The sequence below is a fragment of the Alcanivorax sp. 24 genome (genome assembly GCF_004360225.1).
Classification (GTDB): Bacteria; Pseudomonadota; Gammaproteobacteria; order Pseudomonadales; family Alcanivoracaceae; genus Alloalcanivorax; species Alloalcanivorax xiamenensis.
The window spans coordinates 1-57,286 of the sequence record NZ_SNUA01000022.1 but is presented as its reverse complement, the minus strand read 5'-3'; the positions used below and the strand labels follow the sequence as shown (position 1 = coordinate 57,286).

54 protein-coding genes and 2 pseudogenes (1 of these 56 cut by a window edge) are annotated in these 57,286 nt (G+C 57.6%); 31 read left to right on the top strand and 25 right to left on the bottom strand.

From position 1 onward, the window contains the following. The 3 genes and pseudogenes from E0L37_RS20175 to E0L37_RS20165 all read left to right on the top strand — a co-directional run. Nucleotides 1–90, top strand: the end of a protein-coding gene (locus E0L37_RS20175; RefSeq protein ID WP_133493440.1) for a hypothetical protein. Its footprint begins 711 nt before the window's first position; the window shows 90 of its 801 coding nt (coding positions 712–801); its start codon lies off the left edge, out of view; its stop codon occupies nt 88–90. 81 nt (nt 91–171) lie between these two features. Further along, complete coding sequence (locus tag E0L37_RS20170) at nt 172–834, top strand: hypothetical protein (RefSeq protein ID WP_133493439.1); 663 nt, start codon at nt 172–174, stop codon at nt 832–834. A gap of 132 nt (nt 835–966) precedes the next feature. Then, nucleotides 967–1,371, top strand: a pseudogene (locus E0L37_RS20165) (transposase); the annotation flags it as partial. A gap of 426 nt (nt 1,372–1,797) precedes the next feature. On the opposite strand, the gene E0L37_RS20160 reads toward E0L37_RS20165, so the two are convergent. Then, nucleotides 1,798–2,034: a DUF2188 domain-containing protein gene (locus E0L37_RS20160; protein WP_133493438.1), complete on the bottom strand. Its 237-nt coding sequence runs from the start codon at nt 2,032–2,034 to the stop codon at nt 1,798–1,800. 15 nt (nt 2,035–2,049) lie between these two features. Further along, nucleotides 2,050–2,322 (bottom strand): DUF3892 domain-containing protein, encoded by a 273-nt coding sequence (locus E0L37_RS20155; protein ID WP_133493437.1) that lies wholly within the window; start codon nt 2,320–2,322, stop codon nt 2,050–2,052. A 151-nt stretch (nt 2,323–2,473) separates the two neighbouring features. Between E0L37_RS20155 and E0L37_RS20150 the strand changes: the two genes are divergently transcribed. From E0L37_RS20150 to E0L37_RS20135, 4 genes and pseudogenes are all read left to right on the top strand, one after another. Continuing rightward, nucleotides 2,474–3,052, top strand: a complete 579-nt coding sequence (locus tag E0L37_RS20150; protein WP_133493436.1) for a hypothetical protein — start codon at nt 2,474–2,476, stop codon at nt 3,050–3,052. Then, nucleotides 3,049–3,468 carry a hypothetical protein gene (locus E0L37_RS20145; protein WP_133493435.1) on the top strand — a complete coding sequence of 140 codons (420 nt, stop codon included), beginning with the start codon at nt 3,049–3,051 and terminating at the stop codon, nt 3,466–3,468. The genes E0L37_RS20150 and E0L37_RS20145 overlap by 4 nt, the downstream gene beginning before the upstream one ends. Further along, nucleotides 3,468–4,262: an ImmA/IrrE family metallo-endopeptidase gene (locus tag E0L37_RS20140; RefSeq protein ID WP_133493434.1), complete on the top strand. Its 795-nt coding sequence runs from the start codon at nt 3,468–3,470 to the stop codon at nt 4,260–4,262. Before E0L37_RS20145 ends, E0L37_RS20140 begins: the two co-directional genes overlap by 1 nt. 517 nt (nt 4,263–4,779) lie before the next feature. After that, nucleotides 4,780–5,273 (top strand): annotated as a pseudogene (locus E0L37_RS20135) (transposase); the annotation flags it as partial. 558 nt (nt 5,274–5,831) lie between these two features. Here E0L37_RS20135 and E0L37_RS20130 read toward each other — a convergent pair. The 4 genes from E0L37_RS20130 to E0L37_RS21710 all read right to left on the bottom strand — a co-directional run bounded on the left by E0L37_RS20130 (nt 5,832) and on the right by E0L37_RS21710 (nt 12,517). After that, nucleotides 5,832–9,365 carry a hypothetical protein gene (locus E0L37_RS20130; protein WP_133493433.1) on the bottom strand — a complete coding sequence of 1,178 codons (3,534 nt, stop codon included), beginning with the start codon at nt 9,363–9,365 and terminating at the stop codon, nt 5,832–5,834. 107 nt (nt 9,366–9,472) lie between these two features. Beyond that, nucleotides 9,473–10,453 (bottom strand): DUF3644 domain-containing protein, encoded by a 981-nt coding sequence (locus tag E0L37_RS20125; protein ID WP_133493432.1) that lies wholly within the window; start codon nt 10,451–10,453, stop codon nt 9,473–9,475. Continuing rightward, nucleotides 10,450–11,745 (bottom strand): hypothetical protein, encoded by a 1,296-nt coding sequence (locus tag E0L37_RS20120; protein ID WP_133493431.1) that lies wholly within the window; start codon nt 11,743–11,745, stop codon nt 10,450–10,452. Before E0L37_RS20120 ends, E0L37_RS20125 begins: the two co-directional genes overlap by 4 nt. 37 nt (nt 11,746–11,782) lie before the next feature. Then, a complete protein-coding gene (locus E0L37_RS21710) occupies nt 11,783–12,517 on the bottom strand; it encodes a hypothetical protein (RefSeq protein ID WP_205655662.1) in 735 nt (244 codons plus the stop codon). A gap of 289 nt (nt 12,518–12,806) precedes the next feature. On the opposite strand from E0L37_RS21710, the gene E0L37_RS20110 reads away from it, so the two are divergent. From E0L37_RS20110 to E0L37_RS20090, 5 genes are all read left to right on the top strand, one after another. Then, complete coding sequence (locus E0L37_RS20110) at nt 12,807–13,175, top strand: hypothetical protein (protein WP_133493430.1); 369 nt, start codon at nt 12,807–12,809, stop codon at nt 13,173–13,175. 66 nt (nt 13,176–13,241) lie between these two features. Then, a complete protein-coding gene (locus E0L37_RS20105; protein WP_133493429.1) occupies nt 13,242–13,739 on the top strand; it encodes a RadC family protein in 498 nt (165 codons plus the stop codon). Nucleotides 13,740–13,871: 132 nt separating this feature from the next. Further along, on the top strand, nt 13,872–14,843 hold the full coding sequence (locus tag E0L37_RS20100; protein WP_133493428.1) for a DUF932 domain-containing protein: 972 nt from the start codon (nt 13,872–13,874) through the stop codon (nt 14,841–14,843). A 78-nt stretch (nt 14,844–14,921) separates the two neighbouring features. Continuing rightward, nucleotides 14,922–15,353: a hypothetical protein gene (locus E0L37_RS20095; RefSeq protein ID WP_133493427.1), complete on the top strand. Its 432-nt coding sequence runs from the start codon at nt 14,922–14,924 to the stop codon at nt 15,351–15,353. 97 nt (nt 15,354–15,450) lie between these two features. After that, nucleotides 15,451–16,452 carry a YqaJ viral recombinase family protein gene (locus E0L37_RS20090; RefSeq protein WP_133493426.1) on the top strand — a complete coding sequence of 334 codons (1,002 nt, stop codon included), beginning with the start codon at nt 15,451–15,453 and terminating at the stop codon, nt 16,450–16,452. A gap of 35 nt (nt 16,453–16,487) precedes the next feature. Here E0L37_RS20090 and E0L37_RS20085 read toward each other — a convergent pair whose 3' ends face one another. Beyond that, nucleotides 16,488–17,807: a DUF6035 family protein gene (locus E0L37_RS20085; protein WP_133493425.1), complete on the bottom strand. Its 1,320-nt coding sequence runs from the start codon at nt 17,805–17,807 to the stop codon at nt 16,488–16,490. A 176-nt stretch (nt 17,808–17,983) separates the two neighbouring features. Between E0L37_RS20085 and E0L37_RS20080 the strand changes: the two genes are divergently transcribed. Then, the gene (locus E0L37_RS20080; RefSeq protein WP_133493424.1) at nt 17,984–18,928 is read left to right on the top strand and encodes a hydrolase or metal-binding protein; all 945 of its coding nucleotides are present in this window, start codon (nt 17,984–17,986) and stop codon (nt 18,926–18,928) included. Here the strand turns inward: E0L37_RS20080 and E0L37_RS20075 are convergent. Further along, nucleotides 18,882–19,217: a helix-turn-helix transcriptional regulator gene (locus E0L37_RS20075; RefSeq protein WP_133493423.1), complete on the bottom strand. Its 336-nt coding sequence runs from the start codon at nt 19,215–19,217 to the stop codon at nt 18,882–18,884. The genes E0L37_RS20080 and E0L37_RS20075 overlap by 47 nt on opposite strands. A gap of 318 nt (nt 19,218–19,535) precedes the next feature. Between E0L37_RS20075 and E0L37_RS20070 the strand changes: the two genes are divergently transcribed. The 4 genes from E0L37_RS20070 to E0L37_RS20055 all read left to right on the top strand — a co-directional run bounded on the left by E0L37_RS20070 (nt 19,536) and on the right by E0L37_RS20055 (nt 23,133). Further along, the gene (locus tag E0L37_RS20070; RefSeq protein ID WP_133493422.1) at nt 19,536–21,533 is read left to right on the top strand and encodes a PKD domain-containing protein; all 1,998 of its coding nucleotides are present in this window, start codon (nt 19,536–19,538) and stop codon (nt 21,531–21,533) included. A gap of 177 nt (nt 21,534–21,710) precedes the next feature. After that, nucleotides 21,711–21,962 (top strand): hypothetical protein, encoded by a 252-nt coding sequence (locus E0L37_RS20065; protein WP_133493421.1) that lies wholly within the window; start codon nt 21,711–21,713, stop codon nt 21,960–21,962. Then, nucleotides 21,959–22,621: a DUF6694 family lipoprotein gene (locus tag E0L37_RS20060; protein WP_133493420.1), complete on the top strand. Its 663-nt coding sequence runs from the start codon at nt 21,959–21,961 to the stop codon at nt 22,619–22,621. Before E0L37_RS20065 ends, E0L37_RS20060 begins: the two co-directional genes overlap by 4 nt. Before the next feature lie 65 nt (nt 22,622–22,686). Further along, on the top strand, nt 22,687–23,133 hold the full coding sequence (locus E0L37_RS20055) for a hypothetical protein (protein WP_133493419.1): 447 nt from the start codon (nt 22,687–22,689) through the stop codon (nt 23,131–23,133). A gap of 87 nt (nt 23,134–23,220) precedes the next feature. Here E0L37_RS20055 and E0L37_RS21815 read toward each other — a convergent pair whose 3' ends face one another. After that, the gene (locus E0L37_RS21815; protein ID WP_240687521.1) at nt 23,221–23,529 is read right to left on the bottom strand and encodes an AlpA family transcriptional regulator; all 309 of its coding nucleotides are present in this window, start codon (nt 23,527–23,529) and stop codon (nt 23,221–23,223) included. Then, nucleotides 23,453–24,046: an inovirus Gp2 family protein gene (locus tag E0L37_RS21960; RefSeq protein ID WP_370450644.1), complete on the bottom strand. Its 594-nt coding sequence runs from the start codon at nt 24,044–24,046 to the stop codon at nt 23,453–23,455. Before E0L37_RS21960 ends, E0L37_RS21815 begins: the two co-directional genes overlap by 77 nt. 701 nt (nt 24,047–24,747) lie before the next feature. On the opposite strand from E0L37_RS21960, the gene E0L37_RS20040 reads away from it, so the two are divergent. The 5 genes from E0L37_RS20040 (at nt 24,748) to E0L37_RS20020 (ending at nt 31,861) form a co-directional block, all read left to right on the top strand. Continuing rightward, entirely contained in the window at nt 24,748–25,611 is an 864-nt protein-coding gene (locus tag E0L37_RS20040; RefSeq protein WP_133493416.1) for a hypothetical protein, read from the top strand. Between the two features lie 199 nt (nt 25,612–25,810). Further along, nucleotides 25,811–26,164 (top strand): hypothetical protein, encoded by a 354-nt coding sequence (locus E0L37_RS20035; RefSeq protein WP_133493415.1) that lies wholly within the window; start codon nt 25,811–25,813, stop codon nt 26,162–26,164. Nucleotides 26,165–26,210: 46 nt separating this feature from the next. Beyond that, nucleotides 26,211–27,509, top strand: coding sequence for a TolC family protein (locus E0L37_RS20030; RefSeq protein WP_133493414.1), 1,299 nt, complete (start codon nt 26,211–26,213; stop codon nt 27,507–27,509). Continuing rightward, nucleotides 27,506–28,735: an efflux RND transporter periplasmic adaptor subunit gene (locus tag E0L37_RS20025; RefSeq protein WP_240687520.1), complete on the top strand. Its 1,230-nt coding sequence runs from the start codon at nt 27,506–27,508 to the stop codon at nt 28,733–28,735. Before E0L37_RS20030 ends, E0L37_RS20025 begins: the two co-directional genes overlap by 4 nt. A 12-nt stretch (nt 28,736–28,747) precedes the next feature. Continuing rightward, on the top strand, nt 28,748–31,861 hold the full coding sequence (locus E0L37_RS20020; protein ID WP_133493413.1) for an efflux RND transporter permease subunit: 3,114 nt from the start codon (nt 28,748–28,750) through the stop codon (nt 31,859–31,861). Between the two features lie 87 nt (nt 31,862–31,948). Here the strand turns inward: E0L37_RS20020 and E0L37_RS20015 are convergent, their stop codons facing one another. After that, on the bottom strand, nt 31,949–33,232 hold the full coding sequence (locus tag E0L37_RS20015; RefSeq protein ID WP_133493412.1) for a type II toxin-antitoxin system HipA family toxin: 1,284 nt from the start codon (nt 33,230–33,232) through the stop codon (nt 31,949–31,951). Beyond that, the gene (locus tag E0L37_RS20010) at nt 33,222–33,509 is read right to left on the bottom strand and encodes a helix-turn-helix domain-containing protein (RefSeq protein ID WP_133493411.1); all 288 of its coding nucleotides are present in this window, start codon (nt 33,507–33,509) and stop codon (nt 33,222–33,224) included. The genes E0L37_RS20015 and E0L37_RS20010 overlap by 11 nt, the downstream gene beginning before the upstream one ends. Nucleotides 33,510–33,717: 208 nt before the next feature. Between E0L37_RS20010 and E0L37_RS20005 the strand changes: the two genes are divergently transcribed. Beyond that, the gene (locus E0L37_RS20005) at nt 33,718–34,332 is read left to right on the top strand and encodes a MarC family protein (RefSeq protein WP_133493410.1); all 615 of its coding nucleotides are present in this window, start codon (nt 33,718–33,720) and stop codon (nt 34,330–34,332) included. Between the two features lie 27 nt (nt 34,333–34,359). Here E0L37_RS20005 and E0L37_RS20000 read toward each other — a convergent pair whose 3' ends face one another. The 7 genes from E0L37_RS20000 to E0L37_RS19970 form a co-directional block, all read right to left on the bottom strand. Next, nucleotides 34,360–35,667 carry a TRAP transporter large permease gene (locus E0L37_RS20000; protein WP_133493409.1) on the bottom strand — a complete coding sequence of 436 codons (1,308 nt, stop codon included), beginning with the start codon at nt 35,665–35,667 and terminating at the stop codon, nt 34,360–34,362. After that, nucleotides 35,664–36,242 carry a TRAP transporter small permease gene (locus E0L37_RS19995; protein WP_097059048.1) on the bottom strand — a complete coding sequence of 193 codons (579 nt, stop codon included), beginning with the start codon at nt 36,240–36,242 and terminating at the stop codon, nt 35,664–35,666. The genes E0L37_RS20000 and E0L37_RS19995 overlap by 4 nt, the downstream gene beginning before the upstream one ends. Before the next feature lie 49 nt (nt 36,243–36,291). Further along, nucleotides 36,292–36,702 carry a hypothetical protein gene (locus tag E0L37_RS19990; RefSeq protein ID WP_133493408.1) on the bottom strand — a complete coding sequence of 137 codons (411 nt, stop codon included), beginning with the start codon at nt 36,700–36,702 and terminating at the stop codon, nt 36,292–36,294. 5 nt (nt 36,703–36,707) lie between these two features. Beyond that, nucleotides 36,708–37,163, bottom strand: a complete 456-nt coding sequence (locus E0L37_RS19985; RefSeq protein WP_097059050.1) for a MaoC family dehydratase N-terminal domain-containing protein — start codon at nt 37,161–37,163, stop codon at nt 36,708–36,710. A gap of 54 nt (nt 37,164–37,217) precedes the next feature. After that, nucleotides 37,218–38,357: a C4-dicarboxylate TRAP transporter substrate-binding protein gene (locus E0L37_RS19980; RefSeq protein WP_133493407.1), complete on the bottom strand. Its 1,140-nt coding sequence runs from the start codon at nt 38,355–38,357 to the stop codon at nt 37,218–37,220. A gap of 42 nt (nt 38,358–38,399) precedes the next feature. Next, nucleotides 38,400–39,629, bottom strand: coding sequence for a CaiB/BaiF CoA-transferase family protein (locus E0L37_RS19975; RefSeq protein WP_133493406.1), 1,230 nt, complete (start codon nt 39,627–39,629; stop codon nt 38,400–38,402). A gap of 86 nt (nt 39,630–39,715) precedes the next feature. Then, a complete protein-coding gene (locus tag E0L37_RS19970) occupies nt 39,716–41,020 on the bottom strand; it encodes a hydroxymethylglutaryl-CoA reductase, degradative (RefSeq protein WP_133493405.1) in 1,305 nt (434 codons plus the stop codon). A gap of 162 nt (nt 41,021–41,182) precedes the next feature. Between E0L37_RS19970 and E0L37_RS19965 the strand changes: the two genes are divergently transcribed. After that, nucleotides 41,183–42,580 carry a PLP-dependent aminotransferase family protein gene (locus E0L37_RS19965; protein WP_205655661.1) on the top strand — a complete coding sequence of 466 codons (1,398 nt, stop codon included), beginning with the start codon at nt 41,183–41,185 and terminating at the stop codon, nt 42,578–42,580. Here E0L37_RS19965 and E0L37_RS19960 read toward each other — a convergent pair. Together E0L37_RS19960 and E0L37_RS19955 are read right to left on the bottom strand one after the other, a co-directional pair. Continuing rightward, the gene (locus tag E0L37_RS19960; protein WP_133493404.1) at nt 42,526–42,948 is read right to left on the bottom strand and encodes a hypothetical protein; all 423 of its coding nucleotides are present in this window, start codon (nt 42,946–42,948) and stop codon (nt 42,526–42,528) included. The two genes, E0L37_RS19965 and E0L37_RS19960, sit on opposite strands and share 55 nt — an antisense overlap. Continuing rightward, complete coding sequence (locus tag E0L37_RS19955) at nt 42,945–44,303, bottom strand: MFS transporter (protein ID WP_133493403.1); 1,359 nt, start codon at nt 44,301–44,303, stop codon at nt 42,945–42,947. Before E0L37_RS19955 ends, E0L37_RS19960 begins: the two co-directional genes overlap by 4 nt. Before the next feature lie 101 nt (nt 44,304–44,404). Between E0L37_RS19955 and E0L37_RS19950 the strand changes: the two genes are divergently transcribed. Then, nucleotides 44,405–45,295 (top strand): LysR family transcriptional regulator, encoded by an 891-nt coding sequence (locus tag E0L37_RS19950; protein ID WP_133493402.1) that lies wholly within the window; start codon nt 44,405–44,407, stop codon nt 45,293–45,295. 19 nt (nt 45,296–45,314) lie between these two features. On the opposite strand, the gene doeB is transcribed toward E0L37_RS19950, so the two are convergent. After that, entirely contained in the window at nt 45,315–46,322 is a 1,008-nt protein-coding gene (gene doeB, locus E0L37_RS19945) for a N(2)-acetyl-L-2,4-diaminobutanoate deacetylase DoeB (protein ID WP_166643107.1), read from the bottom strand. 132 nt (nt 46,323–46,454) lie between these two features. On the opposite strand from doeB, the gene gmk reads away from it, so the two are divergent. The 3 genes from gmk to spoT all read left to right on the top strand — a co-directional run bounded on the left by gmk (nt 46,455) and on the right by spoT (nt 49,886). Next, nucleotides 46,455–47,087 carry a guanylate kinase gene (gene gmk, locus E0L37_RS19940; protein ID WP_133493401.1) on the top strand — a complete coding sequence of 211 codons (633 nt, stop codon included), beginning with the start codon at nt 46,455–46,457 and terminating at the stop codon, nt 47,085–47,087. A 50-nt stretch (nt 47,088–47,137) separates the two neighbouring features. Continuing rightward, nucleotides 47,138–47,401 carry a DNA-directed RNA polymerase subunit omega gene (gene rpoZ / locus E0L37_RS19935; protein WP_133493400.1) on the top strand — a complete coding sequence of 88 codons (264 nt, stop codon included), beginning with the start codon at nt 47,138–47,140 and terminating at the stop codon, nt 47,399–47,401. Between the two features lie 376 nt (nt 47,402–47,777). Further along, nucleotides 47,778–49,886, top strand: coding sequence for a bifunctional GTP diphosphokinase/guanosine-3',5'-bis pyrophosphate 3'-pyrophosphohydrolase (gene spoT, locus E0L37_RS19930; RefSeq protein ID WP_133493399.1), 2,109 nt, complete (start codon nt 47,778–47,780; stop codon nt 49,884–49,886). A gap of 145 nt (nt 49,887–50,031) precedes the next feature. On the opposite strand, the gene E0L37_RS19925 is transcribed toward spoT, so the two are convergent. Beyond that, complete coding sequence (locus E0L37_RS19925; protein WP_236564069.1) at nt 50,032–50,511, bottom strand: YchJ family protein; 480 nt, start codon at nt 50,509–50,511, stop codon at nt 50,032–50,034. A 211-nt stretch (nt 50,512–50,722) separates the two neighbouring features. On the opposite strand from E0L37_RS19925, the gene E0L37_RS19920 reads away from it, so the two are divergent. The 3 genes from E0L37_RS19920 (at nt 50,723) to E0L37_RS19910 (ending at nt 54,847) form a co-directional block, all read left to right on the top strand. Next, a complete protein-coding gene (locus tag E0L37_RS19920) occupies nt 50,723–51,109 on the top strand; it encodes a RidA family protein (RefSeq protein ID WP_133493398.1) in 387 nt (128 codons plus the stop codon). Nucleotides 51,110–51,406: 297 nt separating this feature from the next. Continuing rightward, a complete protein-coding gene (locus E0L37_RS19915; RefSeq protein WP_133493397.1) occupies nt 51,407–53,191 on the top strand; it encodes an alpha/beta hydrolase in 1,785 nt (594 codons plus the stop codon). 234 nt (nt 53,192–53,425) lie between these two features. Then, nucleotides 53,426–54,847: an alpha/beta hydrolase gene (locus E0L37_RS19910; protein WP_133493396.1), complete on the top strand. Its 1,422-nt coding sequence runs from the start codon at nt 53,426–53,428 to the stop codon at nt 54,845–54,847. Between the two features lie 173 nt (nt 54,848–55,020). On the opposite strand, the gene E0L37_RS19905 is transcribed toward E0L37_RS19910, so the two are convergent. Together E0L37_RS19905 and purE are read right to left on the bottom strand one after the other, a co-directional pair. After that, nucleotides 55,021–56,124, bottom strand: a complete 1,104-nt coding sequence (locus tag E0L37_RS19905; RefSeq protein WP_133493395.1) for a 5-(carboxyamino)imidazole ribonucleotide synthase — start codon at nt 56,122–56,124, stop codon at nt 55,021–55,023. After that, nucleotides 56,124–56,615, bottom strand: a complete 492-nt coding sequence (gene purE / locus E0L37_RS19900; protein ID WP_026948870.1) for a 5-(carboxyamino)imidazole ribonucleotide mutase — start codon at nt 56,613–56,615, stop codon at nt 56,124–56,126. The genes E0L37_RS19905 and purE overlap by 1 nt, the downstream gene beginning before the upstream one ends. Between the last annotated feature and the right edge of the window lie 671 nt (nt 56,616–57,286).

Genomic DNA, 57,286 nt, shown 5'->3' with positions numbered 1-57,286 from the left:
TTTTCCAAAATATTGATGAAAGAAAGACCGGATATAGGAAGCGTTATTTTAAATAATACCCCGATGCACTTGGAGGGAACACATGCCTAATCATCGAAGGCACGGAGATACTTTTTCCATGACGGCTTCACAGCCATTCCAACAACACGCATTCTGCAAGCATTAAAGTCTATGGAAACCTCTCTTGCATTAATCAAAGATCAAGACGCGAGCCTGCTTGCATGCCCTTGGTTCTTATGCGGGCATTGCGGAGTGGTGGACCGCGACATGCAGCGTATGCGGCCCGGTAACGCGTGTAAGTCTTGCGGGCTACCTAGTGAAAGCGGGCGCCTATACTTCCCGGTGACTATCCACATTCTAGTCGACCTCGTTCATCAGGCCTATCACTCAAATGCCCCTGTCGGCCCAATTCATGGCCCGCAAACGGGCGCTGTTGGAACAATCGTATTCTTCTGTGCTCTACGGGAGGCTCTTCTGGTTCAGTTCCTTAAAGAACACATGGAGGCCCAACAGTTGCCACAAGGAATAATCGACCGGCTGCTCAGCGACAACAAGCTGGCCAACCAACGTTTCGGGCAACTTTTCAAGTCCGTCGTCGGCTCAAAATGGCGTGTCGCGGTAGAAGAAGTCTCGACCGAAGGCTGTAGTTTCGTCGCGGTTTCAGAGCTGATGATAATAGCGTCTGAGGTGCGGAACGACTTTATGCACACGGGTTCGGCATGGCAGGCTACAGAGGAGTTAGCAACGGATTGCGTTAACAACCTTCCCATGCTCACACACCTTTTCGCAGAGCTCCACAATCACTACGTCAGACCAATTCAGCACAGAACCTGATTTCAGCGTTACAGGGAACCCCGGTGGGAGGTTGCAAGATGGCAAACGATGTTAAAGTCCAGACAAGCCCATTAAATCAGCATCTGAACACAGACGGCAAAACCACCATGGTAGAAATTTGTCTTGGTAACGGGCAAGCTGGTGTATAACGATTACGCTGGCTACAAGGCGGGCTTCGGCGAGGGCATCACTGAAATCGGCTGCCTGCCCCTCACTCATCGTAAGTTCCACGAGCTGCACCTGGCCAACAGGAGTGAGCTGGCCGCCCACGCGCTGTATAGCATCGAACGCGACCTCAAGGACCTGCCCGACTAAGACCGGCAGCGGTACTGACACGAAAAGGCCCAGCCCATAGCCGGCATCCTGCACCAATGGATGATCGCGCGACGGCAAAAAGTCCCGGACGGGTCAAGGCGTTGGACCATAGCCTGAAACTCTGGGCGGTGCTGACGCGCCACCTGGACAATGGTGCGGTGCCGATCGACAAACAACTGGGCGGAAGACCAAATCCGGATCTGGGCGCTTGGGCATGTCAACGTCAGCGCGGTTTGACCGCATTCCATCAATTTAGATTGTCCGGTTTTCATCACTGCTCGGTGTCCGTAACAGGGTTTAGATCGTCAGTGGCCTTTACGGAGATCCACATTTGCGGACAGGTCTAATGCGCGGCTTGTGCCCCAGAGCGGTTCATACAGGGCTACCCGAACGTGGCGCGGCCACCAGTCAACGCCTCCCATTTTCTCCATCCCGTCGGAGGACGAAAACAGAGGAGCAAACGGTTCTGCCATTAACGTCGCAAAGGCTCTCTTGGCAGAGACTGTCAAATCTCCAGAGACCTTATAAGAGCATGGCGCAACTGCAGGAGCATTACTTCGATTCTACAAGCGTCGTTATTACAGGATAGATGCCTTCCATCCACGTCATCCGCAATGTTCCAAGAGCCGTCCCTGGCTGTGTAACCCATTAGTGCTTTCTGTCTCTCGGAGGATTCGGATCATTACCGTAACTATCAGAATCCCGGATTCGACCGTCCCTGCCATGCGTGACCAACTCCACCCGATCTTTCTTGGCCATGTCGCGCCCCTGCCGCATAGCCTCAGCCTGCGTACGATGAACACTTGATGCCCGGGAACCGCCTTCACGCCGGGAAGCCCAGCCATCTTTGTGTGGGACGATGTGGATATTCCGTTTCTTCGTCATTGCTCAGCCCCCTTTTTAGCAGGTGCAATCAGGCAGATGATCAAGATTATTTCGTTCGGTTTTGTCCCAATCGGACCTAAGATACTTCCCATTTGGGCCATCAACCACTCGAATCGGTGTTCTTGATCCGTCCTTCATTGGAACGTAGTACTTATACGCACCACCCTCAATGTCCCTAATCGCATCCGCTTTCCGTCGGGGCGACCAAAACTGTCCGGAGTTGCACAATGCTGTGATATCGCCATCTCTGTCTTTCGCTGTCTGAAATACTGCTCTTTCAATTACCATGCCTTTTACCTCTAAACACGTCATTTTGGAAAGGAGCGGAAGATGAAACCGCCCCTTATGAGGTGTATTCTCCTGAGAAGGGAAATTTGGACGCTCATCATCATGTCCAAATCAGGAAACTAGAGAGAAGTAACTGTCTAGGAGGGGGGGGATGACGCGTAGTGAGGAAGACTATCTCAGCACGAACGAGGTGAACGCCAAGCTATCATGTCTGTTGAAAGCGGACCTCCTACGGCTAAGACGCATAGCGGAGCTCCAGGCACATAAGCTTCGAGATTGCGACCCTGACGATTTACTAGCTGAAGGGCTCGACCGAGTGATCTCAGGTGTCAGACGGTGGCCAAGAGGCGTTGAAACAGCGACTTTTATGCGGATGGTCTTTGGCAGCATCGTCTCATCCAAAGCCAAACACGCGGTCCTTGTTAGCCAACATGAGGTGACTGTTGAAGTAGATCCGTCTGGAAATCCGGATGCCGGTGATTTCACTACAGAAGCCGGCACAAACTCTGATCCAGCCGATGAGGTGTACGCGCATGAGATGCTTGAGAAGGTCGCAAGCAAGCTCGCTAATGACCCGCATGCACAGGCGCTAGCACTTGCCCTCGGCGAGGGCTTGACAGCTAGTGAAACCCAATCCCAGTTCCACATGTCTCAGAATCAGTACGACTCTGCGCGAAAAAGACTCCGCCGTGTCGTCAGCAGGTTAATTGCCGAGGAGAACGCACCATGACGGGAGCTCGAAGCGATCTAGAACGCTGGCATGCTGTCTTGGATGCACTGTCAGATGAAACTGCCGAAATGTCAGATAAAATGATTATGCGGGAGTTTGGTGCGGATGCGGACCAGACAAGCAGTATTGTGAGAAATCTTATCCGGCATTCAGTCGGCGACGTCAACGTTACGCCTTATGAAGCTACGAGAGACGCGTTGGATAAAGAGAAATTCATTATTAGAGAGTCGAGCTTGCCAAGAACGGCGGAAGAGCGGCGCTCGTTGCTCACCCTAATACTGACCGGTGGGCATCGCTGGTCAGATTCAGCAACTCTGGCTTTCAGAGAGTTGGATGACCCCTCCGATTTATCCGACGAAGAAATCGCCGGTATATTGGAAGATCTCGCCGAGCTAAACGGCGAAGGTGACAGCTGATGAGGCGAAATATTACGCCAGAAAGGCTCTGGCAGGAGATGGGAATCCTGAGCCCTGACGACGTTGATATAGAAGTCATGGCGTACTTCTGTGGCGTACGAGTTAAGTACAGAGAGCTGACCAGCTGTGCTGCTCGAATCGTAGGGAAGGGCAACAAGGCTATCATCACGGTTGATCAAGATGCATCAATTGAGCGACAGAGATTCTCAATCGCTCACGAATTGGGGCATTGGGCTCAAGATCATGGGCAAGTTTCCGTCAGTTGCCGCTCCAAGGACCTGACGCCGTTTAAACTTAAGGACTATAAGGGTGACAGAGAAGCGGCCGCAAATCGGTTTGCGGTTGAGCTATTGATGCCTACTTACCTTTTCAAAGAAGCAGCTCGAGGCATGGCTGCCACCATGGCCAACGCCTCCGCCCTAGGAAGGCAATTTCGAGTCAGTTTGACCGCAGCTGCGATACGCTTGGTTGAACTGGGTAGCTTTCCTGCAATTGTTGTCTGCTCGAACAACGGAGGATACCGTTGGAGCTGGAGGCATCCCGACATACCTCTTTCAATACGCGTTAACAGACTGATTGGCAGGAATTCAGTAGCTCATAGCCTCCGAGTGGATGCCAGTATAGCTTCCCCAGGCCCCACCACTGTGGATGCGGATGAATGGGTCAATCATGCTGGTGTCGAACACTATGTGGTTGTTGAGGATTCCGTGCGAGTTGGGAGAGGCTCCGTTCTCTCTTTGGTTTGGTGGGAAGATGAAACCGCCCTCATAAGGTCAGAATTAGACGAAAACTAGCAACCCGGTCCGTTGGCTTAGATTAGAGAATCAGAGACGGATATCTGGTAAAGATAGCTCGAAAGAGCGCGGCTTCTTTCCTATTCCGGACGATGGCATACATCGAACTATCTTTTACAGCCTTGCCCTGAGAGTAGGGAATCCGGATGTGCGATTTTTTCAATTCGCACTGAACGCTTCGTAGTAAGCGTACCTCAACCCCAAAACCAGCGCCAACGTCGCCGTCACTTTTCCCGTGAGTTCAAGGCCCACATCGTGGCCACATGGCATGTCCACGTCCCAGATTGCCCTGGACAATCAACTCAACGCCAATCTGGTCCAGTGATGGATTCGGGAAGCGCAGCAAACCTGTAATGAGGTATCGCCGGTCTTAGTGCCCTTGGCGGTGTCGCCCACTTCAGCATCGGCGTCGCTCACAAGGCCCCGACCCGGGGATCGACACGACCACATCCGCATTGAAGTGGCTCGCTCAGACGGCTCTCGCGTCGAGGAATGGCCTGATAAGCAGGCCCATCAGTGCCAGGTCTACGCGCGGCGCAATTTCCACGACCTACATGCGGCCAGCAAGAGCAAGTTGGCCATCCGGGCGTGAAACGGCATCGAAAGGGAACTCAAGGACTTCCCGGATCAAGACCGACAGCGTCTACGCGACGAACAAGCCCGGCCCATTGCCCAAGCCCTGTACCAATGGATGATCTTGCAACGGCAGAAGGTGCCGGGCGGTTCGGGTACTGCCAGAGCATTGGATTACAGCCTGAAACGCTGGACGGCGCAGATGCGCTACCTGGATGATGGGGCGGTGCCGATCGACAACAACCAGGTGGAAAACCGGATCCGGCCCTGGGCGACTGGGGCGCAATAACTGGCTGTTCGCCGGTTTCCTACACAGCGGCCAGCGTGATGAGCCTGGTCCAATCGGCAAAGCTGAACGGCCACGATCCTTACGCCCATCTGAAGGACGTGCTTAACCGGCTGCCGATGCCCATTGGCGAACTCCTGCCGCACAACTGACAACCGGTCATCACTAACAAGATGTGACTGCCGGACGCTTACGGAACAATCGCTCCTGGATTTCCTCACCGGCTTTGGGCACGCCGCAGCGAACCCATTTGCTCTCAGCCAGTACGCTGGGCAAGTCAACTTTGGGGAGCCCCCGGGGCAGAAGCGGCCAACCGTGATCGGTAACGACGCACACTCGCTTCCAGTCACGGTCGTGGCCTTCATCGTCAATGTCACCAGACTCACACTAGTCGAAACCTTCCCCTGGCTCTCCTCTATTTTACCCAGCAGCGTCCAGCTGACGTCCTCCAGCCGTTTCTTGAGGTGATAACCGCCTTTCAGGGACTGGCCGGTCGCTGCCACGGCGGACCCGAAATCCGCGCTGCCATCTTCCCCCCGAATTTTATCCCGGACCGGTGCAACCACCGCCGTGCCAGTGGAGGTCACGGTCTGCTAGAGGACGCTGGCAGGGCTACCTGGATGTCTGGGTTAAATATGGCGACGTCTCGGATAACCTTTAACAAGGTATCGACCACTTTCACTTGTAAGGCCCCGGATTAGCAGTGGTTATCATTCATCGTTATCCTTTCCAAAATCTGACCTCACCCACTCTGCCTCCCTGACATAGCTTTCTGATAAGCCCCGCAAGGTCACTGCTAACCTGTGGAAGCCTGCGTTCTCAGCATCCTCGGCCTTCTTCCCGTACTTCTCAGCTAGATCCATTTCCGGCTTACCGGATGGGTCAACCGTGTGAACACCGCGAGAGTTGTACAAAGCGGTTCTGAAACCATCACGCATCTCGTCCGAGTAGCGATCATTCAGCGCTCCAGCCACGGTTTTGTTGATCCATAAACCATCTTCATCGGCAGGTGAATAAATTAAGGCTTCGCCAATGTTGATAAGTGCAACTTCCAAATGACCTGTCTCTATACAGACCTCTCTAACCCTTTGAAGCCAACCTTTTAAGTGCCCAGAATCAAACGTTCCGTCATCCCTAAGTCCAGGCGGTCTAGTCCACTCACTGAGCAATCGGTAGGCGTTGGTGGCTATAGCCTTTTGTTCATCAGAAGGCTCTTCGGCTTTGTCTCCCTCTTTGTTCGAACGGTAAATAAGTTGAATCACTTCGCAGAAAAAATCAGGCTCATTGGCCAATTTCCGATGTAGAAAAACAGGTTTGTTCCCATCGAGTTGATTAAGTAATGGCAAATAAGCCCATTCAACTCTGAAAAGGTCATCATCACTAACGGAGCTATCCGACTGTAAGTGCTTTATTAGCTCAACCATGTGATAACTATCCATGGCATGGTTTGGCTCGCTGGATTTCAGTGCTCCAAGAAGAGCACGTACGCACTGACTTGGATCAATTGTATTCTTCGAGTGCAGCATTCTTTCCAGACAGTTTATGGCAGCGTGTGGCCGCCCGTATTCGAGTAGCTTATCAATGGCATATCCAATATCTTCCTCGGCCTCGTAGGGAAAAGCACTTGCCCGATTCCAGTACTGACCCTCATGTTTGCCGAGCCACTGGCCTACTCGCTCCCAAGCATCTCGAGTGAAAGGCAAACAAGCCAGAAATTGTCCTATTTGTCTGTGGCTCCATTCCGCTCTATTTAATCTGTCGCACCAAGCCCAACCCTCATCATGACGGCGACGCCATATAAAGGCACTCACCACATCCAAGTGCTTTTCGTTCTCCGAATCCAAGAAATCCGGCAACAGTGTTTTCTCAATCTCTGGTGTCGCTATGGCAGCCAACGCGGCGCCAAAATCGCGAGGTGATGTAACTGATTCGGCAAACCGAATTGCTCCATCGATGCCATATTGTTCCGTAATTTTTTGGACAACTGATGTTCGCCGCTCATCGAGCTTTATGCGCTGCTCTTTCCAGTTTCCAGATTCCTCATAGAGATCGAAGTCCCGACCGGAAAACAGTTCTGCGTATAAAAGAAACGGATCGGTTGGGGCCAGTCCTTCCATGGCCACCTCAATTGGCGCTATCAATTCGTTAGGCAAAGCCCATTTAGCGTCAGCGTGGCGCCTGTGCTTTTTAGTGAACTTGCTGAGTCGACGCCACAGAGACTGCTTCTGCTCCTCTGGAAGGCCTTTAATGGCGTCTGAAGAAAGAGTTTCTATGAGTTGATCGAAAGCAGGCTTTGTCAGGCTCTCAAAGCGATCGATCAAATCGGAAAGCTTTCCAACATCCTGTCCCGCGGCACTCACCACAAGCTCTGCATAGGTCGAGGTTTGCTGCCAATACTCGTTCGTAGTGACCCCTTTTTCCCAATCGTCCGGGATGGCTTCCCTCCATTTTGGCTTGTGGGTGCCGCTAGTAGTCTGATGTTGATTGGGTAATAGGCTTAGGAGCAGGTTCCAGCCGACATCTGGCCATTCACTGAGAACGGTCTGTACCGCCACTTTGCGCTTTTCAATGCTCGCAAGAGTATGCGGCATCCAGGGAAGCAAAATATCCGTCAATGAATTTCCAGGACGGTTTGCCCATTGGCCCCCGGGGTCATGACTTGCCAACTCAGCAAGTAGATCACATACGGGAACGAGAAACTGTTCCTCCCAAGCCAAGCCCTCCAAAGCCCAAAGCAACCCTGTCATGTAGTTGCTCCCATTGAAGCCGTTGCCCTCCTGCGCAAAGAGTTCATCAAAAGGGCTGGGCTCCAGCCGAAGGGCTCTTTGAACCGCCTCAAGAAACTCCCTGGGTGCTGCTTCGGCCAGCGAGGGGAGAAGGTTGTTAAGGCTACCCCACAGGCGCCAGTCAGCTCCGTCAAAGATCTCCCGAATAGCGAGAACGGCAGTGATTTCAGCATTTCCCTGAGAGCAATTGTTACAATACTCTGGCAGAGCCCCAAGGATCGCTAGCCCTTCAGCAACGCCCTGCCGAATCGCTGGGGACCAATTCGGAACTTTCCCGTGAACTCTGGCAGCGTAGCGTTCATCTGAAGGCAGTTCGAAAGCTGGGTCTGACTCCTTAAGAATGGATACAGCCAGTTCTTTAAAAATATTCAAGTTTTGATCGAGAATTCGAGAGCCGAGTTGCCGCCAGAGCTCTGATCGATTGAGAACGTTCCAAACTCCGTTCTTAAGGGACAATGGACTACCTGATTGATGGAGTATTTCGCGCGCTTTCTTAATCCAGTCGTCGTAATCTATGCCGAGCAATGCAGTCAGCGTACGTACGTCGCACTCTTGGTTCTCATTCCAAGAACCAATAAGAGTAGCGAGCGCTATATAAGACGCGTCCGGATGTTGCTCCCAGTTTGCCTCATGAGTCTCCCTGCTTGCCCTAAGCCGCTCGGGCACTTCGGTAACGACCTTTTGCTTGAACGCATCTATGACATCTTCTGGCAAGTTGTTGTGTGTGATGGTTCCCGCATCCTGATTCCAGGACTGAACGATATCTACAAGCCGAGACCAGAGCCAATGGGGATATTGAGGGTGGAACTGTGAAATATGAGAGTGAAGCAGTGATATGATTACTCCCGCTTCACCGCCTAGGTCATAGCCCAACAAGTGGAAGTGCCGTAGAAAGCTATATAAATCCGCTTCTCTAACATCAGTCCCGCCATTTGCAACCTTCAAATGATGCTTAATGGCCTCTAGCTTTTCAACGCTTTTGGATGGACTAAAGTTAGCTTGCTTTACGTTTCTGAGGAATTCGTCAACGTTTTTTGTATGTCTTGCTTGATTCAAAAGCCAAGGAACATTCTTGGCGTCGACCCCATTCAAAGGGCCAGTTATTAATGCAATTACGTCTTTATTCTGTGAAAACGTGGCCGGATTATTAAAGTCATTCCAAGCGGACTGAATGACCTCTCCGAAAACAGCATCCCGCTTGGTCACTGAGATAGCGTGCTTTACTTGACCAATAAGCTTTCTTCGCTCTTTGAGGTCTGTATTCTTAACGTAGACGATCAAGTCATCGGTATCATACCCATCGATCTTGCCTTGCAGCTTGATTTCACTAATGGGCCAGCACGGTAAACTGGGCGCGAATCCACCGGTCAGCATTAGAGCAACGAACGAGGCCTGCACCTGCGCCTCAAAATGCAGTCCTCCTCCGCCTGTTGAAAAGGGATTGCTCAGCTTGCTCACCTATATTCTCCTATACAAACCTTTCTTCAACCAAAATCAGATGGCTGTCATTTATCTAATCACCGCTGATGATGCTACGCAGAGCCCTTTTAAGATTTGGGTTCTGGTCACGAATACTTATCCCGATTCTCCTGACAATGCTGTCTTACAACTTCAACCCAGCGCTCATACCAATGCCAATATTTTCCTGCCACCAAAGCACCGTATCCTTTGGCTGGATTCTTCGCATCAAGTTGCTTCCATAATTCTGTGTGATTATGAAGTGAAAACTTGTAATAACCTTGATCTTTCATCAAGTCCACAACTTGTTTTGGCAGGTACTTCATTCTTTCAGTTTCTTTAATTACTGCGTATTCTTTATTAATAGTCTCTGCTAGAGGAGAGTTACTTTTAACAAACTCGATAACACGATCAGCTTGCCCTTTACGATTTGCCGTTTTAGGGACGAACAGAATCCTATATGCATAGCGGGGATTAGAAAACTCTTCATCTGACAACCCCAAATCAAAGCTCTGAATGTAACTCTGTATATTTGAAGGCAATCCCGGCTGATCTTCCAACAACTCTTTTTGCTCAGTAGATATCGTTGAAAACTGCAGACTAAAAGAAAGATGTCTTTCGACTCCTTTGTCAGTTCCAAACAGTTGTTTTATGTATTCATTATAGTTAAGCCCACATGCCTGAAAGCGCGCGCTTAATACATCGTCTATCCGTGTTGTCATCTGATGCTCGATTTCGTGACGCAATCCGATCAAAAAACGCAGGTTATTAGACGTGTCTTTATCCAATGGAGAATCGGCATCATTCAGGCAGCGCTCAAGCTCCCAGTACTTGTAAGCACCATGTTTGGTTTTGTCGAATTCACGCCGCTGTCCTCTCTGCTGGTAATATCGATACTCAATTTTCTGATCCCTGAAATAAGCATGGAGAAGATACGTCCAAGCAATAATCATCAGAACCACATAGGATTCCGACTTGAAGCTGATATTCGGGTTGTTGAAAATTTGCACAGCAGCAAGAGCAGCCTCTCGAGATTTTTTTAAGAGTTCGCCCTTAATGGAACCAACACGTCGAATCCGCTTGCTCATCTTACTTCCTCCTGAATTCTCTGCTGCCATGCCAGCACTATGGCCTTGTTCCCTTTAGCCACCTCTTGAATGATTGTTGCCAGTGCCGCTGTCTCGGTCTTGTGCGTTCCAACATAACCGGAACGAATCAAGCTAAGCATGTCGGCTTCTCGGAGATAGGTTCCATTCAGGGCTTCGTAGCTGAGGCGAACCCCGCCCATAGGGCCTCTGGCTTCAGGGGCCGCAAGTATTTTGTTCAGATGATCAAGGGAGACAAAAAACGACTGGTGAGTATCTTCTATGACCTTTCGCTTCACAAACTTGAAGAAAAATGGGTTACGACTCAGCCTGTAGTCACTGAAAGGACCTGCCAAGTTGGGGAGCTGCATCCGGGCGATTTCATCGCGCAATTGCTGGTTAGGCCGAAATATCCAATCACGGTTGTCTTTATCCTTTTTGTCTTCTTCCAGCATCTTGTACTGGACCATCACTATGTTGCCCAGGGTTTCGTTAATATAGATGAGATCAACGCCAAGCATTTGTTCCAAGGGCAGTTTGTTAGCGGTGTAAATTACCAGCCGCTCATCTCCTTTTCTAAAGACAGCTCGCCCTGTCACGTCAGTGGAAACAGCGTCGAACCCAGGCAGACGCGATGCATCTGAATGCACCACGTTATCCTCGTAGAGGTGAGCTCCGATTAGACCGAGGCCAGATGATGCACCTCTCTTCAGGATTAACTGATCCGGCAAGGCACTGCTCCGGATTCCAAAAGCGACCATTGCGGACTTAATGGCATCTTCCTGTGCCCAGGTGGTGTTAGTTACACGCCTCAAACCTGGCAAAAGGGAGAGAGCTGTATCCAGCGCAGTCTGATTCCGGTAATCAGCAGCCAAGAGTTCGACTAAGTGTGCGCTGAGTTTGGGCGAAAGATTTGTAACTCCCCCCTCATCTGGAAGACGGTCCCTCAGTAAGCGCTTCATTCGAGAGTCGGCAACCAAGCTCTCCAAACTCTCAATTGAGTCGGGTTTCAACACTCTAAGTTTCTTGAGGGTTATTCGTGAGTCAAATGTACTAACCGCAGTTTTACGGGTGACTGTGGCTAGATAACACTTGGTTGCATCGTCGTCGTGAACCTCAAGCAGGCAGGGCGTTGGCAGTTTGACAACCTGGAAGATGAAGTGGGGTTTAACCATGGTGAGATGTTCAAACCCCTGCCGTGAATTGTGCAGGGATTCAGAAAACGCCTCATCGAGGCGAATCAAGATCATAGGCTTTTTCTTGACCCAATTGGCGATCTTGACAGCTGTACTCATTTGACCGCCTCCCGAGCAGTCCGTTTCTCAACTAGGGTCACATGGTAATCGTTGATGCGCTCACCTTTGAAGGTTTGGTACCAGGGCGCTGACTCCACATCCTTACCGCGGTCTTTGGTCCATTTGATGTTGGGTTTGTCGCGCAGGATGCCAGCGCCTTTTTTTTGGCGTCGCCTACGGTCATGAAGGGGCGGATGTTGAGGCGGACGCCGTCGTTGAGGTCCGGGTCCCAGCCTATGGATTGCTGTTCAATAGGCTTCCAGCGGACGAAGATGTCGTAGGGGGCTTTGCCTTCGAGGATCTGTTCCAGTTTCTTCTTCAGGGATTCAGCGGCGGCCCGGCGTTCTTCGGAGCCGTCGACGCCGCTGGCTAGGTCCTGCTTTTGGCGGCTGATCCAGTCGCCCAGGTAGGTGTAGATCAGGGTTTCCAGGTTCTTGCGGTCCAGCTTGTGGTAGTTGACCGAGGCCGCGAAGTCGCCGGACAAGCCATCCCATATATGCCAGATAAAGGCGCAGTGGACACGCAGGGAAAGACTGTCCGGGTAGCCGTGACGCTCCCGGCGCTGCCGGGTTTTCAGGTTGTGGTGTCGGCTTTCCATTTTGCTGTCCCTTTTTGCCATGCCGTCCCCAATCGCGGCCTGGCGGCGCCTTTCTGGCGCGGGGCTTTTCGTTGTACGAGTGTGAACTTTATCACATACGTTGGTTTGAGCCAGTCCGACAGCTCCCACTTTCTTCGCGACAGGAACTGTCGCCCCCAGCATCCATACTCGCATTATCGCGTCCGAGCCAAATCATGTTCCGCCACCGGCCAGCGATGCCATTAGCAGACGACAAACAATCGGGATGGATAAGAACGATGCTCCACAATTCGATGCGAAGGATTCTCTCTCGCCACGGGGATTCCAGCACCACGGAACCAGCTATTTCATTCGGGATGACAATGAGAATGGGCGCCAAACACCTCTACTCAAGCAAATTTCAGATACATACCACCGTCATGACGGAGCCCCCGGTGTGGCTTCTTGTCCTGCTCTTTCCCTCATCCCCCAATATGGAGACGGTATGTTCCCCATTTGCCCCAAATGCGGCTCTTCCCGAACCCTCCGGCATCACGACGGCCGCAAGGTCTGCGGCGCTCTGGGCTCGGCAGCCGGTGCCGCCGGCGGTTTTTCCGCCGCGCTGTCCGGCGCTCGCGCCGGCATGGTCGTGGGTACCCTGGCGGTGGGATTTGGCCCGGCGGTGGGATTTGGCCCGGCGGTGGGCGGTCTGGCGGGGGCCCTGGTAGGAGCCCTCGCCGGCGGCTTTGCCGGTGGTTCCGCCGGTGCCTTGGTCGGCGACATGCTCGATGATCTGGTGCTCGACAGCCAGGAGTGTCTGGAGTGCGGTCATCGCTTTCCGGCTCCGGCCCAGCCTCCGCCTTCCAGGGATTGATGTCCCCTTTCCCCTCTTGTCTTGTTCAGCCCGCGCTTGCGGGCTTTTTTATGTTTGGAGACCGCTATGGCCAAAGATGTCCCTTCCACGTGCGAGGACAGCGTACTTCACCGCGTGCCGTGTTATCTGTCCCGCGACGAACTGATTAACACCGCCTCGGCGCTGTTACTGGAGGACCTGGTCAGTCAGGACCGCCTGTCCGATCCCGAGGAGGCGGTGGACTTCCTGAAGCTGACCCTGGCGCAGCACCCCACCGAGCACTTCGGCGTGCTGTTCCTGACCAACAAGAACCGGGTGATCGCCTACGAGCACCTTTTTCAGGGGTCCATCGACACCACTACCGTCCATCCCCGGGTGATCGCCCAACGGGCGTTGGCGCTGAACGCGGCGGCGGTGATCCTGGCCCACAACCATCCGTCCGGCTGTTCCCAGCCCTCGACGGCGGATCGCACCAGTACCCGCCGGATGACGCAGGCGTTGGAGCTGGTGGACGTCCGGGTCCTGGATCATCTGATCGTGACCCCCACCGAATGGACCAGTCTCGGCCGTCTCGGGTTTCTTTAAGTGGATTTGAGCGGGCGTCGTCCCGCGCCCCACCCACCTGTCTGACGGCCTTGCCCACCTTCGTTTCTTCTCTTTCTTGCCGGCCCGTCATCCGACGGCAATCCCTATTGCTCTCCATTAAGGAAAGTCATCATGGCACATCTTGTCGAAAACATGGCCTATGTCGGCCAAACGCCCTGGCACGGCCTGGGCAATCGTTTAACCCCGCATCAACCGCTTGAGGTCTGGCGCCACCAAGCCGGCCTGGACTGGCACATCGAAGAAGCCCCGGTCCGTTTTATCGACAGCCCGCGCGGCGGCCTCGGGGAGATCCTGTCCTTCGAGGATCATAAGGTGCTCTATCGCTCCGACAGCCGCGCACCGCTTTCCGTGGTCAGCCAGCGTTACAAGGTGGTGCAGCCGGAGGCCATATTGGAGTTCTACCGGGATCTGACCGAGGTGTCCGGCTTCGAGCTGGAGACCGCCGGAGTCCTCAGGGGTGGCCGCAAGATCTGGGCGCTGGCCCGCACCGGCCAGACCGGCGTGCTCAAGGGCAGCGACCGCACCGACGCCTACGTCCTGCTGGCCACCGCCTGTGACGGCACCATGGCCACCACGGCCCAGTTCACCAGTGTTCGGGTGGTCTGCAACAACACGCTGGCGGTGGCGCTGAACGGCCAGAGCCAGGCGGTGAAGGTCTCCCACCGATCGGTGTTCGATCCGGACGCGGTCAAGCGCCAGCTGGGGATTTCCGTGTCCGCCTGGGACGAGTTCATGTACCGCCTCAAGCGGCTGAGCGAGCGCCAGGTCAAGGACACCGAGGTACGGACCTTCCTCCGAGGCGTCTTTCAGGACGAAACCGCCCAACGGGCCAAGGCGACGATCACGCCCGTCAACGAACGCGCCATGGAAACGGTCAGGGCCCTGTACGACGGCCGGGGCCGGGGCGCTCATTTGCCCTCCTCACACCGCACCGCTTATGGCCTGTTGAACGCGGTCACCGAGTTCGTCGATCACGAACGGCGCAGCCGCACCGCCGATCATCGCCTGGACTCCGCCTGGTTCGGCCAGGGCGCCACCCTCAAACGCAAGGCGCTGGACCAGGCACTGCGGCTGACGGCATGACGCCCTTTGCCCACGACATGCCATACCCCCACCAGAGCGGTAGGCTCTGGTGGGCGTTGTTATGGAGGATAATCGATAATGAAAACGACCCCACTGTATTTCCGCCCTTGTGGACAGGCGGCGGACCGGGTCAGTGAGACCTTACCCACGGGGGTAGCGGCCGTTTGGGGAGCCGCCCTGTTCGACGGCTTGATGGGCTCACCGGAAGTCCCCGGTCGCGGCCCGCGTCTTCGGCCCTGCGGGCACGGCGAATGGATCGATCTGATCTGCGCCAGCACCCGCTATCTGGCGCCGCTCTGGACCTGTTGCCGGCGCTACTGGCCACCGGGCGCACCGGAGGACGGGGCCTTCGAAGCGGACGTGGTACGCCCCTTCGGTGAACTGCTCGGTTACCATTTGGTTCTGCACCAGGGGCAGTGGCCCTCGGACACTGAAGCGGAAGCGGTCATCCACGATCTCGTCACCGCGTTTTTTTATCGGTATCCGTCGGGGCCTTCCGCGTCCGCGTAGCCCACTCTTCCCCGATCTCGTCTTCTCTCTCCCTTCTCGATCCAAGCCCTGCGACAGCCGAGCGGCTGCCGCACGGCCCGGTTATGGAGTACGCCCCATGAACCCTCACCCTCATCGCCCACAACGGCGCCGCCCGGCTCTGCGCCTAGTCTCCACCAAACGTCTCAGCCGAGCAGACTGGCTCGAAGTCCGCAAACAAGGCCTGGGTGGCAGCGACGCCGCCAGCGCCATCGGCCTCAATCCCTATCAGTCCCCCCTGGAGCTGTGGATGATCAAAACCGGGAGGGAGGACGCGTTGCCCACCGCGCCTCAGGACGACCTCGCCTCCCCCCTGTATTGGGGCACCGTGCTGGAACCCATCGTGGCCGACGCCTACGCCCGTCACACCGGCCGCAAGGTGCGCCGCGTCCACGCGGTCCTGCAACATCCGGATTCGGACAAGGCCTGGATGCTCGCCAATCTGGACTACACCGTGGTCGGGCATCCCGACGTCCAGATCCTGGAGTGCAAGACCGCCGGAGAGTACGGCGCCCGCCTCTGGCGGGACGGGGTACCGGACTACGTTCAATGCCAGGTCCAACACCAGTTGGCCGTCACCGGCAAACAGGCGGCCGATGTCTGCGTGCTGCTCTGCGGCCATGAGATGAAAATCTTCCGCATCCCACGGGACGACGCCGTGATCGAGCGATTGATCGAACGGGAGCGGACGTTCTGGCGCCACGTCGAGAACGACACGCCGCCCCCCGTGGACGGCAGCGCCTCGTCGGACCGGGCCCTGCGGGCGCTCTACCCCCACGACGACGGGGCGGTGCTGGATTTCACCGACGACGCCGGACTGTGCGGCGATTTCGACGAGCTGCTGGATCTGCGCGAGCACCTGGCCCGGCTACAGGCGCGGGAATCCCGGCTCAAGCAACGCCTCCAACAGGCCATGGGCCACGCATCCCGCGCCCTTTTTGGTAACGGCGAGGTGTCCTGGAAGCGCAGCGCCGACAGTACCGTGCTGGACAATGAACGGCTGCTCCAGGTCCATCCCGGATTGCTCAAGCGCTACGGGAAAGTCAAACCGGGCACACGCCGATTTCTGATACGTACATGATCTCTTCCGGGGCGGACGGCCATTTAGCATTGCGGCTAACCCGCCTCATTTCGAGAAAAAACCTTGGCTTCCAAGGGCTTTAGTTCAGGCAGAAGAGCCAGCAGCAGTTTTACCATCGGCTCGGACACCGAAGACCGCGCCCCGCTCCACAGACCTGAAAGTCTTGCGTACTGCTTCGCCCCCTTTGGAAAAAGGTCAGCATCACGATCATACGTCTTTGCTGCGTACGCGATGAGCCGTATGTGCTCAGCCTGGTGATTCAAGGCCTGATTAGCCAGCCACTTCCATGATTGGCGGCTATACACCCGACCATCCCTAATAGAAAGCAGGATTTTTATTAGCGAATGGTAGCTATCAACATCTCCAATCCCCAAGGATTCCAGCCTTGAATGATATATCCCATAGTCGAACTCGCCCGGCTCGCTGTCTTCAATGATCCGCTCTTCAATCTGAGCCAACAGCCCCACTGAAAGCCCCGCTTGAACATCGAAATACTGCTCACTTCCGCTCTGAAGCAGGTGCAAATCCAGGTCCGACAGTTCAACCAGGGCCTGTTTCCAAAAGTAGCCATCCCTATGATGCAGATAGAGCCGCCGCCACATCCTCAAAAACAGCCGGCCTTTCTCTTCTGATAATGACCTTACCTGATCGTCCAGAGAGAAAATAAAGCCTCCATTCTGCTCGGTGATGTCTTTATGGAAGGCGCTCTCTCTTCCCGGCGTAAAGTTCTCCGCCACCCAAACCAATGGGATGTCCAACTCACTGTAGGCAACATGCCGATCCGCGATAACCTGGGTAAACAGAGGGCTTACCTGAAGCTCTATCGCAACCCTCTTGCCGCCCTTTTTGAGCAGGACATCTGGCTTTCTGCGATGTTTCCGACCGTCATTCCCAACACCAGTCACGTAGCGCGTATCAAGAGACTCAAGTTCCAGCCCTGGGCTGATGTGAACCAGCTTGGCGACCCATTCCTTCAGTTTTCTGTGCTTTTCACTTTCGCGAACACCATCATAGATCAGCGCCTCGATCACACCCCTTGCAAGCCCCGACTCTCTGGCCAGATCGCAGCCCTTAGCCGTATTCGGAGCGTGAGAGAAATAGAGGACATGATCACCGCCCATCTTCAGCTTTTTGGAATGGACCTGCAGCGCCGAAAAACATACCGGGCAGCGCAACGTGACCGCGTCATCGCCCCCTTTAGCCTTTTGGATTCGAGCCATATTTCTTACCCGAAACCCAAATACTTGATCTTGGGCAAGCGCTTCGATCGAGATCAACCGCTCTTCTTCCGACTCTTCAGCTAATAGCGCGTACGGAATATGAGGCTGGTGAGGCGCCCTGTAGCTTTCGGACATGCATCCCCCCTATAGAACAAACCGGTGCTCCCAACCAGAAAACCCGAGGCGATCAAGAAAACAAGGCGGTTACCTCGCTTACTCCACGGAGGCCTCCCACCCACGTCACACGGCATTTTCCGAATCGGTATCTACTTTTCGGCCCAAACACCTAATATTCAAGAGGATAACTCCCCATGATTAAAGGTCTTTCCATCACGCCGCCCGTGATCGGCCGGATCAGCATCGGCCGCATCGTCGAAAAAGACGGCAAACGTCGGCCGGAAAAAGACGATCAGTTCACGCTCACCACCCAGATCCAGACCCGCCAGGGCTGGGTCACCCACCCTCTGGACGGACAGCTGCGTGCGGACGCCCCCGGCGGCAAGCTACGGAGCCTACCCGTGCGGCTGTTGTTCAACGATCCGGATCTCAACCTGAGAGCCGATTACACCCGTTTCGATCGCAACACGGGACGTCCTCTGTGTGTGGGGGATGGGGAAACCTGCCGGCGGCGGACCGAGGACGGCGTTCAGTCCTTACCCTGTCCCGGGCCGGAGGCGTGCCCGCTGGCCGGCGAGGGCGCTTGCAAACCCTACGCCCGGTTGAGCGTCCGGATTGGCGATGACGATGATGTCGGTGTGTTTCTGTTTCGAACCACCAGCTACAACAGCATCCGTACCCTCACCGCCCGGCTGCACTATTACCACGCCCTGTCCGGCGGGCACCTCGCCACCCTGCCGCTGTGTCTGAAACTGCGCGGCAAGAGCACCCGGCAAAGTCACGGCACCGCGATCTACTACGTGGATTTGACCCTGCGTGAAGAGCAGCCTCTCGACGTGGCCCTGGTCGAGGCTCGCGATCTGGCGGAGACCCTGGCGGCTCGCGGGTTCGATCAGGCTGCCCTGGATGCCGCCGCCAGAGCGGGGCTGGCCAACGGGGCCTTTGAATACAGTGAGGATGAAGGGCTGGAGGTGGTGGAAGAGTTCCCGCCGGACGCTTCCGGCTCCGAACCGCATAAGAGCGGTCCCAAGTCAGGTGAGGTACCGCCCTCCGGGCTGCGCCAAAAGCTGGGACTGGCTCATCCCTCCGACGCTAATCCAGCGTCTCCATCAAGGCCAGGAGGGCCTGGCGTCGCTTGACCGGCATGCGACGGAAGGAGAGCAACAACGCTTCCTCCGCATCATTGCGTGCCGACAAGGCCTTCGGGGTTTCCGGCAGACCGCCCTCCCCCTCGCCGTAGACCAGCTCGTCCAACGAGACGCCGAGCACCATGCTCAGCCTGTGCAGTAAACGAAAGCCCGGCTTTTCCCGGTCATTTTCCCAGGCAGACACGGAGGCTTTGGTCACCTCCAGCTCAAAGGCCAATTGTTCCTGGGTCATTCCCAGGCGTCGCCGGGCTGACTTCAGACGCGTGTGAAAGCCTGACATTAGGGGGCCTCAGCATGGATGACCCCTAGCACACTATGGAATATCCATACTTTTGTCGTATGGCATAAATAGACCTCAAAAGTATATTTATACCATACTTAATTAGTACGGAATCCGTGAACCAGCCCTCACTTTCCGAACTTGAAATAACTCAAAACACCGCTCTGGCGTCATTGCCCGGCTGACCACCTTTTGGGGAGAAACGGCAAAGCCACATAAGCGGTGATACGGCACGGAAGAGCACACAGAGGACCTCCCCCTGCACCCGGTTCGGGTCCCTTTTGCCGATTGGCAGCTTCAATACCTAAAGGAGTCATCATGATCAAACGATGGACCGGCCTCAGTCTTATCCTGGCCTGCTTGATTCTCACCGCCTGTGGTGGCAGCGGTGGCGGCAGCCACCCTGGTAATAACGGCGGCACCCCACCCACTAATCCCGACGACGGCGGAGACGACAACGGACCACCGCCCGGCACCATTAACGTGTATCCCAAGGCGGATGCCGGACCGGATCAGAACGTCAAGGTAGGGGATACCGTTACCCTCGATGGCTCCGCCAGTTTTGACGAGGATAACGATCCCCTGACCTATCGCTGGAGGTTCGTCTTTGTACCGGATCGCAGCACAAGCGCGGAGCTGAGCGATAAGAGTGCCGTCAAACCGACCTTCGTTGCGGACATGGAAGGCACGTACGAGGTCGAACTGATCGTCAGCGACGGCAAGGCCAACAGCAAAGCGGATACCGTCACCATCACGGTGGCCTCTGCCAATAGCGCACCCACGGCGCACGCTGGTGACGACCAATCCGTGAAGACCGGACAACGGGTCGAGGTGGACGGCCGTGACAGCCAAGACGCCGACGGCGATCTTCTGACCTACCAGTGGTCGTTTGTATCCGTGCCGGACGGCAGTGCGGCGGTACTGGAAGACGCGAGTTCCGTCGTGGCCGCATTCACTCCGGACGTGGACGGTGAATACCGTTTGTCACTGGTGGTGAACGACGGCGTGGTGGACAGCACCCCTGACGAAGTTGTAGTTACTGCCAGTACGCCCAACAGCAAGCCCGTCGCTAACCCAGGCGGTAATCAGACCGTTAATGTCGGCGACACCGTTACTCTGGATGGCAGCAGCAGTCACGACGCCGACAACGATCAGATCACCTATCAGTGGCACTTCGTAACCCGGCCTGCGGGAAGCAATGCAGAGCTCTCTGGTGACACCACGGTATCCCCGAGCTTCACGGCAGATGTCGAAGGGGACTATGTAGTAAGTCTGGTTGTCAATGACAGTCAAGAAGACAGCGACAACGCCAACGTTACGATCACGGCACAAGAAGTAGACCTGCCGCCGGTCGCAGTCATCAACGCTAGCACTACGTCAGCAATGGTGGGCGAGGTCGTTAACCTTGATGCTGATGGCAGCTACGATCCGGAAGGACGCATTCTCCGAGGGACCTGGACGCTGGTCTCAAGGCCGGAAGGCTCCAATGCGGAGATTGATACCAAAATTAACACTTGGAGGGAAATTAGTATCCGGACCGACGTTGCTGGTTCGTACACCATTGAACTCATCGTCACCGAAGGAGGACAAGAAAGCGAACCGGCGCGCGTCGTTATCACGGCAACCGAGCTGAACCGTAAACCTACCGCAGACGCAGGCGAGGACCAGACCGTCAATATCGGCGATCTCGTGACGCTCGATGGCTCTAACAGCATCGACCCCAACGACGATGTCATCAGCTACAGCTGGTCGTTCCGTTCAACGCCGACGGGCAGCGACCTTACTGAACTGACTGACCCCACCAGTGTCGCGCCTTCCTTCACCCCTGACATCGCAGGAGACTACATCGTCCAACTGGTTGTTAACGACGGCGAGTACGACAGTGATCCGGTTACGGTGAAAGTCACGGCTGTGGATCCGCTTATAGACGGTCTGAAACTGGAGTCCTACTCCTTCGGCAGTTGGAACGATGAGACATTGTCGTATGTCTCCAACGGGTCAATGTCTAAGACCGAGACGTGCGTGGGCTCCTGCCCGAACTACGTCACTCTCGAAGAGTATCGGATTACCGCCATCGGAGGAGACTACACGCTCGACAACGTAGAAGCCGTCGTCATCACGCCAGGCTACGATCACCTCAACCCGCTGATCGATGGGCTCTATACGGGCCAAACGATCACCAAAGGCAGTACGGTCAGCTTCGACTTGAACGTAGGCCGTATCAACGTCAATCAAGTCAAAGTGCGGTTCTCATTCGATGTCGTGGAGACAGGAAAACGGTTTGAATCCAACATCACTCTGACTCTCAGGATCTGAACTCTACAACTAGAACGCCCGGGGGAATTTCTCCCGGGCTCTTTCCGCCTGCCAGCTATTCCGCAACAAGTAAAGTGCGAAGGCAATCGGCCAGTTTGCTTGTGCTAGATCTCGGGGACGAACCCCCAATAAACGTACGAATAGTCCTAGTGCAACAACTCGGAAAAGGAATACTGAGTGAAACCCCATCGCAACCCGAGACGGGAGAGCGCCCTCGCAATCGTGATTGTGGGGCTGGGAGTGGCCGCTTTACTTGTTGCCCTGCTCTTCGGAGCAACCGATGAGAAGATCGGCAAGCTCGCCGCTTCCGGCGCCCTGATCCTGGGGATCATCGGCGCCTCACAGCTATGGCGCCAACCTCCTCTGGACCCGCCTCATTCCGACCAAACAGAGGGCAAGCCCTCAACATCAAAGAGAAAAAACCCATGAGACTCATATGGACCCTCTGCGTGCTTACGCTGCTATCCGGCTGCTTCGATCCTACTTTGGACATCAGCACCCGGGAATCCCGGAAAACCTCGTACTTGGCACTCTTGAACAGCCTTCCCGAGGATCAACAGGAGGAGTTCGACGCTCTTGTCATCAAATACCTCGAGGAATACGAGATAGGTGGTCACGTCTACGTCAATGACCTCGAAGATCTCCATGGGCTGACCGCCGCCGAAATCCTGGAGGTCACACAGGAACACAAAGCACGCATAGACAGCATTGTTGCCGAGGAAATGGCGGCACATCAGGAATATCAGGACTACAAAGCCCAAAACCCGGATAAATTCAAGCCCTCAAACTACATGAAGGTCTCAAGACACTACGAACCCGAGTACTTCTCCGGATATCGCTCCGAACTCAAGTTCGTCAACATTTTGAGCCTGGTCGATGAGCTTGAAATTAAAGAACTAACTGTGAATCGGGGGAACTGCCGTATTTATCGGGTAATGGAGGGCCCTGGTGGGAGCCTTCGGCACCCTCTACCCAAGAAAATAAAATACGGTGAGACACTCAAAATACAAGTCGATCATCAATGTAACATTATCGAAGCCCAAATCGTCACAGATCATGGCTCTGGCACCTACACCTTTGACGGATAAACGCCAGCTACCACCAAGGACCGTCGTTCAATTCCTCCTTTCATAGCACAAACCGAGAAAAGACAGTGAAAAATGAACAACACAAAGAACAGACAAACGCCATCTACGTTGCCATGGTGATCGCTTACCTGGCAGCATCCCGAATCATAATATCCCCGGAAAGCGACGGCTTCCTCGAAGGACTTTTTGCCTCTTCATATCTAAAGGCGTTGATGTTAGAGCCAGGCATGGCACCACACGCCCTCTACAGTTCTCTAAAGACGGGAATTCTCATCTCTGTCATCGCGATAGCTTATTTCACCTATATAGGGTCCACCACCAAGATAAAGGTGTCAGCCCTTATCTTGTCTATCCTGGCAGGATCAAAGTGGGTTCTCGAGTACGCTGTCCTGACTTCATTCCTGAACAAGACCACATCTGGCTACGATATAAAGCACTATGTTTACATCGTGTTTATTCTTGCAATTCTTGGGATCGTGGGCATGGCCATAGAGATCGAAGAAAATCAATAAGTTAAGCTCACCGATAAACTACCGAAGAACACAACCTCACCAGCACCAATATCCGGGCCTCTACATCGATAGAGGCCCTTCTCACTATCAGCTTTTCTTTTTTCCTTCGTACGCCATGTCACGTTCTTGTATCCGTTCCACAATCCAAGACTCTATTTCATCAGCCACCCAGCCTGCTGCACGCGCGCCTAAACTGACTTGTTTGGGAAAGCGCCCTTCAGAGATCGCTTTATAAATGGCTGACCGCTTCAGCCCGGTGGTATCCATAACTTCTTTCAACCGCATGATCTTCATGATGATTAACGCCTCGGTATTTTTCTCATGCGATAGGGCTTGGCGGTAAAATATAACCGTTACGACCTTCCCCCCGACTGCACCGAAGGTTCCGGAAACCATCTCCAAACTGCTTTGTGTCCTCTTTGGCCAAATAACTAAGTCGGTTAAATAATCCTGCTATCTGACTATCGCACACTACCGAATGCCGCTTTATCCGGTAGACACCGCCTTCCGGAAAATGCACCAACCCCACCGCTTGCTCCATAGTCCACCCCAACGCACGGGCCCAAGCCGCGACAATACGTTTTGCCAAACCATCTGGACTTGCAATGCGAGGGTCCGCCGGGATATCAGGATCGAACTCGCCCATCCCATTTGCTCGCGGCATTTCGCCAAGGCCTCGGTAGCAATCCCCGTTCAGAAACAAGCACACATGAAAGTGGTGCTGATGAGACACGCCTTGCTCTCTCACGCAAACATATTCGAGTCGACACCGAGGTGCTGTCCTTCCATCCCGCTTACGTTTCATCAGCTCAGCCTCTAGTTGAGCTCGCAATGACTGTATAAACCGTTCTATTAGATCCCCTCGGCGATAATACCCATTTACCGGCAGAGCAAGATCCACCCGCACAGCCATAGTTCTTGGCTGGCTGTGGATAGCCCGTGTCATCGTTTCGTGAATTCGCTCTAAATAGGGGATAAAGAGAGGTCCTCGTTGAAGCTGAACATCGTAGCCTTGCCAAGGGCCTGAGTGATGAAGGGAGAGATTGGTATTATCGTGATTACGTTTTCGCATTTTTAATGCTCCTCAGAACAGTAGTATTCATAGGAGCGAGCCATCATTTATATTTTTATCTTCTCACCTCCCAACCACATCGCCAGCACCTCTTCATTTTCTTACTTATTTTCCATTCATACGAAGAAGATCAATACCAATGACGACGAACCGGTCGAACAGCGCATATTAGTAGATATTCCCAATAACCCTCCCAGAATAGGATGCGCAGCATAACTATATACCGGCATTACCCTGGACCACATTCCATTGCCCTCCTTACTCAAAGCATTTTTCCATCCTCCCGGATTAGACCATTTCCCTCTTTAGACATAGCGATAGAAGCCGTCGATCAGGAACGCTCCTCCAGAAAGTATTTCATTCCCATTAGGAAAATCTACCCAAGGCTACCCGTGCCACTGTCTCTATTTTCAGTAATCAATAGTGCTTTCATCCCAGAATAAAGGCATTTCAGACAGCAATTGCACTCCCTAAACTTCCTCTTGATTATTGTTTTTATTCTCTGTAATTTATACGTGAATTTCTACATGTAGATTACAAGAATGTACGCAAACAGCAGAAAGTCAGCAGCCCCTGTACTAACCATCAGAGAGAAGTATTGGCTGCGCGCCCATTTGGAATTTAACCCTGAGGCGCTTCCTTTTGGGTTCCACAACGAAATAATGAGCATCGAAACAATAGATGAGGACTTATCTGACCGATGGAGTGACAGAGGGATCACTGATTTGGTCAGTGGATGGAGGGAAAGACACTTCCTCCCCGATAATGAGTTGGAGTGGATATCAGCCAGCGATCAAAGACAGTTAATTTGGCTCATTAACGACCTGGCAAAGTACCCTTTGCCAAACACGCCGCCTTTTCGATACTTTCCCCATCCTGAAACCACGCAGCCCGAGAATCGCTATAGTCGCATTATTGCCACAATCGATGATTGGCCGTTAAGCATTGAAAAAAAGCGAGCATTCGTTGGGGACGTCAGGCTACTATGGGGAAAATCAAAAATAGCAGGCAGACAGAGCAGATGGCTTGACAGAAAGAATAATGACCAAATGGATTGGGCTATCGACTACATCAAAAGATGCGATCTCCGACAGCAAGGCCGGACTAGGTTCTCTTTCCCTCACACGGACAATCCGAAAGATAAGCACGCACATATCCTTGGCTTTTTGGATCATTTATACAGTTTAAGCCCTGATGCCCAAGAGCTTTTCATAACGAAGATAAGAAAGACTTGGTCCCAGAAGAAATATCGGGAGTCCGAGAAGGCGAAGAAGCAGGTATACTTCTCGTTAAGCGACGAGGCCAGACGCCACCTTGAACAGCTCGAAAAAGCCCGAAAACAGTCAAAGAATCGCATCATCGAAGACCTGCTCTCACAAGCAGTGAAATCCAGGCCTTTCGAGTAAGCCTCGGCTAACTGGTGGGCAATACGGTGGGCAGCACTCAACAATCCACTCTTAAAAATAAGCAACCCATTGTTTTATAAGGTTTTATTTATTTTTCGCGATAAGCAGATCCAGAATATCGAGTAGAGTCCCCTGGCGTCGGGGAGCGGCTTGCTAGTATGCTCCTTGGTTCTTCTCAGCACCTCCTAGCTGGCAAAACATGAATTGCAGCAAGACAAGACATTCGATCACCGCCCTGCTGCTCAGCTTTTTGATGCTGAGCAGCACCGTGGCAGGTGCCATTGAGGTACCCTACTCGGTGAATGTTGATGCATCATGCCTGATCCATGTTTCCGCTGGTGAACAGCGTGCTGAAACGGTAGAAATCCACACCTCGGATTGTGAGCGTCACCAGTGCTGCCTGCCCCATGGCACAAGCGCCACCCTCACCCATCCACCGTTGTCGGTCAGTCAGGGTTCCGCAGCTAAATGGCGTTTCCCTGCCCATGCACATGCTCCCTCCCTGGCCATTCGCCCTCCTGTGCCACCTCCCAACAGCAACGGTTTGATCTGATTTCAGCTCGGCGATCTTCGCCGTAATCCGTTTCTGGGAGATTGAAATGAAAAGCCGAACCCCTGGCTGGCGCCTCGCCGTGTCGGCCATGCTGTGCCTGGCTGTGCCCGGCCTGCTCATCGCCGACACCCCGGCCGTATCGCCAGGCACCGCCCTACCCCTGCAAGCCGTACTGACCCTTGCCCTGGAACAAAACCCTGGACTCACCGCCTATCCCTACCGGCTCAGGGCCGCCGATGCGGCGGTGCTGCAGTCGGGCCTCAGGCCCCAGCCCGAATTGTCGTTGGAAGTGGAAAACATCGCCGGAAAGGCGCCTCTGAATGGCGTGGAAGGGGCCCAGATTACCGTTGCGCTCAGTCAGTTGATTGAGCTTGGCAACAAGCGCGAGTCGCGCAATGACGTGGCCAGCCGCGCACTCGACACGGAACAGCAGGGCTATGCCATCGCCCGACTCGAGGTGCTGGGCGAAGCGGTGACGCGTTACATTGCCCTGGCACGACATGAAGAAGAGCTGGCACTGGCAAAACGCACGCTTGCCCTGGCCGAAAAGGCGGAAGGCGCCGCCCGCCGCCGCGTGCGCGCCGGCGCGGCCCCGGAGGCGGATCTGACCCGAATGACACTTGCTACCCGTCATGCGGATATTGCCTTCCGCCGTGCGCAGATGGAGCGCCGTCGTGCCAGTCAGCAACTGGCTGCGCTCTGGGGTCAGCAGGGCGCCGATCAACTGCACCCCGCCACGGCGTTGCGGCCGCTACCCACCCTGGCACCACTGGACGAGATCATGAATCGGCTGGAGCACGCGCCGGACCTGCTCAGGCTGGCAAGCGAAACCCGTTTGCATGGGGCACAGAGCCGGCTCGCCAGCGCCCGGGGGAGCCGTGACGTCACCGTGTCCGTCGGTGCTCGCCACGACCGGGAGGGAGATAACAACACCCTGGTGCTGGGCGTCTCCGTTCCGCTGAATTTGAAAAACCCCAATCGCGGTAATATTGCCCGTGCTGAATCCCAGCTTGCAGCCAGCGAAGCGCGGCTGCGGGCCCGCCGGATTGAACTGATGGCCACGCTGGAATCGCTTTACCGCTCGCTGGAGCTGTTGCGTGAGGAACTTGCCCTTATCGAGGAAACCGCCCTCCCCTTGGCCAGACAGCTGTATGCCGGTATCGAAAGCGGCTACCGCACCGGTAGATACAGCCTGCTTGAACTGATCAATGCCCAGCAGGAACAGCTGACACTCGAACACCGGGCCATTGATCTGGCCGCCCAGTTTCATCTGCAACGCAACGAACTGGAACGCCTCACCGGCCTGCCATTTTCCCGGGTCGGCAACCAGGAGGACACTCCATGAGAATGCTTACCCCCTTGTCTCTTGCCTGTCTTTTGACACTCTCCCTGCCAGTGCTTGCGAGCGGAGGCCATGGTCATGAACAAGACCAACATAGCCCCCACGAAGAAACCACCACCGGCCCCCATGGTGGCCTGTTGCTGGAAGAAGACGAGATAACCGTCGAGATACTGAAATCCGAGCATGGGGGCCTGGCTACCATGCAGGCATGGGTCACCCGCGCCGGGAAAGCGGTTAACAAGCTGGCGCTGTCAGCCACACTGACACGACTGGGCGGAGACCAGGAGACGGTCAGGTTCCGCCACGAAGGCTCACACTGGCTTGGCCAGCAGAAAATTCAACCTCCCCACTCCTTCGATATCAGCCTTGAGCTGATGCTCGGCGGGCAGCGCCATGAGTGGCAGTGGGAATCGTACGAGGGACGCGCCGAGATTTCAGAGGCCGCGGCAAAAAAAGCCGGCATCGTCACCCAGGAAGCCAGCGGCGGCGCCATCGACACCGAGATTCAGGCCTACGGACGACTGACCATTCCACCCGAGCGGCGGGCCACTCTTCACGCGCGCTTCCCCGGCCTGGTCACCTCGGTGAAAACCTCGCTGGGCGACGCCGTCACCAAGGGCGATGTACTGGCCGTCGTCGAATCCAATGACAGCCTGCGTGCCTACAGCCTGCGCGCCCCTTTCGATGGCGTGATTCAACAGCGCCATGCCAATGCGGGCGAAGTTACCGGCCAAGAGGCGTTGTTTACACTCATCAACACCGACACCCTGTGGGCGGAACTGACCCTGTTCCCGCAACAACGTGGCGCCGTACAAGCCGGCCAGCCCGTCACCCTGCAGTCTGGTGAGCGACAGTTTGAAAGCCGGATTACCAGCCTGACACCCTCCTCCCGCGATGCCCCGGTCGCCACCGTTATTGCCCGGGTGGCCGTGGACAATGGGGATGACAGCCTGGTGCCTGGCGATCTTGTGGATGCCCGTATCGTCATCGCCAGCGAGCAGGTTCCGCTCCGTGTCGATAACCGTGCCCTGCAGGAAATGAACGGCAGTACCGTGGTCTTCCTTCACGCAGGGAATGCCTATGAAAGCCGTACAGTCACGCTTGGCCGGCGGGACAACCGGTTCAGCGAAGTGCTCGACGGACTCAAGCCGGGTGATCACTACGTCGTCGAGAACAGTTACCTGATCAAGGCCGACATTCTCAAAGCGGGCGCGGCCCACCACCACTAAGGAGAACGCAAGATGATTGATGCCATCGTGCGTTTCTCCATTGAGAGACGCCTTCTGGTGCTGACCCTGGTCCTCGGACTGATTGGCCTGGGCATCTGGAGTTATCAGCGCCTTCCCATAGACGCGGTGCCGGATATCACCAATGTCCAGGTGCAGATCAATACCGAGGCACCGGGTTACTCCCCCCTGGAAGCAGAACAGCGGGTCACCTTTCCGGTGGAGACGGCCCTGTACGGGTTGCCCAGGCTGGACTACACACGCTCGATTTCCCGCTACGGGTTATCGCAGGTCACCGTGGTGTTCAAGGAAGGCACCGACATCTACTTTGCCCGTAACCTGGTCAACGAGCGGTTGAGCGCCATCAAGGGCGCCTTGCCGGATGGTCTGGAACCGGCCATGGGGCCCATGGCCACCGGACTCGGGGAGATATTTCTCTACAGCGTGGAAGCGGAACCCGGTGCCCGCCAACCGGACGGCGGCAAATACGATGCCATTGCCCTACGCGAAATCCAGGACTGGATCATCAAGCCACAACTGGCCCAGGTCCCCGGGGTCGCGGAGGTGAATGGCATTGGCGGCTACGACAAGCAATACCACGTCATGCCCTCACCCAAGCGGCTGCTGCAATTCGGCATCACCCTGGAACAGCTCTCCACCGCATTGCGCAACAACAACAGCAATCGGGGCGCGGGCTACATCGAACGCAACGGCGAGCAACTACTGGTAAGAACACCGGGGCAACTGAAAACCATCCACGACATTGAGAATGTGGTCATCACCGTTCAGGACAGCGCGCCGATCAGGGTCAAGGACGTGGCCACGGTGGCCATCGGCAAGGAGCTGCGCACTGGCGCCTCGACCCGGGATGGCCGTGAAACCGTTCTGGGCACGGTCATGATGCTGATGGGGGAAAACGCCAATCAGGTAGCCCGGGATGTGGCCGAGCGGCTGGAAGCGGTGAAGTCCTCCCTGCCCGACGGCATCAAGGTGGAAGCAGTCTATGACCGTACCACTCTGGTGGAAAAGACCATCGCCACCGTTCGCACCAACCTGCTGGAAGGGGCGTTGCTCGTCATTGCCGTGCTCTTTCTACTACTGGGTAACCTGCGTGCGGCGCTGATTACCGCCGCCGTGATCCCCCTGTCCATGCTGGCGACGATCAGTGGCATGGTCAAAATCGGGGTTTCCGCCAACCTGATGAGTCTGGGCGCGCTGGACTTCGGCCTGATCGTGGATGGCGCGGTGATCATCGTTGAAAACTGTACTCGCCGGTTGTCCCTGGCCCAAAGCCGGCACCGGGCTGTTCTGCCACTGCGTGAGCGACTTCAGCTGGTCTACGAGGCCACCACCGAAGTTATTCGGCCCAGCCTGTTTGGTGTCGCGATCATCACCATCGTGTACATCCCCATCTTCAGCCTCACGGGTGTGGAAGGGAAAATGTTCCACCCGATGGCCGCGACCGTGATCATGGCCCTGCTCGCGGCCATGCTGTTTTCCCTCACCCTGGTACCAGCAGCGGTCGCCGTTTTCATGGGCGGCAAGGTCAGCGAGAAGGAAAGCCCCATCATCCGGTCCGCCAAATCTCTCTATCGCCCGGTGCTGGAACAAGCCCTGGCCCTGCGTCATATCCTGATCGCGATCGCCCTGCTGCTGGTGCTGTTCTGTGGCTGGCTGATGACTACTCTGGGATCGGAATTCATACCGCAACTGGATGAGGGCGACATCGCCATGCACGCCCTTCGCATTCCCGGCACCGGCATCGAGCAATCCGTCGATATGCAAAAAATGCTGGACGAACGCCTGAAGGATTTCGAGGAAATCGACAAAATGGTATCCCGCATTGGTACACCGGAAGTGGCCAACGATCCCATGCCACCCAATGTGTCGGATAATTTCCTGATCCTTAAACCCCGCGAGCAATGGCCTGCCCCCTCCAAGAGCAAGGAGGAGCTGATACGGGAACTGTCCGCGGCCGTCACGGAAGTCCCAGGCAACAATTTCGAGTTTACTCAGCCTATTGAAATGCGTTTCAACGAGCTGATCTCCGGTGTGCGGGCAGACCTGGGTATCAAGGTGTTTGGTGACGACCTGGATACGCTGCTGAAAACCGCCAATGCCATCATGGCCGAGGTACAGGCCATTCCGGGCGCAGCCGATGTTCGCGTCGAGCAAGTGACCGGCCAGCCCATGCTGTCCATCGTTCCCGACCGCGGAGCACTCGGGCGTTACGGCATCACGGTGGACGACGTCCAGCACCTGGTCGCCACGGGTATTGGCGGGGAGCAAGTCGGATTGATTTATGAAGGCGACCGCCGCTTCAAGCTGATGGTGCGCCTGCCCGAGTCCCTTCGTCAGGACGTTGATCGCCTGCGGACGCTTCCCGTGTCACTGCCGACCGGCGGCTACATTCCGCTGAACGAAGTCGCTCGCCTGGAAATCAAACCGGCCCCGGCCCAGATCAGCCGGGAAAATGGCAAACGCAGGGTAGTAGTCACCGCCAACGTGCGCGACCGGGATCTGGGCGGTTTCGTGGAGGCCGCACAACAGCGCATCAACCAGCGAGTCGATCTGCCCAGCGGGTATTGGCTGGATTTCGGCGGCACCTTTGAACAGCTGGAATCCGCCAGACAGCGGCTGATGCTGGTGGTGCCGGTAACTCTGGCCATCATTATCGGCCTGCTGATCATGGCCTTCGGCTCAGTGAAAGATTCGCTGATCATTTTCACCGGGGTGCCGCTGGCACTGACCGGCGGCGTTCTGGCCCTGTGGCTGCGGGGGATGCCTCTGTCCATTTCCGCCGGAGTCGGTTTTATTGCCCTGTCCGGCGTGGCGGTGCTCAACGGCCTGGTGATGGTGGCCTTTATCCGTGATCTCTGGCATCAGAGCGGAGATCTGCGCCATGCCGTCATCGAAGGCGCGCTGATCCGCTTGCGGCCGGTGCTCATGACCGCACTGGTTGCCAGCCTGGGCTTTGTACCCATGGCACTGAACACAGGCACCGGCGCGGAAGTCCAGCGTCCGCTGGCAACAGTGGTCATCGGTGGCATCCTTTCCTCAACCCTGTTGACACTTCTGGTATTGCCCGTGCTTTACCACTGGCTGCACAGGGGTCATGAAAAGGCGTGAAGTAAACGGCATACATGTGAACACAGGACAATACGCCCTGTGTTCGCCGGCTCTCCGGGGGTTTTCTTTTTCGAGACCAACAGCGCCCTAACCGTCCATCCTGTTCTCTTCCCTCAACTCAGCAAGTTGGCGGGTAATCAATTCCCCAACACGACGGCTCACCCCGAAGTCTCCAGCAACCGAAGCGAAATCAGAAAGTACCTCCACGATTTCGGCAATATCCTGTCGTGCCTGCTCCCATTTGCCATAGCCCGCACGCTCCGCCAATGTCTGAATAGCTTGCAATGACGGACTTTTACCGAAGCCGGCATAGGCGGTAGCGTGCTCCTGGAACGGATGAGGGCTGAAGGTCACGTCATAGAAAGGCGCCGGCGCCCACTCGCCAGCATCATCCTGAAGAAAAGCCCAGTTCTTGCTGTGGTCATCCTGATTACAGGCGAACAGGTTGAACATGGCCCGGCGGAACTGAAGTTTACCCACCGCCGGCGACCGACAAAGGTGACGGCTGGCCTTGATCAGGTCTTCGTAGTCCAGGCTCGGCGTCCGGAAATCCGCATCCAGCAGGCCGCAGGCACTGTGCATGTGAAGGCGTCCGGCCTTTTGCGGGTGACTCACCCAGTCAAACCGCTTCACCCCAAGCCAGGCACGGGCCCCGCTTTGCTCCGGCGCATCGAACAGACGCCACTGCGGCGGCTGCAGTCCCAATTTTCCGGCCAGGTGCAGATAAGCGGCTTCACAAAGCCCCTCCTCATGGCCCAGTGGCAGATTCCGCGAGGTGAACTTGACCAGCCAGGCCTCATCCCCGGGCCTTGCCATTGTGTGGCAGCGATTCGGCTCATCCGGGGAGATAAACAGCTGCGCCTTGGGCCTGGCACCGCCGGAACTTCCGGCAGCCACCAAATCCGCCAGCACATCCTCCGTCTGATCATCGAAAAAGGCCTGCGCCTCCATACCCAGAGTCGCCAGATCGATCTCCCCTGTCGATGCGACTTGATATTCAGAGGTGGGAGCAAATGACAAAGCGCCCATCCCAGAGGCACCAACAAATGCCAAACGATCCATGGCGCTGATCTGGGCAGGGAGAACCCCATGCTGGCGGAACACGCGATCCTGCAACAGAGCCCCCCAGCCGTCGGGCAGACTGTCCGCGAAAAGACCATGCAGACCCATGTGTGGTGTTCTGGGTGCCATCTGCAGTTCCGTGGTTGCCTTTAACCCAAACGGCGAAAGGTTGCCGAATCGCCCCAGATAGTCGGCATCGTACTGAAAGAACACACCCTGCCGGTTCTGCGCCAACGCCCCCACGGTTACCGCCTGTCCGGTAGCCAGCGTACGTGTCACCATCAGCTTGCGAACCGGTTTAAAGGTCATCCTTCAATACCTCATCGATACTGGAGGGCATCCCGGCTTCCCCAGGGGAATGACGGGTTAACGCGTACAGGCGGCGCAGATCATCCAGGCTCTGCCAGAGAAACAGCAGCTGCCGGAACGAGATCTGCCCGGTGAGTTCGAATTTCTTGATGGTGGAGGCCGGCACTCCACTCCGCTCGGCCAGGGCATCGCGAGACAGCTTGGCCTGCTTGCGCAAACGCCGCAGGTGAGCAGCAAAGGCTTGCTGTACATCGATGTCATCGAGCAAAGAGATCATCTTCCGCCAAAAATGGACATTACTGTGTCCAATGATGACACAATCAGAGAATAATAGATATTATGATGGCCAAAAGATTCGCCAGCAGGGCTGGCTCCCACAGCGGCTTAGGGTCGCCCTGCTGTGGAAGTGGTTTACTTGGCTTTGCCGCGCGGGTGATACCTAAACCGTCACCAGAAATTCAGAATATCGAGTAACCGGAGCCGCTATGGTCGAGCATGCCATCACCGTTTTCCTGGCGTTCTTCGCGATCATGAACCCGATCGCCAATACCGCGGTGTTCGCCGGTCTCACCGGGGATAAGAGCCAGACCGAGCAGCAGCGTATCGCCACCAAGGCGCTGATCATCACTTTTGTGATCATTTTGTTGTTCGCGGCTCTGGGCAAATCCATTTTCGAGCTGTTCGGCATCACGCTGCCGGCGCTGAGGATCACCGGGGGGATACTGGTCTTCCTGGTCGGTTATCACATGCTGCAGGGCAGCAATTCCAAACTGCATACGGAACCGGACGACGGCGACTCGGATATTGCCGTCTCCCCTCTGGCGGTCCCCTTGCTGGCCGGGCCGGGCACCATCGCCACGGCAATGAATTATTCCGCCTCCGGCGGCTGGGCGGCGATCATCATCACTTGCCTGGTCTTTCTGGCGCTCTGCCTGATCACTTTCATCTGTTTTTTGTTCAGCGCGCGGATCATCGCCGTCATCGGCCAGAACGGCCTGAGTATCGTGACGCGCCTGATGGGGCTGATCCTGGCGGTGATCGGCACGCAAATGCTGATCGCCGGCATCCAGGGCGCGGTGCATTTCACCTCTTCCGGTTAACTCCCCAGGCCGCCGCGGGCGGTACGCTCAACCAAACCTTTCCGGCAGGAACAAGATCAGATCCGGCACCCCCATCAACAGCAACAACACCACGGCGTCCATCACCAGGAACCAGAACACCCCCTTGAAAATGGCGCTGGTGGATACCAGGTCGCCGACCACGCTCTTTATCACGAAGATATTCATGCCCACCGGAGGCGTCACCATGCCCATTTCCAACAGCTTGGTCAGCACCACACCAAACCAGATCAGACTGAGGCCAGCGCTGTCGATGATCGGCAAAACGATCGGCAGGGTGAGCAGCATGGCGCCGATAGGTTCCAGAAACATGCCCAGCAAAAGATAAACGCAGACAATAATCAGCAGAATCGCCACGGTGTCGGCGCCGGCGTTCAGCACCAGCGAGGAAAGATAGTCGCCGGCGCCGGATAAGGACAAGAAGCGGGTCAGCAGGCTGGCGCCCATGGCGATAATCAGCAGGGCGCCGGTGGTCAGTAAGGTTTCCTGTATCGCCGCGCGAAACCGGGCCCAAGTCAGGGTGCGCTTGCACAATGCCACGATACAGGAGAGCGCCGCGCCTACCGCGCCGGCCTCCGTGGGCGTGAACAATCCGGCGAACATGCCACCGAAGATGCCCACCATGATCAGCAGGATCGGCCAGATATCCCACAGCGCCGCCACCTTTTCTTTCAGTGACACTCGCGAATCGGTACGCGGCGCCAGCGACGGATCCAGCTTCACACGTAGCATCACCACCGCGATGTAACCCGCCACGGTAATCAGGCCGGCGGCGATCCCACCCAGAAACAATTTGCTGATCGACTGCTGAGCGATGATGCCGTAGAGGATCATGATGATCGATGGCGGTAGCAAAGCACCGACGGTGCCGGCGATGGAAACCGTGCTGGTCGCCAATCCCGAATTGTATTTCTGGTCAATCATCTCCGGCACGGCAACGCGCCCCATGGCGGCGGAGCAGGCCACGGAGGAACCGCATACCGCGGCAAAGCCGGTGGTTCCGAAAATGGAGGCCACCGCCAGGCCGCCCGGCACCGAGGACAGCCACAGCCGCGCGGCCCTGAATAATCCCTGAGTCAGTTGGGCGTGGAAACAGACGTAGCCGAGCAAAAGAAACATGGGTACCGAACTGAGCACCCAGTTGGCGGAGAACTGATAGGGGATCAGCCCCAACGATCCCCAGGCGATGCCCCACCCCATCAGGTACCACAACCCACCGAAGGAGACGCCGATAAGCGCGATGCCCACCGGCATGCGCAAGGCGATCAGCGCGAACAACACCACCAGGCCACCAAGGCCAATCTGGACTTCGGTCATGCCGATTCCCCCGTGGCGCGGTGGGTACCATTCGGTCTCCGCGCGTCATCGGCGCTCCGCTGCTGCCCGGGTCCGTCGAACCCGGATTCGCCGCCGATGACATAGATCAGGAATTTGTAGAGCAGCGTCAGCACCATAAGCCCCAGCCCGATGGGCAGAACAAAATAGCCCGGCCAAATGATGATGGAAGTGCCGCCTTCCACCAGGGCCGCTCCCATCTGATAACGGGACACCGCTTCTATTCCGGTTTTCACCGTCATGAAGCCGAGTATGATCGCCGACAGCAGGATCAGCCAATGGGCCAGATGGAACTGGAGCCGTTGTGGCAGCCGTTCGCTCACCACTTCCACGCTGATATGGGCGCCCAGCTTTTCCGCGTAAGCCAGGGGCAGAAAGGCGGCGACGATCATGTAGTAGTTGGACACATAGGTGATGGTGCCGGGAATCGGTGTTGAAAAAAGATAACGCAGCAATACGTCCAGGCTGATGTGGATCATCATCAAAGCAATGGCGAGCCCGCCCACCAGCGTCGTCATGTCCGTCACCCCGGAGAGATAACGCCCCAACCGATACATAGTCTTTCCTCGAGAACCGGGAATACGAAGTGAAAGCCGGTGATACCTTTTAACGGCTGGGTTCGATGACCACGGTGGCACTGCCCACGGTGGTGGCCTCCCCACGTTGATTGATGATCCTGAGATCCAGGGTAACGATGTCTCCATCAACGCCGGTCACTTCGCCGGTGGTGCTCAGCACGTCACCCACATAGGCGGCACGGCGATTGCTGTAAGCGAATGCTGTCAGGGTCCCGTTCCCGCCCAGCCACTCGTAGACCATTTGGGTCAGCCAGTCACCTTGCAGAGGACCATCGATCAACAGTTGCGGATGCCCTTCAGCTTCCTGGGTGTAGGGCAGATCATAGTGAATGCGGTGAGGGTTCCAGATGGCGGCGTTGTACAGAAAAAGCTGAACGGTATCCGCATGCCAGGTCCGCCCGGTTAATTTTTCGCCGGCCTCAATACGCTTTTTCATCATCGTTGTCACCTCGCAATCCGGGTCAGACGTTCGGTAACCACCGGTTCGCCATCACGGGTTTCAAATCGGTTTTCGAATACCAGGAAAAGCAACGGCCCCTCGGCCCCGGTCTTCTCAAACACCTCAACGAATTTCTGCCGGCAAACCAGGGTATCCCCGGCGTAAACCTTGCGGTGTATCTGGTATTCACTACCGCCGGCCATGATGCGGTTAAGCGGCAATGGCGGCATCAGGCCGCTGTCCGGTTGGCGGCCGTCCGGCAACAGCCGGTCCAGCGGTACCACTGGCATCATTGCCGCGAACAGGTAAAGCAGTGGGGCCTCGTCACCACTGAGGTAACGCTCAAGCCGCTGGCCCGTGGCCACGGCGTACTTCTTCAGGTCACCACGGGAGATTTCAAACTCAAAAGGCGGAAGCTCGGCACCGACATGGTTCTTGAGTTCCTCGGTAAGCACAGTCATGACGCACCTCGGTCAGGTTGGTGTAAACCGGGCGGCCAGGCCGCCCGTATCGGATCAGAGGCCGTGCTTGGAGACATCCACTTTGGAGAAAATTTCATTCCAGTACAGGTCGGCGAGCTGTTGTTCACTGTCCACGCTCTGAACCAGGCCGGCCCATTTCTCCAACAGTTCACGGAAATCCGCGATCATCTCCTGGCCTCGACTGACGTTGTACCGTTTTTGATAGTCGGTGGCGATGAAATCCATGTCCTTCTCGATAAAAGCATTGGTCTTCGCCACCAGGTCCGGGTCGGCGTGATGAATCTTGACGCCGCGTTGTTCCGCTTCCGACAGGATACGGTCTTCATGCTGGTGGTAGATCCAGGGAATACCGGCGGTGAACGCGCTGGCGGCACGCAGCATCCGCGTTCTCTGTTGCGGAGAAAGGGACTTCCAGGTGTCGGCGTTGATATTGGTACCGGCTACCGGCATCGGGCCACCGGGCACATCCATGTTGATGTCGGTCACCACATCCGCGAGCCCGAAATTATGAATCTCCGGTGAAGCCAATACGATGCAACCCACGACGCCTTGACTCAACGCCTCATACATTTCATTGGCGGACATGGTCACCGGAGAGGCACCCACCGCCTCGGTCCAGCGTGACCAGTTAGCGGCCCCGACTCTAAGACGCATGCCACTGAGGTCCGCCGCACTTTCCACTGGCCGGTTGCATACCAATCCGTAGGAAGAGCCGCCGGTGCTCCCGGTGTACACCTGATTCTGTTTGGCGAACTCCTGGTTGCATTCCGGACAGTGGAAAAAAGTAAACTCGGAGAGCGCGCCCATGAAGACCATGCCTTCCTTGCCGCGCACCTTGTCACCCAGCAGACCCAGCAACATGGACGATTCCACCGCCACGTTGCTGTGCGGAAATTCGGCGGGGAAATAGGACGTCAGCACAAAGCCGATATCCGCCATGCCGTCCCGCAGACCACCGGACGTCTCGGCGAAATTCAGCAAGGACATGGGAAAGACACGGACCTTCAAATCACCTTCGGTCAGTTCACTGACGGATTCCGCATACTGCTTTGCCACGTCCACGACAAAAGAACTGGGAGGGTGGCCAATGGCGTAACGCAGGGTTCTGGCCTCGACGGAGAGCGCGGCCACCCCACTGAGCATGGCCAGCGCCACAATCACTAAGCGTTTCATAGTGTGGTTTCCTTTGTTATTTAATAATTAATGGGAACGGCGTCAGATCACGCCGTTCCGTTTGAGGGATTCGAATTCGTCATCATCCTTGCCCAGCCAGTCCCGATAAATCCGCTCGTTGTGTTCACCTACTTCCGGTGCCGCCGCGTTCATTTCTCGGGTGCCGCCGGACAGCTTCACCGGATTGCCGAACACCTCGAAATCCACGCCCCGGTATTGCACCGGGATCACCATGTCGCGTAACCGCACATGAGGGTCCGCCACCACTTCGTCAATGCTCTTGATCGGTGACAACGGGAAACGGGCGCCGGTCATTTCTTCCAGTTCCGCCTTGGTATGACGGCCGCACCATTGTTCCACCAGCGGTTTCACCCGACGCTCATAGACGTCCTGATCAAAGCGCTTGGCCATGGTGTTGATTTCCGGGTCATCGAGGAGGTGCTCGTCACCGAAGACAATGCAGGCCTCGCGCCAGAATTTGTCGGTGTAGGCGCCAAAGAACACATAGCCGTCCTTACAGGCGTATCGGCCATAGGGCTTGACGAAAGGATGCCCATTACCTTCGGGCACCGTGATCTTGCCGGATGCGGTGTAGGTCACCAGCGCGTTCTCGGTGAGCGAGATAATGGAATCCTGCTGGGAAATATCCACGCGCTGACCGATGCCGGTTTGTTCCGCCTGACGCAGGGCCCCCAAAGTGCCGATGGCGCCGTACAGGGCCGCGCTCAGATCACCCAGCACGGTGCCCACCCGCATCGGTTCTTCCACCGTACCGTTCATGGACCACAGTCCGCCGGTGGCCTGGGCGCTGCTATCAAACGCCGGGCGCGGCGAGTTCGGACCGGTCTGCCCAAAGCCGCTGATGCAGGTGAGAATGATGGCGGGATTCGCCTCGGCCAGCACATCGTAGCCCAACCCCAGTTTATCGAGCGTGCCGGGCCGGAAGTTCTCGATGACGATGTGCGCTCTGGCCACCATTTGTAAAAAGGTGTCACGACCTTCCGTTTTTTTCAGGTCCAGACTCACCGCCATTTTGTTGCGGTTGTACTGGGCAAAGAAGCCGCTGATCGCCGCGCCGGCCTGATCCACCAAAGGCGGGAATTCCCGTGTCAGGTCCGGATCCAGAGGATGTTCGATCTTGATCACCGTCGCCCCCATGTCGGCCAGCAACATGGCGCAATAGGGGCCCGCCACGACCCGGGTCAGGTCAAGGATAACGACGCCCTTGAGCGGACCTTCTGATGCAACGGGAATATCGGTTTGATGGGGCATGGGGCCTCCTCGTCTTGTTGTCATTATGATGCTCACGGACGGCGCCGCTCATCGGCGCCACCCGCGAACCGATCATAGACGCTGTCTCACTCGCTTTGCCGTTTTTCGTGCAACCGTTTATCCCTCAACAACGCTTCCGCGTGATCGGCGCGCACGTCCCGGGCGCTGACCATACGCTCCACCACGTAGGCGATCTCCTCACCACGGGCGCCGGCCGACAGCGCGATGTTGCGGGCGTGCAGGGCCATATGGCCGCGCTGAATGCCTTCCGTCGCCAGCGCTCGCAGCGCCCCCAGGTTCTGAGCCAGCCCCACGGCCACCGCCACTTCCGCCAGTTCCTGAGCACTGGACACGCCGAGAATTTTCAACGCCAGTCGCGCCAGAGGGTGCGTTTTGGTGGCGCCCCCCACCAGGCCCACCGGCATTGGCATTTCAATGGTCCCCACCAGGGCGCCTTCCCGATCTTTCTCCCAGGTGGTGAGGGAACCGTAATGACCGTCACGACAGGCATAGGCATGGGCGCCCGCTTCCACCGCGCGCCAATCATTACCGGTGGCGACGATCAAAGGGTCAATGCCATTCATGATGCCTTTGTTGTGGGTGGCCGCCCGGTATGGATCCACGGCGGCGAAAGCGTAAGCATCAATAATACGTTCGATCACGTCCTCACCTTTGTAATCCGCGGTGTCCAGATGCTCCGGAGCAATCCGTATCTGGGCACGGGACAACCGCAGATCGGCGAGGTTGGAGAGAATCCGCAGCCGCACCGTGCCGCCGGTAATCTCTTCCATCAGCGGCGCCACCGCCTCGGCCATGGTATTCACGGTGTTAGCCCCCATCGCATCCCGCACATCCACCAGCAGATGAGCCACCACCATCGGTCCGCGCGGACTGTCGGCGAAGGTGTGAATGTCGAGATCGCGGCAACCGCCACCGAGTTGGTTGAGGAGCTGGTCCTTGCTGTTGGCCAGGTCGAGGATGCGCTGCTTGTGACGCAGCAGACTGAGACGGGCGTTGACCGGATCGGAAACACCGATGATCTGGATCTGCGCACGCATCAGCGGGGTACTGGAGGAGGTCAGGAAGCCACCCGCCGGACGCGCCAGCTTTGCCATGAAGGATGCCGCCGCCACCACCGAGGGCTCTTCCACCGCCATGGGCACCAGCACCTCCTTGCCATTAACCAGGAAGTTCCCGGCAACCGCCAAGGGCAGCTCGAACCTGGCGATGACGTTTTCGATCATGCCATCGGCGATTTCCAACGGCAGAGCGCCGGCATTACGCAGCAGATCCAACTCCTCGTCGGACAGATCCAGCCGGGATTGCAGATGATCCAACCGCTCGGCGGGAGACAGGTTGCGAAAACCGGGAAGCAGGGAACTGTAACTCACGGGTCACCTCTGTGACGTCATTGTTGTTAGGTGGTTGGCGTTGGCTTGGCGGAATCGCACACGCCGGATTGATCGTTACGATAGCTTCACCTGTACCCATCAAAAAGGTACAGTTACGGCAAACAGTCCTCCCAACCCGCCACAACCACAACGGAACTCCCCGTGGCCCTTCCCCTGCATCGCCAAACGCTGGCCCAACGGGTCGCCGCCAACATCGCCGAACAGATCGCCGAAGGCGCGCTGCGCCAGGGTGACAAGTTGCCCTCCCTGCGCGAATACACGCGCCTGCATGGTCATTCCAAGAACACCGTGATCACCGCCTACGAGTACCTCGCCGCGGAGGGGCTCATCGAGGCACGGCACGGCAAGGGCTTTTTCGTCTGCGCGCCGCCGGAGAACAATGACGACACCGGCCCCGAACCACCCCCGTATGCCCGCGCTCTGGACACGATCTGGATGATGCGTCAGCAATTCGTGCGCGAGCCCGGGCATTCCCATTTGGGCGAAGGGTTTCCGCCAGTGGAGTGGTTGATGGATATGCGGCTGGACAAGTTCAGCCGCCAGGTGGTGCGCAGCGGCGTGGCCACGCTATTCCGCTATGGTGACCGGCTGGGCAATATCAATTTGCGACAACAACTGGTCAGAAAGCTGGCCGGCTACGGCATCAGCACCACCACCGCACAGATCGCCACCACTTTCGGCGCCAACCATGGCATGGATCTGGTAATCCGGCGGTTCGTCAAACCCGGAGACCCGGTGTTGGTGGAAAGCCCGGGGTACTATCCGCTGTTCGGCAAGCTGCAACTTCAGGGGGCCCGCATGCTGCCGGTTACCCGGCAGGTGGACGGACCGGACACCGAACAGCTCGCCCGGCTCCTGGCCCGTGAAAAGCCGCGCTTGTTCTTCATGCAGTCGGTCGGCCACAACCCCACCGGCACCGACCTTTCCACTACCAAGGCGGAACGAATTCTGGCGCTGGCCCGACGCCATAATCTGATCGTTGTGGAAAACGACGCCATGGCGGACTTCAAACTCAGTTCCTGCACAAAACTGTCCGCCTTGGATCAACTCCAACGCACTCTTTATGTCGGCAGCTTCTCCAAACCGGTTTCAGCGGCACTGAGAGTCGGTTTCGTCGCCGGCGAGGAAGGGCTGATCAGTGAACTGGCGGACGTAAAGATGCTGTTGCACACCAGCGGCGCCGAGTATTCGGAGAGACTGGTCAATATTATTCTGCGCGAAGGTCACTATCTTCGGCATCTGGCGCGTTTACAGAAACGACTCCGGGAAGCCACGGAACGGGGTCTGGCGGTACTGGATGAGCTCGGTGCCGAGGTGTTCCACCGCCCCGACCAGAGCCTCTATGTCTGGGCCCGCTTCCCCGGCATCGACGACGCCAATGAACTGACCCGGCGCTGTTTGGACAAAGGAGTGATGCTGGCGCCGGGCTCGATCTTTTCCGTCGACAGGAAAAAGATCGTGCCCTGGACCCGCCTCAACGTCGCCTATCTGGACGACCCGGCGTTTCGCGCCAGCGTGCTTGGTGTTTCCTGCAGGTAACGCCAGCACCACTCGCGCCCGATGACCTGGACGCACGCGGTGGATTGACGCACCAGTTGCTCTCCACCCTCGTCATGGGTTTCCTGATAGCGAACCCAGATATCATCGCCATAGTCGGCAATAACAGCGATATGCTCGATGCTGATGCGCAGACCGGGACGGGCACCCTGACGATCAGTGAACAGTTGCCGAACCTGACCCGGATCCCAGACCTGCCCATTAATCGTGGTCATACGGAAATCACGATGAAAGGCTCCGTACAGTTTTTTTAAAGCATTGGATGACTCTTTCCTTTGAAAGACCTCGGCGATCCATTCATGCAGTTCCAGGACGCTTTCCTTGGCGATGGCTGACTTGGTAACGGTCACGATTCTCTCTCCAATAAAGGGGGATTCAGGGAAGGCAGCACGCTGAACGCACTCAGGCACAGCACGGTGGCGAACAGGAAGGTCACAGGGTACGGCGACACGGCCGGAAACCAGCGCTTGGCAAGGGCAAACACCAGTGCCATCACCGCCACACCGAGACTGAATGCGATCTGCCGATTCAGGTTCCAGATCACGCTGCCCTGTTCCAGATCGCGGCCTTTGAAATCCAGTAGCGCTATTGTCTGCGCCGTATTCGCACTCAATCCGCCCCCGATCCCCATCATGGTGTAGGCCGCCATCAACAGAGGAATCTGACCGGCCGCATGCACGCCGACCAGGCATAGAATGCCCAGGCTGTGCAGAGTGACACCAAACGCCAGCAGGGCGCGTGCGCCAACGCTGCCGTAGGCTCGTTGCCCCGCGACCATGGCCACCATGGCACCCGCCGCATAGAACAACATGAATTGCCCCGTGGACTGAGCGCTAAACCCAAGCACGGTTTGAAAGTAGAAAATCGCCGTCAGATTAACGCCCGTGAACACACCGGGCACCGCGTGGTAAACAAGCATGGCCGCGGCCAGCCTGCGGTTGCCCATCAGACCAATATCAACAATAGGGTGGCGTGTTGTCTTCTGGTGCAACCCGTAAGCGGTACCGCAAATCAGAGCCGCAACCAGCCCGGCAATGACATCGATACCGCCCCCCCGGTCCGCGTACAAAGAAAGAGCAATCAGCACACTGGCCAAAACCAGGCCGATCAGTATCAGCCCCTTCAAATCGGGCTTTGTCGCCGACGTGCCCCGTCCTTTCTCGACCCAGAACCAGGCCAGGGCCGCGGTCAGTAAAGAGAACGGCACGTTGGCGAAAAACACCCAACGCCATGAACCGTGATCAACGATGATCCCTCCCAGAGTGGGTGAGAATGCCGGTGCGATCAGCGCCGTCGCCATGATGACGGTCGACACCCGGCCACGCTGGGCTCCGGGAAACAGATTAAAGACCAGAGCCTGCCCCACGGGAATCAGCAAGCCGCCACCCAGGCCTTGTATAAACCGCCAGACAATGAGCCCGGCAAAGCTATTGGCGTTTCCGCATGCCAAGACCGCGACGGAAAACAACAGCATGGATAATGCCAACAGCCGGCGCGCTCCCAGCCAGCCGGACAACCAGCTGCTGATCGGCATCACCACGACCAGACCGAGAATATAGGCATTGCCAACCCAACCGACCAGGGACGGCCCGACCGCCAGGGATTGCGCCACGTCCGGCAGCGCGATAGCCGACATGAAAATATTGATGCAATCAAGAAAAAAACCCAGCAGAAAAACAATGGTGACTCGCCAACGATAGTCCATGAATGTCTCCAAATCGGCGACATCCTAGGCCCGGGGCACAGCAGCGTCGATGCAATCAAATCAATATCATTGTTTAATATAATCAAACAATCCGGAATCCCATGAAAACGGACTTACGCAAGCTGCAGATATTCCTTCAGGTGGTGGAGGCTGGCTCTTTTACCAAGGCAGCGACTCAGCTGGACCTGGGACGCTCCATGGTAAGCCTGGCGATAAAACAGCTAGAGACTCAACTGCGAACCACCTTGCTGGTGCGCAGTACCCGCCGCATGGCACTCACTGAAAAAGGAAGACAGGTTTACCAGGATTTCAAGGCCATCCAACATCAAATTGATCAGGCCCTCGAACGGGCCAGCCCCGGCCCCGCGGCATTACACGGCACCTTGCGTATCGCCGCGACGCACGATTTCGGGCGCCTTCTTCTGCTTCCCTTGCTGGGACGTTTCTGTCAGCAATACCCGGCTCTCAACGTCGACTGCCAGTTGGACGCCTCACCGCGGAATCTGATCAGCGAGCATCTGGATGTGGCGGTACGCCTTGGCCATTTACCAGATAGCGGCATGAAGAGCCGGAAGATCGGCGAGTACGATATTCTGATGGTCGCCACACCGGATTGTGTTGCCACCCATCGTCTCAACAAAGCCGGCAACCTTGATCAGGCGCCCTGGATCGGGCATAGCAACCTGCGTCATCAGACCACCTGGACGTTGCATCACAAGAACGGTCGACGCATCAATATCACCCCGGGAAATATTCGCCACGCCTCGAACTCGGCCAGCGCGATCCGGGAAATGGCGCTTATGTCCCTCGGAATCGCCATTTGTCCGCAATGGCTGGTCAAGGACGACTTGGTGGCGGGCCGTCTGGTCACACTGCTTCCCAGTTACCGCTTACCCCGGCAACCGATTCAGTTGCTGTTTCCAAACCATGCGTTCATGCCCGAGAAAACCCGCGCTTTTATCGACTTTGTGAGCGAGCATCTGAAGTGGTGACCCCCAACTCGGGAGGCGATTAGCCCAGCGCCACCGCCAGCACCGCGAAGGTATCGCCCATGGCGACCCTGGCGGGATGGCGGCGGCCGATCAGGATCCCGCTTACCGGCGCCCTGTATTCCACCGGCGCGGCGCCAGTGCGCTCCATGCTGTAGACCCTGGCGATCACGTCACCGGCACGGATTTGGTCCCCGAGACCGACACAGAACTCCAACACACCCGCATGTTCGCTCCGCAGGTAATGATCGTTATCGGGGATCTCCAGCATTCTGGTGGCGGGCACCGGCGGGATCGGTTCTCCAGCCAGGACACCGGCGTGACGGAGAACGTTCTCGACCCCCCGCTCCGCCAGCGCCACGCTTTCCGGCGTGGACGTGCCGCCGCCGCGCAGTTCGGTGCTGATGAAGACCTTGCCCTGATTCTCGACCACGGTGTCGAACAGCGCCGTGCCCTCCAACTCCGACATCAATAGTGTGTGGGGCGCACCGAAGGCCAGAGCGCCGGCCAGGCAGCGACGGGCCAGATCCTGATCCGGCAGACGGTGGGTGGCGGCGAACGGCAGCAGATCCAGCGTGCGGCCACCGGAATGGATGTCCAGCACCACATCACTCAACGGCACCAGATACCGCGTGAAGTAATCGGCGATGCGCTCGGTGAGCGTGCCGACAGGATCGCCAGGAAAGGCGCGATTGAGATTACCTTTGTCGATGGGGGAGGTGCGGGTGCCATTCAGCGCCGCCGGGTGGTTCATCATCGGCACGATGATGACGCGGCCACGGATGTCCCCGGCCCGCAGCCGGTTGGCCAGTTTGATCAGGGCGGTGATCCCCTCGTACTCGTCTCCGTGATTGCCTCCGGTGAGCAGTACCGTCGGCCCCGCGCCGTTACGCACCACGGCGACCGGAATCATCAGACTGCCCCAGGCGGAATCGTCATGGGAGTGCGGCAGCTTGAGAAATCCATGCTGCACGCCATCCCGGTGGTAATCCACGGTGGCACTGATCGGGCTTTCTGGCAGATCCGGCATAGCCACTCCCCATCCGGGGCGCCCATGACGGGCCACCGGCTTTGCTCCTATAATGCCCGTTTTCGCGGCCAGTCCGGCAGAGTTTTCGCTGCCTCGCTCCCGTCCGCGTCACGAGAAACAGGAATATACGTTATGGCCGACATTGGCACCCTGTACATCGTTTCCGCGCCCTCCGGGGCCGGCAAGACCTCCCTGATGGCTGCGCTGGTGGAAAAACTGCCGCGTCTGCGGATTTCCATTTCCCATACCACCCGGGACCGGCGCGACGGCGAAACCGATGGCCTGAACTACCATTTCACCAGCCGCGAATCGTTCGTGAGACTGGTGGAACAGGGCCGGTTCCTGGAGCATGCGGACGTGTTCGGCAATCTCTACGGCACCAGCGCCGACTGGGTTGCCGACACCCTGAGGGACGGCGAGGACGTGATACTGGAGATCGACTGGCAAGGCGCCGCCCAGGTCCGCCGGCAAATGCCCGAGGCGGTCAGCATCTTCATTCTGCCGCCGTGCCTGAAAACCCTGGAGCAGCGCCTCCGCAGCCGCGCCTCCGATGACGACGGGGTGATCCGCAAGCGCCTGGCCGGAGCCCGGGAAGAGATGAGCCACTACGGCGAATTCGACTACCTGGTGGTCAACGATAACTTCGAACGCGCCCTGCATGAGCTGGCCGCCATCGTCGAGGCCCGCCGGCTGACCACCCATCGCCAGGCGGTGCGCCAGGCGGCGGTACTGGCGGACTTGTTGTCCGATGGCGAAACCCGGTAAAATCCCCGCCCTTATGTCTGGTCGATGATGACCAACCGGAGGAGAACACCGTGGCCCGTGTAACCGTAGAAGATTGCCTGGAACAGCTGGACAACCGCTTTGAGCTGGTACTGGTATCCAGCCGGCGCGCGCGCCAGCTGCAGACCGGCGGCAAAGAGCCGCGGGTAGCCTGGGAGAACGACAAGCCCACCGTGGTGGCGCTGCGTGAGATCGCCGAAGGGCATGTGACCAGCGAAAGCCTGGATGCCGCCGCCCTGGAGCATGACAGCGAAGTCGATGATCTGGCGCTGTTGACCCGCTCCTTCGGCGAATAAGCAAAATCGTGGTCCCGGCCTTTGCACGGGCCGGACCGCGAAACCGCTGTGGGAAGCGGCCTTGGCCGCGAATGCCCCCTCGGCCGTTAGCCCTTCGCTTGCAAGCAAGCTCCCACAGCGGCTTCGCGGCCAACGCCGAGCCCGGCAACCCGTGGCGATCCCCCTCTATCTCCGCCCATTTTCCCACCAACGCGCATAGCTTTGGCCTATCACGGCAAAAAACGTTGCCTTTTCAATGACTCACGGCAATAACGTAGACAAATTGTCGCGGCAAACCTTAAGCTAGGACTGTATACCGCATACCGCGATGATCAGCGCGGATGCATGAAGCGTCCTTTGCATACATGGATTCGCCCTGGCGGCGTGATGAGAGCCCTTGTCCACCATCCATAACCTGGAAAAACGTTTGCGCAGCTACCTGACGGACGAGCAGATCGCCCCGGTGGTGCGCGCCTACTATTTCGCCGAGACCGCTCACGAGGGCCAGTATCGACGGACCGGGGACCCGTACATCACGCACCCCCTGGCGGTAGCCAACATTCTCACCGATATGCATATGGACCATGCCTCGCTGATGGCGGCCATGCTGCACGACGTGATCGAGGATACCGGCGTCTCCAAGGAACAACTGGCGGCGGAGTTCAGTGAGGAAGTGGCGGAGCTGGTCGACGGTGTCTCCAAAATCGCCCAGATCAAGTTCGAGTCCAAGGCGGAGCAGCAGGCGGAAAATCTGCGCAAGATGATCCTGGCGATGACGCGGGACATCCGCGTGATCCTGGTGAAGCTCGCTGATCGCCTGCACAACATGCGCACGCTGCATGTGATGAATCCCGACAAGCGGCGCCGTATCGCCACCGAAACCCTGGAAATCTACGCACCGATCGCCTTCCGCCTGGGCATGTACAACATGCGAGTGGAGTATGAGGATCTGGCCTTCCATGCCATCCATCCGATGCGGGCCAGATTGATCGGCCAGGCGGTGCGCTCCGCCCGGGGCAACCGCAAGGAAATCCTCTCCTCGATCAAGACCAGCATCGAACACTGCCTCAAGCAGGAAGGCATTGAAGCCCGGGTGCTGGGGCGCGAGAAACACCTATACAGCATTTACAACAAGATGAAGGAGCAGCACAAACCGTTCTCGGAAATCATGGACGTGTTTGGCTTCCGCATCATCGTCGACCGCGTGGACACCTGCTATCGGGCGCTCGGCGCGGTGCACAATTATTTCATTCCGATTCCGGGCCGGTTCAAGGACTATGTGGCCATCCCCAAGGCCAACGGCTACCAATCCCTGCATACCACCCTGAAGGCCCACTCCGGGATTCCGCTGGAAATCCAGATCCGCACCGAGGAAATGGAAGCGATGGCCAACAACGGCATCGCCGCCCATTGGCTGTACAAGACCGAGGAGAAGCCCGGCTCCCCGACACACACCCGGGCACAGTCCTGGATGCAGCGGCTGCTGGAGATGCAGCAAAAGGCCGGCAACTCGATGGAGTTCATCGAAAACGTCAAAGTCGACCTGTTCCCCGACGAAGCCTACGTGTTCACTCCCAAAGGCGACATCAAGGAGCTTCCCGCCGGCGCCACCCCGGTGGACTTCGCCTACGCGGTACACACCAAGGTGGGCAACCGTTGCGTGGCGGCCCGGGTGGACGGCAAGCTGGCGGCGCTGTCCACGCCGCTGGAGTCGGGGCAAACGGTGAAGATCATCACCGCTCCCAACGCCACCCCCAATCCAGCCTGGCTCAACTTTGTCGTCACCGGCAAGGCCCGCTCCAATATTCGCCACTTCCTCAAGCAGCAGCGCCGGGAAGACGCCCGCGAACTGGGGCAAAGACTGCTGGACAAGGCCCTGGCGGCCTACGAAAGCAGCCTGGAGCATCTGCCGGAAACGGTGATCCGCGCCGAGCTGGATAGCAACGATCAACACAGCCTGGACGAGTTGCTGGAAGACATTGGCATGGGCAACCGGCTGGCACCGCTGGTGGCCCGCAAGATGATGGGCAACCACGGTGAGGCCCGGCAGGAAGAGGACGACCGGCGGCCGCTGGCGATCCGCGGCAGCGAAGGCCTGATGGTGACCTACGCCAAATGCTGCTACCCGCTGCCCGGCGATACCATTCTGGGCCATCTCAGCGCGGGACGCGGCATCGTGGTACACCGCGACACCTGCAAGAATCTGCTGGCGGAGATGCGCAACGCGCCGGAAAAATGCATCGCTCTGAGCTGGGAGCGGGAAGCGGAGCAGGAATTCACCGCCGGCCTGCGTATCGAACTGGTCAACAAACGCGGCGTGCTCGCCACTCTGGCCAACAGCGTCACCGAGCTGGGTTCCAACATCGATACCATCGACATGTCCGACAAGGACCCCACGCTATCCCTTCTCAATGTCACCCTCACGGTGAAGGACCGCATCCATCTGGCGCGCATCATCAAACGCCTGCGGGTACTGGATAACATCGTTCGCATTCACCGGCTGTGAGGCTCTTCCCCCAGGCCTGACCACGAAGCCACTGTGGGAAGCTTGCTTGCAAGCGAATAAGACACCTGAGTGAGCCCCATTCGCTTGCAAGCAAGCTTCCCACAGTGGCTGCGTAGCCATCTCTGGATTCAATGCGGAAAACCTTTCACCCGCAGCACTTCTTATGCTTTTTGCCGCTGCCACAGGGACACGGGTCGTTCCGGCCGGGTTTAAGCGGCCGGACTTCGTGTTCTCCGTCCAGGTAGAGCCAATGACCGTCTTCACGCAGAAACCGCGAGCGCTCTTCCAGCACGGCGAAGCCAGCGCCCTCACGGCAGGTGGCGCGAAAACGCACCCGGCCCTCATCCCCGTTTTGCTCGCTGCTTACCACCTCCAGGCCGAGCCATTGATCGCCCTCTTCCAGCGTCAGGGATTCAGGCCGGGTGGACGGGTGCCAGGAGGCCTTTACGTAGGCCCCATCGTTGAGGACAAAAGCACTGTAGCGGGAACGCATCAGCGCTTCGGGCGTGGGCGCCGGAGCCCCCCGGTGCAGGGGCTGGCAGCATTGCTCGTAATCAAGGCCGGACTGGCAGGGGCACAAAGGCATGGCAAGGTGGATCAAAACAGCGGCTTTGGTGAGCGCCATTATAAGGGATGCGCCTCACCAGTGGGCCACGGTTATCCCGCAATTCGCAGCGAAACGGACCACGAAGCCGCCGCAGGAGCCTGGTCCAGGCGGCGGGCCGGCGACACCGCGGTCTATTGCGCCTCCTGGCCTCGCATGCCAGCATAGCTTCTTTGTTCCGCGTCACCGGGTTATCGGGGCGCCGTCATTCACACGCAAGTATCGAATTACCATGTCCAATCGTTCCGTAATCAATACCGACCAGGCGCCGGCGGCTATCGGCACCTATTCCCAGGCCATCAAGGCCGGTTCCACGGTGTACCTGTCCGGCCAGATTCCGCTGGACCCCGCCACCATGACGTTGGTGGAAGGCGACATGGAAGCCCAGATCCGCCGCGTGTTCGACAATCTGGCGGCGGTCTGCCAGGCCGCTGGTGGCGGTCTGCAGGACATCGTCAAACTCAACATTTTCCTCACCGACCTCAGCCATTTCGCTTTGGTCAATGAAGTGATGGCCAGTTACTTCCAGCAACCCTATCCCGCCCGCGCCGCCATCGGCGTGGCCGCCCTGCCGAAAGGCGCCGGGGTGGAAATGGACGGCATCATGGATATCGCCTGACCGATTTAATGGCAATATCCTTGCACCGCTTTTAGTCAGGGGCATCCCATGGGGTGCCCTTTTTTCGTTCCTCTGCACCGGCTTATCGCCGCGCTTGCTTCTCTCCAGCCGCTCCTCATCTCACCGGAAAGCAACCCCTTCGGTTTTTCCGAAAACAGAATCCACTTTTAAAACAGAACCTTACCTACTCTCCGGTTTGTTTTCCCCTGACACCATCCAGGAAATGGCATCTCTATTGCCTTATTCGCCCGGTCCTTCTTGGACGCTTGCCGATATCAGTTAAAGGGGAAAAACATCATGAGCATCAATATACCGCCCGTGTCAGCCAAGGGCGCGGGCGCCTTTTATCTTTTTATCTCTCTGCTTCTCAGCGGTTGTGGTGGCGGCAACTCCTCCGACAACGCGCCACCGGTCGCCAAGACCGAACCGGACCCGATCACCAACACGGTGGCCGCCGATGCCGCCGCCACTGGCGACTATGGCGTTTCGGAGAACGAATACCAGTTCGGCCGAATGACCGTCGTCGACAACAAGAACGGCGACAGCTACGAAACCGACATTCACGGCTATATCCAGTACCCCGAGAACGAAGCCGGCCCCTTCCCGGTGGTGCTGTTCCTGCATGGCCGCCATGGCACCTGTTACGACGGTCGCGGCATCGACGATGACGACTGCGAAAACCCGATCCCCAGCTATCGGGGTTACCAGTACATTTCAGAGAATCTGGCCAGCCACGGCTATGCCGTCATCTCCGTGGACGCCAACGACATCAACGACCATGACAGCGGCCCGAGCAACGGCGACACCGGTGCCCTGGCGCGAGCCATGCTGGTGGTCCGCCATCTGGATGAGTTTCGTGCCATCAACCAGGCCGGCGGTAACGGTCTGGACGACCTGATGGGCAAGCTGGATATGAGCCGGATCGGCATCATGGGGCACTCCCGGGGCGGCGAAGGGGTCAACCAGACCGTGCTGTACAACCGCGCTCAACCCGAGCCTCACAACATCACGGCGGTGTTCGCCCTGGCTCCCACCGACTACAACACCCAGACCGTCAGCAACGTTAACTTTCTGTCCCTGGCCGGGTACTGCGATGGTGACGTGGAAGACCTTATGGGCAACTTCGCCTATGACACCAGCCGCTACGCCGTGGACAACGACCCCTACGCCAAATTCCAGCTGATTCCGATGGGCGCCAACCATAATTACTACAACACCGTCTGGACCACCGATACCCGCCCGGATGACTGGACCATTCTGGACAGCGACGGCGATGACCCCTGGTGCGGCGAGAACGCCGCCGGCAACGGCCGCGATACACCGGAAATGCAGCAGGCCCACGGATTGTTTTTCATCGCTTCCTTCTTCCGCTACTTCATCGGCGGCGAGGACGAATTCGGCGCCTACTGGAATGGTCGGACACCGGTGCCGGAAACGCTTTGCCCGGCCGGAGAGACCTCCTGCGATGACCGCTTCCTGCTCAGCGTGCACGCACCCGCCGCGCAACGGCTGGTGATTGACGACACGCTGGATCCCGCCAGCCTGACCACCAACAACCTTGGCGGCGCGGTGCGGTTCGACGGCTTCTCCAATTTCGGCATCTGCCAGACCAACGGCCGCCCCGGCGAAGGCTGCGACGTGGCCACGCCAACCTTCAACATCGCCGAACAGCTGTTCATGGTCTGGGATACCGCCGCCACCTATCGCTCCGAGTTGCTGAGCACTGACGCCACCGGTTATCAGGTGCTGTCGGTGCGTGTCGGCATCTCCCACGGTGATACCGACAATATCGACGGCCAGGACTTCCAGGTGGTGCTTGAGGACATGGACGGCAATCGTGCCGCAGTGGTCGCCAGCGATTACGGCAACGGCCTGTTCTACCCGCCGGGGCACACCTTCTACGACGATGCCAATCACGGCTCGCAAAAAACCACTCTGAACGCCGTCGACATCCCGTTGACCGCCTTCGAAGGTGTGGACTTCACCCACCTCAACGCGGTGGAGCTGGTGTTCGACCAAACCGCCGCCGGCACGGTTCAGATCACCGATCTGGCGATGCAACGCGTGGATTTCCAGCCTTAAAACCGGTTCGCGAAGGGGGGCTCTCAGACGCCCCCTTCACGTCGATCCCGAGCCACCGTTTGTGATTCGGCGACGGGTTGCGATTCAGATCCCACCTCTTCCCTTTCACAGGTTGACGCCACTGTAACCGCCTCTCATATTGAGTGCGTTTCGTTTTATAGAAAGACTATTCCGCAGAGCGAAACATCATAAAAAATTATTTATATAACACCAATAAAGACAGGGAGACATCAGATGGACTCGCATTTCGTTATATCTCTTAAACCTCTGGCCATAGGCTTGCTCGCCGCTGGCCTCATCGCCTGCGGCAGTGACAGTGACCGGAATCCACCCCCCACCGATCCCAGCCGCGCTCAGGATGAGCGCACCTTCACGATAGACGAGACCAGCCTGCCGTTCGAAGTCCAGGAAGGTCATCAGAACGCCAGTCGCTGGTGGGGTGTAAGGCCCAGCGGCGCCGGTTATCGAATGGAAGTGCCGGAAAACTGGAACGGCAAACTGGTGATGTACGCTCACGGTTATCGTGGCGAGGGCGAGACCCTGACCGTGTCCAACCCGAGCCTGCGGGCCTGGTTCCTGGACAACGGCTACGCCTGGGCGGCCTCCAGCTACTCCACCAACTACTATGACGTTCGCACCGGCGTGGAGGACACCAACGAACTGGCTCTGGCCTTCAACGAGATAGCCAGTGCCAACAGCCGCGATCTGGATCCTCCGAGCAAGATCTATATCACCGGCCATTCCATGGGCGGCCATGTCACCGCCGCCGCCATCGAGCAGGAAACCTACGACACCGCCAACAACGTCGTGCACTACGACGGCGCCGTACCCATGTGCGGCGTGGTGGCGGACACGCTTGAGTTCAATTATCTGGCCTGGTTCACCATGGCCGCTCAGCATCTGGCGCATACCGCGGACAACAGCGTGCCACCGCTGGAAGGCATGCCGGCCACCAATTTCGATGTGGATGCCATCAATGCCGTGCTGTGGGACGAGGTTCCCACTCCCGCCACCCTGGGCACACCCTCGGAGGAAGGCGAGAAAATGATGGCGCTCTCCCGCCATCTGTCCGGCGGCGAACGGCCCATCGCGGACATTGGTTTCCGCACTTACTATTGGGGTGTGGTGATGGGCACCGGCGGACGCGACGGCACCGTCAACGGCATCCTCGCCGACAATCTCACCGGCAATGCCGGCGTCACCTATCAGTTTGATAACGACCCCGCTCTCACCGCCGAGGAACAGGCCTTCAACGACACCATCCTGAGAGTGGAGGAGAACCCTGCGGCCAATGGCCTGCGCAGTGACGGTCTGCGCTGGATTCCGGTGGTCAACGGCGAATTCACCATTCCGGTGGTAAGCCTGCAGGGCCTGGGGGATTTGTACGTGCCGTTCCGCCATGCCCAAATCTACCGCGAGCGTGCCACGGCCAACGGCAGCGATACCTGGCTGGTGCAGCGGGCACTGCGATCTCCGGGGCATTGTGATTTCACCCAGGAAGAACAGGAAGCGGCCTTCGCCGACATGATCGACTGGGAACAAAACTCGGTGAAGCCGACGGGGGATGAGATTCTCGACCCGGCCACGGTGGCCAGTCCCAACTACGGGTGTCAGTTCACCAGCGAGGACCGGCCTGGCCTGCCCACCTGCTCTTGATTGAACTGGAAGAGTAATCGCGGTCTGTGAGCGGGTGGTGTGCCACCGTTCGCAGACACGCTTACACGCAACACGCTGGCACGCTATTCGCTGCTAAAGCAGCTCCCACAGCGACCCTGTAGCCCTCTTGTGGGAAGCGGGCTTAGCGTGCCAGCGGTCCACGGCCGCGATCTCTAGAGCCCCAGTTCCGAATCCAGCACCGCCTCGAACCCTTCCGGCAGCACGTCGGCCCAGGCGCGCAGCCCTTCGCGCAGCTCTTCCAGGGTGTCGGCCACCAGATTGGCGTGCCCCAGCTTGCGCCCTGGGCGCACGGATTTGCCGTACCAATGCACCACCCCCGGATGTTGCAGCCAGGCCTGGTCAAACGGCGTGCCGATCAGGTTCACCATGGCGGCAGGGCCGTGCACGTTCACCGCGTGTAATGGCACCCCGGCAAGGGCATGCACGTGCAGGTCGAACTGCGACCAGTCGGCGCCTTCATGGGTCCAGTGGCCGGAATTGTGCACGCGCGGTGCGATCTCGTTGACCACCAGTTGGCCGTCTTCCTCGAAGAACTCCACCGCCATCACGCCGGCATAATCCAGCTCTTCCATGATGCCCTTGAGCATGGCTTCGGCGGGTTGCTGCAAGGTCTCACAGGCACGGGCAGGTGCCAGGCTCAAGCGCAGAATGCCATCCACGTGCCAGTTGCGGGTCAACGGGTAAAACAGTGTATCGCCCTGCAAATTGCGCGCTCCGACGATGGAAAGTTCACGCCGGAACGGCACTTTCCGCTCGATGATGGCCTGGCCGGCCAGTTCCGTCACCGGCACCACCGAGGTGTCGTCACCGGCATCCAGAATCCAGGTGCCACGGCCGTCGTAGCCGCCACTGCGCGCTTTCACCACCACACCGCCAAAACGCTGAATGGCGGCGTCCAGATCCTCGGCGCGATCCAGATTCATCCATTCGGCGGTGGGAATGCCGAGTTTGTCGAGCATGGTTTTCTGATCGAAGCGGTCCGGAATGACCTTCAGGGCACCCCGGGCCACACAGCGGTCGCTGCGGGCCAGCTCGGCGGAAAGACCGCTATCGGGAAAGGCTTCCCGTTCCACGGTGATCACCGGATAGCGGTCCAGGCAGGTCTGCAGATCAATGGGTACCGGCAGGTCGGACGTGCCAGGCAGCAACAAGGCCCGCTCCGGATCGTAACGATCCACCACCAGACCCAGCCGGGCCCCGGCTTCCGCCATCATCAGGCCCAATTGGCCTCCACCCAATACCAGTACCCGATTCATCAGCCCTGCCCCAGATCCGCGTTGGCCAGTACCTCATCAGCGCGGGCGGCTTTCCACTCGGCGATGCGCTGGCGCAGCGCGTCATCGTGGCTGCCCAGCATCTGCGCCGCCAGCAGGCCGGCGTTATAGGCCCCGGCGGTACCGATGGCCAGGGTGCCCACCGCCACGCCCTTGGGCATTTGCACGATGGACAGAAGACTGTCGAGACCGGACAGAGCACGGCTCTGCACCGGCACGCCCAGCACCGGCAGCGGCGTCATGGAAGCGATCATGCCCGGCAGATGGGCGGCGCCGCCGGCGCCGGCGATGATAATGCGGTAGCCCTCGTCGGCGGCATTGCGGGAAAATTCGAACAGGCGCTCGGGTGTGCGGTGGGCGGATACCACCTGGGCTTTCCAGCCCACCGCGAATTGGCTAAGGGCGTCACAGGCCTCTTTCATGGTGTCCCAGTCGGACTGGGACCCCATTACAACAGCTACGGGTACGGTCATCATTTCACTCCCATGTGCCGGCGGTCATCGGCCGGCCATTGTGGAGCCCGCTCCCGGCGTGACCGTGCCTGGGCTCCGATTAGAGGGACGCCAGCCCACCCTGAATGGCTTACCCGACGTCCCATGGACCCGCTTTCGGGCCCGGAAGGCGCACACTCTACTGATTCCGCGGCGGCGCGCAAGAACCGGCGCCATGCGGGAGGCCATTCTACACCGTGAACCGGGCTTCACGGAGAGATCCAACAGAGATTGCCGCGAAGTCAGGTAGCTTGCCTGCAAGCTGGCTGCCACAGTTAGCGCTACGAAGTCGCGGTGGGAAGCTTGCTTGCAAGCGAATTGACTCCCGTTGCCCATGATTCGCTGCCAAGGCAGCTTCCCACAGCGACTTTGTAGTGATGACCCCTGGATTAGAGATCCAACAGAGATTGCCGCGAAGCCGGGTAGCTTGCCTGCAAGCTGGCTGCCACAGTTAGCGCTACGAAGTCGCGGTGGGAAGCTTGCTTGCAAGCGAATTGACTCCCGTTGCCCAAGACTCGCTGCCAAGGCAGCTTGTATGTTGGCGTGGCAAGTCGATAGTAGGCAGAGAGACTTGTCGGGGTGGCGGGACCTAGGCAGCTTCTGACCCCTTCGGGTACAGACCGTGGGAGAAATGACCCCACCCCGCACCTACA

Coding starts and splice junctions, on each gene's coding strand:
- gmk (WP_133493401.1), top strand. CDS start 46,455: ATGGCCGACATTGGCACCCTGTACATCGTTTCCGCGCCCTCCGGGGCC.
- E0L37_RS20125 (WP_133493432.1), bottom strand. CDS start 10,453: ATGAGCAAGCGGATTCGACGTGTTGGTTCCATTAAGGGCGAACTCTTA.
- purE (WP_026948870.1), bottom strand. CDS start 56,615: ATGACCGTACCCGTAGCTGTTGTAATGGGGTCCCAGTCCGACTGGGAC.
- E0L37_RS20025 (WP_240687520.1), top strand. CDS start 27,506: ATGAGAATGCTTACCCCCTTGTCTCTTGCCTGTCTTTTGACACTCTCC.
- E0L37_RS21815 (WP_240687521.1), bottom strand. CDS start 23,529: ATGGTTTCCGGAACCTTCGGTGCAGTCGGGGGGAAGGTCGTAACGGTT.
- E0L37_RS20030 (WP_133493414.1), top strand. CDS start 26,211: ATGAAAAGCCGAACCCCTGGCTGGCGCCTCGCCGTGTCGGCCATGCTG.
- E0L37_RS20035 (WP_133493415.1), top strand. CDS start 25,811: ATGAATTGCAGCAAGACAAGACATTCGATCACCGCCCTGCTGCTCAGC.
- E0L37_RS20000 (WP_133493409.1), bottom strand. CDS start 35,667: ATGACCGAAGTCCAGATTGGCCTTGGTGGCCTGGTGGTGTTGTTCGCG.
- E0L37_RS20170 (WP_133493439.1), top strand. CDS start 172: ATGGAAACCTCTCTTGCATTAATCAAAGATCAAGACGCGAGCCTGCTT.
- E0L37_RS20100 (WP_133493428.1), top strand. CDS start 13,872: ATGGCACATCTTGTCGAAAACATGGCCTATGTCGGCCAAACGCCCTGG.
- E0L37_RS20010 (WP_133493411.1), bottom strand. CDS start 33,509: ATGATCTCTTTGCTCGATGACATCGATGTACAGCAAGCCTTTGCTGCT.
- E0L37_RS19915 (WP_133493397.1), top strand. CDS start 51,407: ATGAGCATCAATATACCGCCCGTGTCAGCCAAGGGCGCGGGCGCCTTT.
- E0L37_RS20070 (WP_133493422.1), top strand. CDS start 19,536: ATGATCAAACGATGGACCGGCCTCAGTCTTATCCTGGCCTGCTTGATT.
- E0L37_RS20145 (WP_133493435.1), top strand. CDS start 3,049: ATGACGGGAGCTCGAAGCGATCTAGAACGCTGGCATGCTGTCTTGGAT.
- E0L37_RS20155 (WP_133493437.1), bottom strand. CDS start 2,322: ATGGTAATTGAAAGAGCAGTATTTCAGACAGCGAAAGACAGAGATGGC.
- E0L37_RS19980 (WP_133493407.1), bottom strand. CDS start 38,357: ATGAAACGCTTAGTGATTGTGGCGCTGGCCATGCTCAGTGGGGTGGCC.
- E0L37_RS20120 (WP_133493431.1), bottom strand. CDS start 11,745: ATGAGTACAGCTGTCAAGATCGCCAATTGGGTCAAGAAAAAGCCTATG.
- E0L37_RS19975 (WP_133493406.1), bottom strand. CDS start 39,629: ATGCCCCATCAAACCGATATTCCCGTTGCATCAGAAGGTCCGCTCAAG.
- E0L37_RS19995 (WP_097059048.1), bottom strand. CDS start 36,242: ATGTATCGGTTGGGGCGTTATCTCTCCGGGGTGACGGACATGACGACG.
- E0L37_RS21960 (WP_370450644.1), bottom strand. CDS start 24,046: ATGGCTGTGCGGGTGGATCTTGCTCTGCCGGTAAATGGGTATTATCGC.
- E0L37_RS19990 (WP_133493408.1), bottom strand. CDS start 36,702: ATGATGAAAAAGCGTATTGAGGCCGGCGAAAAATTAACCGGGCGGACC.
- E0L37_RS20095 (WP_133493427.1), top strand. CDS start 14,922: ATGAAAACGACCCCACTGTATTTCCGCCCTTGTGGACAGGCGGCGGAC.
- E0L37_RS20150 (WP_133493436.1), top strand. CDS start 2,474: ATGACGCGTAGTGAGGAAGACTATCTCAGCACGAACGAGGTGAACGCC.
- E0L37_RS20075 (WP_133493423.1), bottom strand. CDS start 19,217: ATGTCAGGCTTTCACACGCGTCTGAAGTCAGCCCGGCGACGCCTGGGA.
- E0L37_RS20110 (WP_133493430.1), top strand. CDS start 12,807: ATGTTCCCCATTTGCCCCAAATGCGGCTCTTCCCGAACCCTCCGGCAT.
- E0L37_RS21710 (WP_205655662.1), bottom strand. CDS start 12,517: ATGCGAGTATGGATGCTGGGGGCGACAGTTCCTGTCGCGAAGAAAGTG.
- E0L37_RS20080 (WP_133493424.1), top strand. CDS start 17,984: ATGATTAAAGGTCTTTCCATCACGCCGCCCGTGATCGGCCGGATCAGC.
- E0L37_RS19925 (WP_236564069.1), bottom strand. CDS start 50,511: ATGGCGCTCACCAAAGCCGCTGTTTTGATCCACCTTGCCATGCCTTTG.
- E0L37_RS20020 (WP_133493413.1), top strand. CDS start 28,748: ATGATTGATGCCATCGTGCGTTTCTCCATTGAGAGACGCCTTCTGGTG.
- doeB (WP_166643107.1), bottom strand. CDS start 46,322: ATGCCGGATCTGCCAGAAAGCCCGATCAGTGCCACCGTGGATTACCAC.
- E0L37_RS19955 (WP_133493403.1), bottom strand. CDS start 44,303: ATGGACTATCGTTGGCGAGTCACCATTGTTTTTCTGCTGGGTTTTTTT.
- E0L37_RS20005 (WP_133493410.1), top strand. CDS start 33,718: ATGGTCGAGCATGCCATCACCGTTTTCCTGGCGTTCTTCGCGATCATG.
- E0L37_RS20040 (WP_133493416.1), top strand. CDS start 24,748: ATGTACGCAAACAGCAGAAAGTCAGCAGCCCCTGTACTAACCATCAGA.
- E0L37_RS19905 (WP_133493395.1), bottom strand. CDS start 56,124: ATGAATCGGGTACTGGTATTGGGTGGAGGCCAATTGGGCCTGATGATG.
- E0L37_RS20140 (WP_133493434.1), top strand. CDS start 3,468: ATGAGGCGAAATATTACGCCAGAAAGGCTCTGGCAGGAGATGGGAATC.
- E0L37_RS20085 (WP_133493425.1), bottom strand. CDS start 17,807: ATGTCCGAAAGCTACAGGGCGCCTCACCAGCCTCATATTCCGTACGCG.
- E0L37_RS19920 (WP_133493398.1), top strand. CDS start 50,723: ATGTCCAATCGTTCCGTAATCAATACCGACCAGGCGCCGGCGGCTATC.
- E0L37_RS20090 (WP_133493426.1), top strand. CDS start 15,451: ATGAACCCTCACCCTCATCGCCCACAACGGCGCCGCCCGGCTCTGCGC.
- E0L37_RS19950 (WP_133493402.1), top strand. CDS start 44,405: ATGAAAACGGACTTACGCAAGCTGCAGATATTCCTTCAGGTGGTGGAG.
- E0L37_RS20060 (WP_133493420.1), top strand. CDS start 21,959: ATGAGACTCATATGGACCCTCTGCGTGCTTACGCTGCTATCCGGCTGC.
- E0L37_RS20015 (WP_133493412.1), bottom strand. CDS start 33,232: ATGACCTTTAAACCGGTTCGCAAGCTGATGGTGACACGTACGCTGGCT.
- E0L37_RS19985 (WP_097059050.1), bottom strand. CDS start 37,163: ATGACTGTGCTTACCGAGGAACTCAAGAACCATGTCGGTGCCGAGCTT.
- E0L37_RS19910 (WP_133493396.1), top strand. CDS start 53,426: ATGGACTCGCATTTCGTTATATCTCTTAAACCTCTGGCCATAGGCTTG.
- E0L37_RS20160 (WP_133493438.1), bottom strand. CDS start 2,034: ATGACGAAGAAACGGAATATCCACATCGTCCCACACAAAGATGGCTGG.
- E0L37_RS20105 (WP_133493429.1), top strand. CDS start 13,242: ATGGCCAAAGATGTCCCTTCCACGTGCGAGGACAGCGTACTTCACCGC.